The sequence below is a fragment of the Caballeronia sp. LZ008 genome, assembly GCF_031451435.1.
Classification (GTDB): Bacteria; Pseudomonadota; Gammaproteobacteria; order Burkholderiales; family Burkholderiaceae; genus Caballeronia; species Caballeronia zhejiangensis.
Genome location: NZ_JARUXK010000003.1, coordinates 955,020 through 1,012,222 on the forward strand (window position 1 = coordinate 955,020; position 57,203 = coordinate 1,012,222).

Genomic DNA, 57,203 nt, shown 5'->3' on the forward strand with positions numbered 1-57,203 from the left:
AGCTCGCATCGAGCGTCGCGCCGACGGTCGCATCGCTGACGACATCCATGATGTCGGCGAGCGTCAGCGTGTTGGCGAGGTTCTCGATTTCATCGCTCGTCGCGTGGCCGAGGTTCATCCACGTCAGATTGGCCGAGCCCGCGCCCGCCGATGACGTCATCGCGCATTTCGCGACGTAAAGCGTGCCGGCCGAAAGATCCGCTTCCTTGTCCGCGACGAACATGAAGACGCCGCCGTTGGTCGCGTCGTCGCCCATCATGACGGTGCGCTTGTCGGGCATCACTTGAATCAGCTCGTGCGAGATGCGGCCGAGGCAATAGTGCTTCTTGATCGTGCCGGTGCCGTCCGGGTTGACGGTGACTTCGGGCACATGGCCGTAGTGATACGGACGGGCCTTCGTTTGATCGCCGTAAAGGTTCTGGCTATACGCGAGGAACTGCGCGTCCTTCGAGCCGAGCGCCGCATCCGGCTCGTACTCTTCGCTCGACAAATGCGTGTTCCAAGGCGAGAGGCTCGCGCCGCACGTGATCCACAGACCGTTCGCCTTCGAGGTATCGACGTTCGCGTAGCTCACGAGCGTCAGCTTGCCGGTGGCCGGATCCTGATCGAGCGTCAGCACGGCGATCGGCGACGGCAGGCGGCCGTACATGCTCGCGGCGTTCTGGTCGCGCGTCGTGTATTCGAACTGCACGACGGCGAACACGGCGTTGCCCTTCACGCCCTTGACGGTCGTCTTGTCGAGCTTGATGAGCGACGTGCCGTCCGGGCAGTCCGAGAAGAACTGGCGCTCCTTGCCCGCCACCGACTTGTCGATGATCGGCTGATTGTCGATATCGAAATAGCCGCCCGCGACGATGGTGCCGCCGGCCGTGTTCGGCACGACATCGCCCGTCACGAAGAACGGCTGATACGCGAGCTTGTACGCGCGATTGCTGCCGTCGCTGAAGCTCACGGTCATGGTCGAGCCGACGGTGGTCTTCGCCATCGCCGCGGGATCGGCGAGCGTCGGCGCGGCCATGCTGCTGAACGTCGCCGTGGTGAACGCAGCCGTCGACGCGGGCGCGGACGCGTTCGTCGCCGCGTTGCTGTCGCTGCCGCCGCATGCGGTGGCGAGCAGCGAAGCGGCGGTCGCGCCGCCGAGCGGCAGCATCGGTGCGCCGGCGAGAATCTTGAGAGCTTTGCGGCGGGAGAGGTCGAGTGGCAGCGCCATGTGTGGTTCGAGTCCTTGATCGTGGGTTTGTACCGGCGATGAATGTCCCTGCTTCGGGCCGTTGCAGCCCGATGTGCCGGTTGACGCGCTACTTTAGGAAAGAAATGTGAAATTTGTTTGACAGGACGCTGTAATCTCTTGATTCCTCGACCGGAACGTAGAAATTCTCCGCTGAGGCTTTGCTATCGGCCGCTGGACCGACGGTTCCGAGTCCGGCGGCGGCAATTTCAACGCCAACCAGGGCGCGCATTACGTCGTCGGCAATCGGCTGACGCTCGCCAAAGGCACGGGCACCCTCGCCTGCACCAATCTGATGGCCACGTCGCCCGATCGGATCCGACAGCAACGCAAGCGTCACGAAGGACACCGTCTTCGCGGGCGGACAGGTCATGGGCGGCGGCATGAACGTCATGTCGCGACTGATGGGCAACAATGCGACGCATCCTCTCATCGCGATCGTGTCCGCCGCGAAGCTGCCCAACACGGGAGACGTCACCGGCGCCGTCGTGCTGGCGTGCTGGCGTGCAACCGATCGCCGCGCGACCGTTCTGATCGCATCGCGAAGAAAGGCCACTCATCAGTGGCCTTTTTTTGGCTTCCAGTCTTGCGAAGGCGGCGCGTTCCCCACACGCTCCGACAATCAAACCACGCGCTTCCCGCAACTGACGCAGTACCGCGCGCCCGCCTGGATCGACGTGCCGCACGTCGGGCATCGGCTGGGATCGAGCGGCGTGTCGCACTGCTTGCAGACGGCCGTGTCCGGCGGATTCGACTTGCGGCATTGCGGGCAGATCACATCGGGCGGCAGCGGCGGAATCGAGCCGGGATGACGGCCCCACGATTCATCGCCGTCGTATTCCTGATAGCCGTCCCGATGACGCCGGTCATGCTCTCTCCGATGGCTGCCGTGCCCGCCATGACCGCCATGTCCGCCGAAGTGACCGTTCTCGAACAGCTTCCGCAAGAAACTCATGATTTGCTCCTTTTGCTGGTGAGGTGCTCAGTTGAAGCGCTTGTGCAGAATGCGCAGCCCGTTGCCGACGACAAGCAGGCTTGCGCCGACATCCGCGAACACGGCCATCCACATCGAACCGAGTCCGGCCACGGCGAGCGCGAGAAACACGCCCTTCACGACGAGCGCGAACGCGATGTTCTGCACGAGAATCGCGTGCGTCGCCGACGAAAGACGGATGAACGCGGCGATCTTGCGCAGGTCGTCGTCCATCAGCGCGACGTCGGCGGTTTCGATGGCCGTATCGGTGCCCATCGCGCCCATCGCAAAACCGATGTCCGCGCGCGCCAGCGCAGGCGCGTCGTTGATGCCGTCGCCGGCCATGCCGACCGCGCCGCCGTCCGCGCCGAGACTTTCGATGGTGCGCAGCTTGTCCTCGGGCAACTGGCCCGCCTCGACGCGATCGATGCCGACCGCGCTCGCGATGGCGCGCGCCGTGTGCGGGTTATCGCCCGAGAGCATCGCCGTCTGCACGCCGAGCGCGTGAAGCCGGGCGATCGCGTCGCGGCTCGATTCCTTCACGGTGTCCGCCACGGCGAAAAGCGCGAGGACGTTGTCCGCATCGGCGAGCATCACGACGGTCCTGCCTTCACGCTCCAGCGCTTCAGCCCGGCGCTTCGCATGGCTCGCGCCGCGTCCGATGTCTTCCATCATTCGCTGATTGCCGAGCCAGTAAGCACGGCCGTCGACGACACCGCGAACGCCGCGCCCCGGCACCGCTTCGAACGCCTCCACCGCGATGCGCGGCCCGCCGTCCTGGCTCGCGGCCTGCGCGATCGCGAGCGAAACCGGATGATCGGAACGGCCCGCGAGACTCGCCGCGATCGCGCGCACGCGGCCTTCGTCCATGCTCCGGTCGAGCAGCGCGAAATGCGTCTGCACCGGCTTGCCGTGCGTGATCGTGCCGGTCTTGTCGAACGCGAGCCAGCGCAGGCGCCGTCCGCGTTCGAGAAAGGTTCCGCCCTTCACGAGGATGCCGTGCCGCGCCGCCGCGGCGAGTCCGCTGACGATCGTCACCGGCGTTGAGATGACGAGCGCGCACGGACACGCGATGACGAGCAGCACGAGCGCGCGATAGATCCACGCGTACCACAACTCGTCGAACGCGAGCGGCGGCACGACCGCGACCGCTATCGCCACGAGAAGCACGAGCGGCGTATAGATGCGCGCGAAACGATCGACGAAACGTTGCGTCGGCGCCTTCGCACCTTGCGCGCTTTCGATCGCGCGGATGATGCGCGCAAGCGTCGTGTCCTTCGCCGCCGCCGATACGCGAAACTCGAACGAGCCGGTTTCGTTGACGGTGCCCGCGAACACATCGTCGCCCGGCGACTTTTCGACGGGCAGGCTTTCGCCGGTGATCGGCGCCTGGTTGACGGCGGAGCGCCCGGACGTGACGACGCCATCCAGCGCGATGCGCTCGCCCGGCCGCACGCGCACGACGGCGCCGCGCGTGACGGCGCTCGCTTCCATCGCGCGCCACAGGCCGTCGGCTTGCAGAACGGTCGCCGTGTCGGGCGCGAGCTTCATGAGTCCCGCGATCGCGTTGCGCGCCCTTTGCAGCGACTTCGCCTCGATGAGTTCGGCGATCGTGAAAAGCGCCATGACCATCGCGGCTTCCGGCCACTGTCCGATGATCATCGCGCCGGTCACGGCGATGCTCATCAGCGCGTTGATGTTGAGGTTGCCGTTGCTGATGGCGATGAAGCCCTTGCGATACGTCGAGAAGCCGCACGAAGCGATCGCGGCGAGCGCGAGCGCGACGACGAGCCAGGACGGTCCGCCGAACCCGCTCGCAGCCTCCGACGCCGCCGCCGCAACGCACGCGAAGGCGAGCATCCACAGCGCGCGCTTGCCTGCGGGCGCGTCGTTGCGGGGTTCGGTGCGCGGCATGAAGCCCAGTGCGCGCAACGCATCGAGAACGGATGCGAGCGCGTTGGCATCGTGTTCGACGGTCAGCACGCGACGCAGCAGATTGAACTCGACCGATCCGACTCCCGGCATGCCCGCGAGCTTCTTGCGGATCAGCGTCTCTTCGGTCGGACAATCCATCTCGTCGACGACGATCTCCGTCCGAACCGAAGCTTTCGTCTTTATTTCGTATTCCTTTAAATCATTTCGGACACGACGATCAGCCGGCTCAGGCCGGGGCTTGCCGATGCTCTCGGGACGTAACATACTGGCTCCTTTTCTTGACTTTTCCCGAATTGAACACCTTGGAGCCACTCCAGGGTCAAGAAAAAAGGATGCCGAAATGAAGATAGGGGAACTGGCGCGCATAGCGAATTGCACGCCGGATACGATCCGCTTCTACGAAAAGGAAGGGCTGATTCCGCCGCCTGCAAGGACGGACGCGAATTACCGGACTTACGACAAGACGCATGTCGAACGCCTGCGCCTTATCCGCAATTGCCGCGAGCTCGACATGACGCACGACGAAGTGCGCGCCCTGCTCTACGCATTGCAGGCGCGCTCGCCGGATTGCCGCGAAATCGATGCGCTCGTCGATGAGCATATCGGCCACGTAAGCGCGCGCATCGACGAATTGATGAGGCTGCGCGACCGGCTCACCGCATTGCGCGAGACATGCCGCGGCGAGCACGCCGTCGATTCGTGCGGGATCGTGCACGAACTGACATCGCAGAAGACGCCGGGACGCAGAACGAAGAAGTCACACGTCGGCTAGCGCTTCGTCCTGCATGCGCGTTACATGCGGCTTGCGTCGATGACCGCATCGGCGAATGCTTTCGGCGCTTCTTGCGGCAGATTGTGGCCGATGCCGCCCGCGACGTTCCGATGCTCATACTTGCCCGTGAACTTCTTGGCATACGCCGACGGATCGGGATGCGGCGCGCCGTTGGCATCGCCTTCCATCGTGATCGTGGACACGCCGATCGTCGGCGCGCTCGCGAGCCGCTGTTCGAGCGCGTCGTATTGCGCTTCGCCCTGCACGAGCCCGAGACGCCATCGATAGTTGTGAATCACCACGGCGACGTGATCGGGGTTATCGAACGATTTCGCGGAACGGTCATACGTCGCGTCGTCGAAGTTCCATTTCGGCGATGCGAGTTGCCAGATCAGCTTGTTGAAAGCGTGACGGTTCGCCTCGTAGCCCGCCTGGCCGCGCTCGGTCGCGAAGTAGAACTGATACCACCATGCGAGCTCGGCTTTCGGCGGCAGCGGCGCGCGATTCGCCTGCTGGCTGCCGATCAGATAGCCGCTCACCGAGACCATCGCCTTCACGCGTTCCGGCCACAGCGCCGCGATGATGTTCGCCGTGCGCGCGCCCCAGTCGAACGCGCCGAGCGTGGCCTGCTGAATCTTGAGCGCATCCATCAACGCGATGATGTCCACCGCGACCACCGCCTGCTGTCCGTTGCGCGGCGTGTCGGCGGAAAGAAAGCGCGTGGAGCCGTACCCGCGCAGATACGGCACGATCACGCGATAACCCTGCGCCGCGAGCATCGGCGTGACTTCCGCGAATGCGTGGATGTCGTAGGGCCAGCCGTGCAGCAGGATCGCCACGGGACCGTTCGCCGGACCCGCTTCCGCATAGCCGATGTTGAGCGCGCCCGCGTCGATCTGGCGAATGCCGGCGAAGCCCGCACTCGACGATGCGCGCGGCGCGGTCTGCGCGCGCACGAGGTCGCTGAAACCGAGCTGCATCGCGCCTACACTCGCGACCGCCGTGCCGAGCAAGCGTCGGCGCCGCGCGTTGATCTGATCGTCCGGCATCTTTTGATTCTCCTTGTCCATGTAGTCGATGAAAAACGTTCACGCAGCCGATGCGCGCAGTTCGGCGAGCGTCGGCCCGAGCGGTCGCACACGCATGCGCGAATCGAGATTGCGCCAGGGCAGATCGGCCGGATCGGCGGCCATCGGGCCGGGCGCTTTCGCGACGAGCACGCGCTCGGCGATCGGCTCGAAATCGGCGCGGAAATGCACCGAGCTCTTGTTCACCAGAATCTTCATGCGCTCGGGCTCGATGCCCGCAACGCGAAAGAGATTGCGGTCGAAGACCTGCATCTTGATGCTGCTCACCGCGATACGCACGCCGCCGATACGCAGGCAAGCGGTCGGTCCCAGTTCGCCCGACATGCCATTGAGCATCGGGCCGTCGAAGCGAAAGCGGCCATCCGACAAATACTCGACTTCGAACTCGCCTTCAAGCGGCGCGTCGCCGGGCACGTTCGAGCCGCCGCCCAGCGCTATCCTGATGCGCGCGCCGACGCCCGCGCGATGCGCCGCATGCGCCGCCTTCTCGTCCCAGATAACGCCTACCGCAGCGTCGCGCGCGTCGTGGCGCAGCAGTGCGCGGACCATGCCCATCGTGTTCGAATCGCCGCCGACGCCCGGATTGTCCTGCGTATCCGCGATGATGACGGGCTTGCCCGCATCGCGGCTCGCGTCGATCGCTTCACGCGCGGCTTCATCGGGAGAGAGGAACGGCACGTTCCAGCGCGCTTCTTCGTCCACGAGTTGCGTGTATAGCTTGTCGACCGCGAAGTCCGCCGCCTCGCCGTCGAGCGCGTAGCCCCAGAACACCGGACCGCATTCGTCGAAATCCGATGCCGGAAAGCCCGGCGCGAACGACAGCGACACGACATCCTTCTCCAATGTCTCAAGCATGGCGTACATGCCGCGCGCCGGTTCGACGAGCGTGCACATGCCGTTCACCGGAATCAGAAACGGAATGCGCCGCATCGCGCGCGCGAACGGCTTCCCGTGTTCGATGCGCTTTGCCAGCAGATGCGCCGCGCGCAAGCCCGTTTCGGCCATATCGACGTGCGGATACGTGCGATACGCGACGAGTGCATCCGCGAGTTCGACCATGCGCGCCGTGACGTTCGCATGCAGGTCGAGCGAAACGACGAGCGGCATCGCATCGCCGACGATGTTGCGCACGCGCGCCAGCAGTTCGCCTTCGCCATCGTCGAGATGTTCGGCGACCATCGCGCCGTGCAGATCGAGATAGATCGCGTCGAAGCCGCCTGCCTGCACGCGATCGACGATCGCGCCCGCGATGCGCTCGTATGCGTCCTGCGTCACATGCGCCGATGCGCTCGCGCCCGCCCAGATCACCGGAATCGGCTCGTGCCCTTGCGCCTCGGCCCATTGAATGAAACCGCCGATCGGCACGTTCACGTCGCGCAGCTTGAGGACATCGTCGCCGTGCGCCATCGGCGGAAAGCCTTCGCCCTGGATGAAGCTCTGGTAGCTCGCCTTCGTCGGCGCGAAGGTGTTCGTTTCGTGCTGGAATCCTGCGATCAGAATCTTCATGACCTTTGTCCTTTCGAGTATCGATTGATGTTCAGGCCGCGCGTGCCGTGGCCGCGGCAGCCGCGCGCCTGTTCGCGAGAATCAGCACGCAGGACAGCGCCGCCATGCACGCCATCACGACGAGGCCGCCGTTCGTGCTGCCGGTCGCGGACTTGACCCAGCCGATCATCGCGGGGCCCCAGAATCCGCCCGACAAGCCGATCGTGTTGATGAGCGCGATGCCGCCCGCCGCCGCGGGGCCGGAAATCGTTTCGGAAGGAATCGCCCAGAACACCGTGTAGGCCATCCACATGCAGGCGGTGGCGAGCGTGAGCAGCGCGAGCGTCGCGACGACGTTGCCGTTCGCATACGGCGTCATCACGAGCAGCGCGGCGGCGGCGAGCGCGGGCACTGCGCTGTGATAGCGGCGCTCGCCGACCTTGTCGGAACGGCGGCCCGCTGCGTACATCGCGACGGCCGCGGCGACATACGGAATCGCGACGTACCAGCCGAGGCGGATCGTGTCGTGCATGGAGCCGCTGAGACCCTGCTCCTTGATGAGCGTCGGCAGCCAGAAGCTGATCGCGTAGATTGGAAAGATGATGCAGAAGTACGCGATCGCCAGCAGATAGATGCGCGGGTTCTTCGCGATCTCCGCGAACGATTCGATGCGATGCGACGCGCCGCCGTGATGACCGACTTCCGCCTCGACGAGCCGCTGTTCGTCCTGCGTGAGCCAGCGCGCATCGGCGGGACGATTGGCGAGCACGCGCCACACGAGCGCGCCGAGCGCGATGCACGGCAGGCCTTCGACGAGGAACATCCACTGCCAGCCCGCGAGTCCGCCGACGCCGTCGAGCGACGCAATCAGCCACGCCGACAGCGGCCCGCCGACGACACCGCCGAGCGGCCCCGCGACGAACACGAGCGCGATCGCGCGCGCCATGCGCTTCGGGCCGTACCAGTTCGAGAGGTAATAGATCATGCCCGGCGCGAAACCCGCTTCGAAGACGCCGAGCAGGAAGCGCATCGCGTAGAACGCGGGCACGTTGCGCACGAAGAGCATGCACGCCGACGTGATGCCCCACAGCACGAGAATGCGGCTGAACGTGAGACGCGCGCCGATCTTCGGCAACATCAGGTTGCTCGGAATCTCGAACAGCACATAGCCGATGAAGAAAATCCCCGCGCCGACGCCGTACGCTGCATCGGAGAAGCCGAGATCGCTTTGCATCTGAAGTTTCGCGAAGCCCACGTTCACGCGGTCCAGATACGCGAACATGTAGCACGCGATGAGGAGCGGCAGCAGCCGCCAGTTGATTCTGCTGTAGAGCGCCGAAACGGCATCGCCGCTGCGCAGGGTCTGGATCGTCGACATCCGCGTCTCCTTGTCTCGTCTTCCCTTTCTCGGGTAAGGCGATGTTGAGCGCGTGCGACCGTGCGAGCAAGAGCAACAAAGTTCACGTATCGTTGCTCTGCGAGCAACGCATTCCTTCCCATACGGACGACGACCATGCGCGAAATCAATCAGCAACGTCTGCGCTATTTCCACGAAGTGCTCACGCACGGCACGATTCGCGGCGCGGCGGATCATTTGAACACGTCGCCGTCGGTGATCGCGCGGCAGATCAAATTGCTGGAAAACGAACTCGACACGACGCTCTTCGAGCGCGAGCCGCGCGGCGTGCGGCCGACCGAAGCGGCTTTCCATCTGCTCGAATTCTGGCGCGGCTATCGTTCGCAGCAGGAGAAGTTCGAGGATCAGCTGCATGCGCTCAAAGGCCTGCAGCAAGGGCAGATTCGTCTCGCGGTGAGCGAAGGCTATGTCGATACGCTCGTCGACGATGTGCTCGCGCCGTTCTGCGCGCGCTATCCGCGCCTCGAAATCGACGTGCAGATGCTCGCGGTCGACGATCTGCTCGAAGAAGTCGCGCAGAGCCGCGCGCATATCGGGCTCGCGTACAACCCGCCGCCGCACGAGCGCATCGAGATTCGGGCAAGCTCGCCGCAGCCGGTCGTGCTGCTCGCGCGGCACGATCATCCGCTGGCCGTGCGCGGCGGCGTCGCGCGGATTCGCGATCTGCTCGAATATCCGCTCGCGCTGATGCCGCCCACGTTCGGCATCGGCCATGTCGTGAAGATGCTCGAAACCACCGACGATCTCGCGATCCGCCCGACGCTCACGACGAACTCGCTCGGCGCGCTGAAGCGCTTCGTGGCCGCGGAAAATTTCATGACGCTGATCGGCGAATTCGCCGCGTATCGCGAGCTCGCGAGCGGCGAGCTGACGACGATACCGGTCGCGCATCCGCTTTTCGAGAGCGCGCAGGCGAAGCTGCTCGTGAAAGCCGGACGTCCGCTCGCGGCCGGGCCGCAGGAACTGCTCGACTGGATTCTGACCCGCATGCCGATGTTCGCGCATGCGGCCGCCGCGCCCGTCAGACGAACGCGCGCTCGGGCACGTCGCAAGTGATCGCGGAACGGGGCTTGCTGCGTTACGGAAAACATCTTCAGGAGAATGCGATGAACCGCGAACCGTCAGATCCCGTGCAGCGCGCCGACGAACGCCGCGAGGCGCTCGGCGAGGGCGACGTCAAGGAAAAAAGCGATGGCACGATCGAGCAGCGCGAGCACGGCAATATCGATCCGACGCTCGTTCCGAAGGGCAAGGATCATCCCGAGCAAGGGCCGTACACGCCCGAGCACGATCTGAAGGATCCCGACACCTCGCCGGACGCAAGCGCCGACCATCCGAAAGGCAAGCGCGACTCGGAGGCGTGAAACGCCTATTGCCCGCCGTCGAGCTTCGCCTTCTCCGCCGCGATCTGATCGGCGATCTTCGCGGCGAGCGCATCGAGCGAGGAAATCGACTGAACCTCGTTGATGACGAAGCGCGCCGCGGCGCCGTAGGGCTTCGGCGCGGCCGCCGATTTATGCCCTTTCAGTTCGCCGCTCGTGTCGATCTGCGCCGGCGCGGCGTCCGGGCTCGCCGCGAGATTGGCGAGCTGCACGGTGACATGCGTGTTGGGCGTCTTGTCGGATGAACCCATCGACGGCAACGCGGAGCCGAATCCGCTCGACAGCGTTTCGTCGAACTCCCCGCTGACGAGCCAGCCCGATGCCGGCGGCGGCGAATCCGCCGTCACATGGCAAGCGGCGAGACCTTTCCCGTTCAGCGCCTTGACGATGCCATCCGCCAGCGCCGATGCGTTCTGATTCACCTTCACCGCATTGCGCGCCGACCGCAATCGCGAGCCGAGCACATGCGACGCGCCGCTTTCACGGCTGACGGCCGTGAAGTCGCGTACCTGTATCAGTTGGCCGGCCGCGGGCGGGCACTGCGGCGCGGACTGGGCGCATGCAAGCGAGCCGATCGCGGCCAGCGCAACGCCCAGGCAAAAGGTCTTCATCGGTGCTCTCCGTCGGAGAACGATCGTCGTCAACCGCCGCAGCAACACGCCCAACGCGAAGATCAGGTGGCTCATTGCGTCCATCCTCCGTTTCCGGCTCGCATCCGCGAATGCCGCGATGATAACGCCGGGCGGCCCGCGCGGGCACGCGTTTAACGCACGGTCGCGGCGTCTTCTGCGTCTGTCCGCATCATCAGGCTCGCGAGCAGGACGGGGCGGCTCAACAGAAAACCCTGCACCTTGTCGCAGCGCACGTCGCGCAGCGTGTCGAGCTGCTCCTGCGTCTCGACGCCTTCCGCGACCACCGTCACGCCGAGCTTGTGCGCGAGATCGATCACGCCTTCGACGACCGTGCGCACCATCGCGTCGGTGGCGATGTTGTCGACGAAGGATTTGTCGAGCTTCAGCACGTCCGGCCGGAAGCGCGCGAGATAGCTGAGACTCGAATAGCCGGTGCCGAAATCGTCGATGGCGATGCGTACGCCCATCGCGCGAACGTTCGACAGCACGACCTGCGCATCATCGACGTTGTCGATCAGCGCGGATTCGGTGATCTCGAGCGTGATGCGGTTCGAATCGATGCCGGCGCGCCTGATCGCGTGCCGCAGAACCGACACGAGGCGCGGATCGCGGAACTGCTTCGGCGACACGTTGAGCGCGACCGAGCAAGCCTGCGGCAGCGCGAGCGCGAGTTGCGACCCGGCCTGCACGGCCTCGCGAATGACCCAGTGCCCCGCCTCGACGATCAGCGCGCTCTCTTCGAGCACCGGCACGAACGCACCCGGACCGAGCAGCCCGAGCTGCGGATGATTCCAGCGCAACAGCGCCTCGACACCGACAAGCGCACCGGAATCGACGCGATATTGCGGCTGATAATGCAGCACGAACTCGTTCTCGCGGATCGCGCCGTGCAGTTGCGCTTCGAGATGCGCGCGCGCGAGATCGTCCTTCTCGCGATCGCCGAACACGCGAAACGTGTTGCGGCCCGCGCGCTTCGCGGCGTACATCGCCATGTCGGCGCTGATGAAAAGCGCTTCGGGCGTGCGTCCGTGTTCGGGATAGAGCGCGACGCCGATCGAGCACGTCATCGTCACGCTCTTGCAGTCGATCTCGATCGGACGATGGCACGCGAGCGAGAGCTTGCGGCACGCGCGCTCGATGCTTTCCTGATCGAAGCTGCCGGGCAGGATCACGGTGAACTCGTCGCCGCCCGGCCGCGCGGCCACGGCGCCATCGGGCAGCGTTTCCGCGATGCGTCGCGCGATGGTGCGCAGCACCGCATCGCCGGCGATATGACCGGCAGTGTCGTTGATCGACTTGAAGCGATCGATGTCGATGAAGAGATACGCGAACGGCGCGAGCGCTTCACAGCGCTTCACGAGCGCGTCCATCATCGCGTTGCGATTGGCGAGTCCGGTGAGGCTGTCGGTGTTCGCGAGCCGATGCAGTTCCTGAAGGCGCTGGCGCTCGTCGGTGGCATCGACGCACACGCTCACGACGCGCGACACCGCGCCGTCCTCGATGACCGGATAGATATCTGCGCGCACCCAGCGCGTGCGATCGTGCGGCAGGCAGAGACGAAAATAGCTCTGCGTGGCCGCGCCCGTGTTCACGGCGGTACGCATTTCGTCGCGCAGCGCGGGCAGGTCTTCGGGATGCACGCTTTGCGACCAGGCGGTCTGATCGGCTTCGAGCGCGGACATCGGCATTTCCCACATGCGTTCGAACGCGGAGCTCACATGCAGAAGCTCGCGGAAATCGCGCGTCGCGGTCCAGAAGACGGCATCGACGTGATCTTCCATGTCCTTTTGCACGCGCGCGTTGCCGCGCAATTCGTCGATGAGATTGCGCTCCGCCGTGATGTCGCGCGACTTGCACAGCACCGCGCTCACCCGTCCGTGCTCGCCGTAGACGGGCGCGAAGGTCGACGTCCACCATTTCAGCGTGCCGTTCATCGTGCGGCAGGCTCCGGAGAACGACGTCGATTCACCCGCTTTCGCGCGTTCGAAGGCACGCCGCGCGTCGGGGCCGTCCCAGAGCGCGAGCCAGTCGACGCCGATGAGATCGTCTGCGTGATCCGCTTCGATGAGCCGCCCGCCGACCTCCGAAATGCACATGATGCGGCCTTCGAGCGACAGCAGCTTGAGACAGTCCTCGGCGATGGCGAGCAGCCCATGCGCGACCTGACGTGCGACGAAGATCTTGCGATTCGCTTCGTGCATGCGATGCACGACGAACGCCGCGCCGAAGACGAGCACGCCGAGCAACACGTTCCACGGCAGCGGCACGAAGAAGGTTCCGCACGCGGCGGCGAGCACGCCGAGCGGCGCGAGACCGAGCGCACCGAAACGGCGTGCGCGTTCGATGTAAGGCCGGTTCCTGGCGATGGTGTCGCCGATGGTCCCGAGGAAATCGTTGGCGCCTCTCTGCACCGTTCTGGCCCTGTTCTAGTGATGGGTTTGATCGGTGTTTATCGGCGCGGAGAAGAAAGTCTTGAGAAAGGAACCGCTACGCCGCGGCCTGCAGCGCCCCCGCGATTTCCTTCGCCAGCGCCTCCGCGCGATACGGCTTGCCAAGCAGGGTCACGTTCGGCCGCAGCACGCCATCGCGCGAGATGATGTCGCGCGTATAGCCGGAGACGTAGATCACCGGCACGGGCCGCTCCTGCGAAAACGCCCATTCCGCGAGATCGGCGCACTTCACTTTGCCGGGCATCACGACGTCGGTGAGAATCAGGTCGACGTTCACGCCGCTTTCGAGCACGCTCATCGCGGCATCGCCGTTAGCGGCGCGCAGCACCGTGTAATGCATCGCTTCGAGTATCGCGACCGTCGACATCAGCACGGCGGGATCGTCATCGACGACGAGCACCGTCGCGCCGCCCGTGTGCCCCGTCATCGCATCGACGCGCAGTTGCGCGGTTTCATCGTAGAAGCTGCGCGGAAAGAACATCTCGACCGTCGTGCCCACATCGACCGAACTCGACACCGCGATATGCCCGCCCGACTGCTTGACGAAGCCGAACACCATCGAGAGGCCGAGACCCGTGCCGTGCCCTTCCGGCTTCGTCGTGAAGAACGGCTCGAATGCGCGTTCGAGCACGTCGGGCGCCATGCCCGCGCCGGTGTCCGATGCGGACAGCTTCACGTATTCGCCCGGATGCAGATCCTTGCCCTCGCACGCCGCGGCATCGAGCGCTTCGTTCGAGCAGACGAGCGTGAGCTTGCCGTCGCCGCGCATGGCATCGCGCGCGTTGATCGCGAGATTCAGCAGCGCGTTTTCCAGTTGATTGCGGTCGACGCAGAAGTTCCATGCGTGCTCCGCGAGCAACGTGTTGATGCATACCGACGGTCCCACTGCATGCTGCAAGAGCTCGCGCATCTCTTTGAACAGGCGCTGCGGATTGATCACGACCGGCGACTGCGGTTGCCGCCGCGCGAACGACAGCAATTGCGAAGCGAGCTTCGCGCCGCGCTGCACGGCTTCCATCGCGGCGTGTACGCGCTCGGGCACGCGGCTGTCCGTCGGCGGCAAATACTGCAGCAATTGCAGGTTGCCGCTGATCGCCTGCAGCGTGTTGTTGAAGTCGTGCGCGACGCCGCCCGTCATCGCGCCGAGCGCTTCCATCTTGAGGCTCTGACGCAATTGCGCCTCCACCGCGATGCGCGCGGCCACGGCTTCGGAGATCTTGTCTTCGAGACCGCGCGTCAGTTCCCGCAAGGTCTCTTCGGCGATCCTGCGATCGTGAATGTCGATGATGACGCCGGGAAAGCGCATTGGTCTGCCGGTTTCGTCGTCGTCGCAGCGGCCGGTGGCGAGAATCCAGGTCCATCGCGCATCGCCGGAAAGGATGCGGTATTCGGCGCGAAACGGCTCGCCGTACTGCAGCGTGCGCACGATAAGCCCCCTGACGCGTTCCAGATCCTCGGGATGAATCTTCGCGAACGCCGCCTCGACCGGCATGCCGCGCGCCACTTCGTCGAGCGAAAACGAAAACGTGCGCGCGAAGCGCTCATCGCCTTTCACGCGATTGTCGGGAATGTCCCACACGAACGTGCCGAGCACCGCGCCGGAATTGAGCGCGAGTTGCAAGCGCTCATCGGCTTCGCGAAACGCGCGTTCGGCTTCGGCGCGCGTGCGTTCGAGCAGCACGCGCCCGGTCGTTTCGACGACGATCGCGAGCACGCCGACGGGCACGCCTTCGTTCGACGCGACCGGGCTGTAATGCAGATCGAGCCACACTTGCGCATCGCGACCGTCGCGCGGCAACGTAAAGCTCATGTCGCGATACGAAAGCGATTCTCCGCGCAGTCCCGTATCGAGCACATTGCGATTGAACTCGGCCGCCTCGGGCCACGCCGCTTCGATCGGCATGCCGAGAATGCGCGGATGACGCCCGCCCGAAAAATGCGCGTATGCGTCGTTATAGAGCAGCGTGCCTTCGTCGCCCCATAGCACGGCCATCGGCAACGCGTTGCGCAGCATCATCTGCACGACGGAGCGCAACACTTGCGGCCATGCGTCGATGGGACCGAGCGGCGTCGCGCGCCAGTCGTAGTCGCGAATGGCGCGCGCTGTTTCGCCGACCCAGGAATCGAGCTGACGGTGATCGGAGATATTCGAAGTCAAAACCGGCCTTAACTGTCTGAAGAATCGCGTGGTCGTTCGCGAATTCGACAGCATAAAGGCTATTCGTTCAGACCTGAAGCGCTACCCGCCATGCCTCTTATCCGCGCTTCGGTTTGCGCACCGCGCGCACCTTGCCCGTGCGCCCGCCGCCGCAGAAAAAGCGGTCGCGTCCATCCGATTCGAGTCCCGACACGCCCACGCCTTCGGGCATGTCGAGCCGCTCGATGACTTCGCCCGATTGCGCATCGATGTGCCGCAACTCGCTTTCGTCGCCTTCCCACGTCGCGTGCCACAGTTCGCCGTCGATCCACGTCACGCCGGTCACGAAGCGATTCGACTCGATCGTGCGCAGGATCGCGCCATCGTCCGGATCGATCTGATGAATCTTGCGTTCGTTGTACTGCCCGACCCAGAGCGTGCCCTCGGCCCACGCGAGCCCCGAGTCCGCGCCGCCGCCCGGCGCGGGAATCGTCGACACGACGCGACCGGTTCGCGGATCGATCTTCTGGATGCGGTCCTCGGCGATCTGAAACAGATGCTCGCCGTCGAACGCGGTGCCCGCATGCGCCGCGACCTTGAGCGTTCGCGCCTTCTCGCCGCTTTCGGGATCGAAGGCGTTGAGCGTATCGCCGGCGGCGAACCACACATGCTCGCCGTCATACGTGACGCCATGCACGCCGTCGATATCCGGAAAAGGCCCATATTCGCGGATGATTTCCGCCTTCGCGCGTTTCATCGCCGTCCTCCTGATGATTGATTCGATGGCTTCATGCTAATCACTCGCGAGATCGACGGGGAGTAACAAGGCCGTCGCGAATCCGGGCATCGGCGGCGTGGTCCAGCGGCGCGCACGGCCGCGACCGAATGATTGCACCTTGCCGCTCGCGGCGAGCGCATCGAGCGATCGCTGCACCGTGCGCTGACTCGCGCCAAGCGCAATGGCGAGCGCGGAGCTGGACCACGATTCGCCATCGGCGAGAAACGCGAGCAGCGGCGCATGTTCGTCTTCGACGGGCAACGCGAGCACCGCAACGTCGCGCGCGTGACGCGGCTTCAGCACGAAGCCGCGCGGCGTCGCATCGATGTTCGCGTGTGCGCGCAGCATCGTGCGCAGCCGGCCCATCTCGACGCGCAAGCGCGCGCGATGCGTTTCGTCCGCTTCACGAATGCGAAACGCGCGCAGGATCAGCGCGTCGCGAGGCACATCGCCGGGCCACGCTTGCGCGAGCATGCGCGCGAGCGTGAAGAGCACGGGGCGCGTCGCGAGCGACATCGACGTGCCGTTTTCGCGCACGCAAAGACGGCACGCATCGACGACGAAGGCATTCGATGCGAACAGCGCTTCGACTTCATCGAGCCGGAGCAGCCGCTCTTCGCCCTGCGCGATGAGACGCGCGGCGGGCGCGTTGAGGATGCGCCACGCGCTGTCGACTTCGGCGGCGAGCGCGGGAATCGCAGCCTCACGCGCGGCAAGCGTCGCGCGTTCGAGCGCCGCGCGCGCCGCGTGGGTCTGCAGACGGCGCATCGCGATGCCCGCGTCGATGAGTTCATGCGCGGCCCGCGATGCAGCGGGCAGCGTCGCATGATCCAGTTCGACGAGCATGCGTTGCGCATCGTCGATCCGTCCGATGAGAAGCGCGCGCCGCACTTCGAGATAGCGCGCGTGCGCGGCGTTGACGTGATCGCCGTGCGCTTCGAGAATCGCGCGCGCCTGATCGAGCGCCTTCGCGGGCCACGCGAGATCGCGCGATGCGAGCGCGATTTCCGCTTCCGCAACGATGCAGCGCGAACGCGCCAGCGCCTCTTTCGCGCCGAACGCGCGCGCCGCGCTTTTGACGAGCGCGCGCGCCCGAACGAAGTCGCCGAGCTGCGCCATTGCGATGCCGCGCAACGCGAGCGCATTCGCATCCTCGCGCAACGCGATGCGATTCAGCGCGCCGAGCGGATCACCTGCCGCGAGCGCGCGCGCCGCCGCCGTGATCAGCGAATCCATGCGAATCCCGACACACTTGTCACTCCTTTGCCGTGCACGCCCGCGACTAATCTAACACCGTACTCGACGTGCCTTGGCAGGAAGGACATCATGAACATAGAACGAGAGAGCAGCCGCTTCGTCGCGATCATCGCGCTCGTCGTCGTGGCGAGCGTGATCGCGATTCATGCGATGCACATGCCGATGTCACCGATGAGCGAGTGGCCGATGCCCGGCGGCTGGATGTCATCGCCCGCCTTCACGCCGATGTGCGGCCGCGCATGGTTGCGCGCGATGGCGGCGTTCATCGGCATGTGGCTCGCGATCGTGAAGGCGACGCGCTTCGTCTTCGATCCGCGGACATTCAACGCGACATGCGACGCGCCAGCACATGCGCGCCCAGCACGCACACGATGCCGATGACTCCGCCCGCGAGCACATGCGTGAGCCGCTCGAACGCATCGGCGGCGGACTGATTCGCCAGCATGATTGCAAGCGCAACGAACATGCAGCGAAAGAAGTATCCGACGATATAGCGCTGAAATGCGACGAGCGTGAGGAACGCGGCGAGCGTCGCGAGCGTGACGGCCATGCCCGAATGCGGCACGACGAAGCGCCCGAGCACGATGCCGATCGGCACGCCCGCGATCACGCCCCACGCGCGGTTCCGCAGCTTCGTGCGCGCCGTATCGACCGAACCGGTGACGATGCTCGCCGCGCCCCAGATCACCCAGTTCGCGTGATCCATGTGCGCGTACACGACCATCATCGCGGCAATGCCGACGCTTGCGAGCATCGCCGCGAGGTCTTCGCCGAAGGGCGCGCGTTCGCCGAAATCATCGAGATTGGACCAGCGTGACGCGGGCTTGCCACGCGAGCGCATATGCGCCGACAACATCGCTGGCACGAGCGCGGCAAGGAGATAAGGCAACCAGGCGGGCGCGGCGTGCAACAACGCATCGACGGTGCGTCCGCCGTGCAGTTCGTTCGCGAGAATGAGCACAGGAATGAAAGTCCAGTTGCCGACCGTGCGAAGTTTCGACCCGCGCGATGCCAGCAGAATCACGCACGCCGCGAGCGTCATGCACGCAACGACGAAGAACGCCGGCACGAGTTCGGCAAGCAGCAGCAGATACGTCCCGGCGATGACCGCGAGTCCGTGCGCGACGACGCCAGGCGGTCTCAACGCGAGCTGGTCTTGCGCGATGGTCGTGGCGATCGCGAGCAGCGACGCCTTCATCCATAGCGCGTTGCCGGTGGCGAGCGCAAGCGCGACGAAAGGCAGCAGCGCGATCGTCGCGTGCGCGAGCGGCCAGAGCTTGATCTCGCTGGCGATACGAAGATGCGGTGCATCGGCGGACATGCGCTGTGGCCTCTTCGTGAGTTCGCATGAAGTTTAGTCGTCGATCCGGGCCGATGTGAACAATCGCTCGCAATGCGCCGTCGATTCCCGGTTCGCTCCGGCAAAACCCTTGAAACAAGGCTTCTTCGCATGACCGTGCTAAAACATCATTTAAACGTTTTCTAAAGGACTTTGCGCTGCGGTCGTTATACAGATCAGCCGATGCACTCATCGGCGGCGCGGCAGACGAAGCATCGCCGTCACCGCTCGCGCACGCGCCCTTGCGATGCAGCCACCTTGAGAGAGCTATGTTTTCCACAATCAAAGGCCGACTGGCCTTGGCCATGATGCTTCTGAGCGCACTTCTGATCGCGGTCGGCATGGTCGGACTGATCGGCATGACTCAGTCCAACACAGTCACGCACGACCTCTTCACGAATGAAATGCCGAGCGCGGTATCGGTCGGCAATGCGGAAATGTTCGTGGCGCGCGAGCGTCTCTCCTTCGATCGGGCGGCGCTGAACGTGGGCACGCCCGCGGCGGAAGAAGCGATCGGACGCGGCGCGTTGATGCGCAAGTCTTCCGACGAAGCCTGGACGAAGTACTCCGGATTGCCGCAGGGCCCGGAAGAGAAAGTGCTCGCCGAGAAGTTCGGCGCGCAGCGTCTCGCAGTGCAGAAGCTGCTCGACGAAGGCTATGCCGATATACGCGCGCAGGATCAGGCGAAGATCGTCGCCGATGCGAACGCGATGCAGGTCTCGTTCAACGAGCTGGCGAAGACGGGCATCTCGCTGCGCAAGCTGCAATTCGATCAGGCGAAAGCCGCCTATGACAACGGCCAGCAAGTCTTCGGCATGTTCCGCATGGCGTCGATCATCGCGATCCTCGTGGGCATCGCCGCTTCGTTCTATTCGTGGGTGTCGCTGCGCCGTCGCATTTCGCGTCCGCTCGATGTGGCGCTTGCGCAGTTCGATGCGATCGCGAGCGGCGATTTGCGCAGCAACGTGAAAGTGACGTCGAACGACGAAATGGGCCAGTTGTTGCGCGGTCTCGCGACGATGCAATCGAGCCTCATCGATACGGTGCGCACTGTGCGCGGCGGCAGTGAGTCGATTGCGTCCGCAACCAAGCAGATCGCGGCGGGCAATGTGGATCTTTCGTCGCGCACCGAAGAACAGGCGTCGGCGCTTCAGGAAACCGCGTCGAGCATGGATCAGCTGACCGGCACGGTCAAGCAGAACGCCGACAACGCGCGCCAGGCGAGCGTGCTTGCTGCGAATGCGTCGGAGATCGCGGGCAAGGGCAGCCATGTCGTGTCGCAGGTTGTGACGACGATGGGCGAGATCAACCATAGCTCGTCGAAGATCGCGGACATCATCACGATCATCGAAGGCATTGCGTTCCAGACGAACATTCTCGCGTTGAACGCAGCCGTCGAAGCGGCGCGCGCCGGTGAAGAAGGCCGCGGCTTCGCGGTCGTCGCTGGGGAAGTGCGCTCGCTCGCACAGCGTTCGTCGGCGGCGGCGAAAGAGATCAAGGAGCTGATCGACAACTCCGTCGAGCGCGTGCAATCGGGCGCCGCGCTCGTCGATGAAGCCGGCCGCACGATGACGGAGATCAGCACGGCGGTGCAGCGTGTGACCGACATCATGGGCGAGATCGCGGCGGCGTCGGAAGAGCAAAGCAGCGGCATCGAGCAAGTGGCGCGCGCCGTCACGCAGATGGATGAAGTGACGCAACAGAACGCGGCGCTCGTCGAGGAAGCGGCGGCGGCTGCGCAATCGCTGGAAGATCAGGCGGGCGCATTGCGCACGGCGGTGGAGACCTTCCGACTTCACGATGAAGGCATGCGCGCGACGGTCTGACGCCCTTTCGCGTCTCGATGATGCACGGCTCGCGATCCTTCGGGACGCGAGCCGTTTGTCTTTTGCCGAGCCATAACCGCCGGTAATCACCTCATGAGGCGAATTCAATAGACGGCTATCGCTGTTTTCGCGAGACTGCGGAGCGTCGGATCGACATGCGGTCCGTCCTCGATAAAAGAGCGCGCGCAACGAATCAGCCAGCGCGCAACAAGCCTCGGAGGAGACATAGAAGATGCTGCATCGACCCAGAGTCACCCGCTCCGTGCTCGCGCTGATGTGCGCGATGTCGTTCATCATGTACCTCGATCGCGTGAACCTGTCCGCTGCGGCGGGCCTCATACGCGACGACCTTCATCTCACCAATACCGACGTCGGCCTCGTGTTCGGCGCGTTCGCCTATACGTATGCGATCTGCCAGGTGATCGGCGGATGGTTCAGCGATCGATTCGGCGCGAAGACGACGCTCGTGCTGTGCGCGTCGATCTGGATCGTCGCGACGATCGCGACGGGTTTCGCGGGCGGCGTCGTGTCGCTGTTCTGCGCGCGCATGTTGCTCGGCGTCGGCGAAGGCGCGGCGCTGCCGGCGCAGGCGCGCGCGCTCGTCAACTGGTATCCGGCGAGCAAGCGCGGCTTCGTGCAGGGGCTCACGCATTCGTTCTCGCGTCTTGGCAACGCGCTTACGCCGCCGTTGATCGCGTTGCTGGTCGCGTTCGCTTCGTGGCGTGCGTCCTTCGTGCTCGTCGGCGCGCTGACGGCCGTGTGGGTGATCGTGTATGCGTGGTACTTCGCGGACAATCCGCGCAAGCATCGGCATATGACGGCGGAGGAAGAAGCGGAGTTGCCGCCGGAGAACAAGGTCGCCGTCGACAAGACGCGCGAACCGACGCCGTGGGGACGCCTGCTCAAGCGCATCTCGCCGACGATGCTCGTCTACTTCTGCTATGGCTGGACCGGCTGGCTCTTCTTCACGTGGCTGCCGACGTTCTTCATGCATGGACGCGGGCTCGATCTGAAGAGTTCGGCGTTGTTTTCGGCGGGCGTGTTCTTGTCGGGCGTCGTCGGGAATACGGCGGGCGGCGTGATCTCCGATCGCATTCTCAAGCGCACGGGCAGCGTGGTTTCGGCGCGGCGCAACATGATCATCGTCGCGTTTCTCGGGGCGCTCGTGTTTCTCGCTCCGGTGATGTTCGTGAAGTCGCTGCCGGTCATGGCTGCTTCGATGAGCCTGTCGTTCTTCTTTCTCGAGATGACGATTGGGCCGATCTGGGCCGTGCCGATGGACATCACGCCGAAACATGTCGGGATTGCCAGCGGGCTGGTGAATGCGGGGTCCGCTATCGCGGGGATTTTCTCGCCGATCGTGTTCGGGTTTGTCGTCGATCGGACCGGGAGTTGGACTTTGCCGTTCGCTGGATCGTTGGGGTTGCTCGCGGTTGGCATCGTGATGACGTTTTTTATGCGGCCGGATATTGCGTTGGATAGCGCTGGTGCGGCGGCTTCTGGGAGGGAGTTGGGGTTTGCGGAGTAGCGGGTTTTTGCGGTCATTCGGCTGTTCGGATTTCTTTCGCCGGATCCCGGTTTCGTCCCCGGTCGTCGCTAAACACAGCGGCCGGGGTGACGTCAAGCATCGCCACCACGTCCGTCGAAGGATGCTATTCCGATGTTGCAATCTCGGACGGCGCTCACCTATCGACTGCAAATTCGCCATTGCGCAGTCACGTTGCATTCAAGCATACGCCCGGGTAGATCATCTCTTCGGACACGGCTTGTCCATCGTTTTCGAAAGTATCGTAGCTCGTCAACATAAAGTTACGCCAATCTATTCCGTCGGATACCTAAATCCGCTACGTTCGTTATCTCCGACAAAACAGATTGACGAACATGCAAGAACGCGACGTACTCGATGGCCGGGGCACGGGCAGTGAGCTTTCCATTGCTGGATCCGCCATGCGTAAAGCCGCAATACGAGAGGGCGATCCAACGACAACAGGTGGCTATGTCATCGCTGGTACATCAACAATTCGCGACGGCAAGAGAAAGGTTGCTCTCAGCGACGACCAAGCGACATGCGGGAACTGCGAAGGCACTTACAAAATACATGGGACCGGACAGGGCATAAAGGAGAAGGGCCGTCATGCGGTGGTTGATAACGATATCGTGCTCTGTCCATGCAAACAGAATCGAGTCGTAATCGGGAAGAGACCGGGCATTTTCCTCAAGAGCGGCGCGGGTAGTGGCAACACGCACGGCGCGAGCATGCCAACCATCGCTTCCGTTTTCGACGAACAATACGTCTTTCGCGACAGAACGAACGGTCGCCCCCTCGCTAACGTGTTCTATCGCCTGGTCAGCAGCAACGGCGTGACCGTGGAAGGTGTGACAGACCAAGCAGGACGGACGCAACGCATCAAAACCAGCTTAACCGAAAAAGTCGTGGTCGAGATTGAAGAAGCAGAATAATGGCAAAAGAGATATTTGAAGTTCATTCCTCGATGACTAACGCGGTCAAAGGCTCGTCCGTGGATGTGTATGTCAATACGCAGCGCATCTGCCCGAACATGACCAATGCGCAATTTAGGGAATTGGTCTTCTCTTGCAGAGACGAAGCGGTTCAGATGACTGATGCCCGTCTGAACGACCTTCGCCGATGGAATCAGGCGGACGAAGCGCGTGTCGACATATGGTTCGGGAGATGTGACGAAACGACTCGACAAACTCTGATCAGGGGCCTTTCTGCCATCTCGCGCGTTCTTAAGACTTTGAAGGCCGAAAACTTTGTGCGATGGGACCCCGATCACGCTACACATATTTCGTGCTCACCAAACTTGAGTAACGCCCTTGGCGCAGTGGCGGAAGTATGTGCCCCAGATACGGAGACGCACACCATCGCGATACGCGAGGCCTTCTGCGAAATGCGATCGGTGTCATATGCAAAGGACTCGATGGTTTCCACACTGATCCATGAGGCTAGTCACTTCAACGACACTATGGCGACCAAAGATTGGAGATACTTCATGAGAGAGTGCCTTCCGCTCGGCAAGACCAACCCAGAACAAGCCATCGAGAATGCAGACAGCATTGCCGGTTATGTCATCTACAGTATGTAAAGCAGTATCGAGTCTGCTTCTCGCCGCGTCGACAGGTGTGCTCGCCTGCGTTCCAAGCGAGAACTTCGACATCTACTTCAATCAGGACAGCGCAGAGGTCCCGACCGCGGAAGTGCTTCGGCTCGCAGGGTGGGTAGCAAAACAGCAGTTGGCGTATGCCCAACACCTCACGAAGGAGATAACGCAAATTAGCGGACATGCAGAAACGACTGAGCGCGATCCGCAAAGGCTCGCCGAGGCGCGTTTAGTTGCGGGAAAGCGGTTGCTCACACAACTTGGCTTCGTTAGAGGAGAAGTCGAAACGGATACTCATATCTATGAACATTCTCGCCTGACCAACGGCAAGCGGGTCGAAGTCTCATTCCTTCCCGAGTGCCCCAACGTGTGTTGTCCGACAAGTTCGGGTCTTCCAAGGAATTAGGCAATGTCGCGGTCCGCTGTGGCGCGTCTGCCGGCGCACGAGTACGCGCCGCCCGCTCACTTCTCGATGTTTGTCTTCTCGTCATGTGCAGCATTGTGTGCCGGCAATTGGATGTGAGCTTAGCAAGGACGCAGTAAATGCCGCCAACCCCGACGCACTGTCCCATAGGGCTCGCCGGCCGGCTCCCGCACAGGGGCAACGCCAATAGACCACTAAGAAAACGAGATCCGGCGAGAGCAAAAATAAAACCAAACCCTCAAGCCTTCCGAATAGCCTCAATCACCAACTGCGTGGCAGGACTAATCCGCCTGTTCTTCCTGAGAATCAACCCATAAGGAGCGAGACGCCCCCGCAACGGGGTGGGCAAAGAAGCGATGGTATCGAGCGCAGCATAATAATCCGCGACCGAGCTAGGCAACACAGCCAGCATGTCCGAATCCCGCAACAGCGACAACGTGGTCAGAATCGAAGAAGTCTCCACGGTACTCACCGGCGGCGCCACACGCGACTCACGAAACGTCTGGTCGATGATCTGCCGCATCGGACTCGGATGCGGCTGCACGATCCACGGATACTTCGCGAGATCGGCGAGCTTCGGCTTGCCCGCAATACCGACCGAAGGATGATCCGGCCGCGCAACGATCGCGAGCGCCTCTTCCGACAAGGTCTCGAACGTCAGATCCAGCGCTGAGAAGCCATAAGGAATGCGCCCGACGACAATATCCAACTGATCCTGCTGCAAGGCCTGCACGAGCACATCGCTCGTATCGATCTGCACGCTGATCTGCAAGCGCGGATGCGCTTCCTTCAACTCCACGATCACCTTCGTCAGCAAGTCAGGCGCAGGCGCCATCACCGCGCCGATCCGCACCTTGCCGATATCGCCCGCCTCGATCGCCGCGAGCTCATCGCGCAATTCATCGAGGTCCTCGAACACGACGCGCGCATAGCGCATCACCGCTTCGCCGTAGATCGTCGGCTCCATGCCTCGCGCATGACGCACGAACAGCGACGCGCCGATCGTGTCTTCCAGTTCCTTCAACGCCTTCGTCGCGGCAGGCTGCGTCATCGCGAGTTCGTCGGCGGCGCTTCTGAGCGATTCGGTTTCCGAAAGCGCCATCATCAATTGCAGATGACGTAAGCGCAGACGTTTGCGGATGGTCGAAGCGGGCGCGATCATGCGAGTGATAACTCCAGGAAATAGCCTGATTCAAATTATTCAATGGTCAGTTATCGCGGAGTTTCGCACACTAGCGCTACCCGAAACAGCCGCGCAAACCCTCGCATCATGCAGTGCGCGCGGCATCAATCGAACCACACGGAGACACCGAAGATGAAGATCAAGCATGTCCGCGCGCGCGTTTTCGAATGGAAAGGCAAGGTCGTTCCGCCGCAATCGCACTTCTGTACGAACGCCGTCGATATCCTCTACGAGCGCGGCGATGCAATGGGCTCGTTCCGCTTTCACGGCTGGCTCGTCGTCGAGGTCGAATGCGACGACGGCACCATCGGCATCGGCAATTGCGCGCTCGCGCCGCGCGTCGCGAAGCAGATCGTCGATGAATATCTCGCGCCTATCGCCATCGGCGAAGATCCGTTCGATCACGAATACATCTGGCAGAAGATGTATCGGCGCACGCTCGCCTGGGGCCGCAAGGGCATCGGCATGGCGGCGATCTCGGCGATGGATATCGCGCTGTGGGACATCATGGGCAAGGCCGTGAAGAAGCCCGTCTTCAAGCTGCTCGGCGGCCGAACGAAAGAGAAGATCTGGTGTTATGCATCGAAGCTCTATAACAACGACGATCGCGACGCGTTTCTCGCCGAAGCGCAAGGTTATCTCGATCAAGGTTTCACCGCGATGAAAATGCGCTTCGGCTATGGCCCCAAAGACGGTCCGAAAGGCATGGCGAAGAATCTCGAACAAGTGCGCCTGTTGCGCGAGCTTGCCGGCGATGACGTCGACATCATGCTCGAATGCTATATGGGCTGGACGCTGGAGTACGCGCGCCGCATGTTGCCGCGCCTTGCCGAATTCAATCCGCGCTGGCTCGAAGAACCGGTGATCGGCGACGACGTCGAAGGCTATCAGGAACTCAAGAAGATGAACATCGTGCCGATCTCCGGCGGCGAGCACGAGTTCACGAGTTATGGCTTCAAGGATCTGCTCGAACGCCGGGCCGTCGATGTCATTCAATACGACACGAATCGCGTCGGCGGCATCACGGCGGCGCGCAAGATCAACGCCATGGCCGAAGCGTGGTCCGTGCCGGTCATTCCGCACGCGGGCCAGATGCACAACTATCACCTGACGATGTCGAGCACCGCGAGCCCGATGTCCGAGTTCTTCCCGGTGTTCGATGTCGAAGTCGGCAACGAGCTTTTCTATTACATCTTCGACGGCGAACCGCAGCCGGAGAACGGCTATCTGCAACTCTCCGATGAAACGCCGGGCCTCGGCATCACGCTGTCCGACAAGCATCTGAGCGACTTCAACATCATCGAATGACGATGCGACCTCGGGACCATGCAGCCCGAGGCGACAGGAGACGAACATGGAAAGCAGAATCGAAGCGCACACGGCGCACGACGCCGCCTCGTCCACACACGCGACGAGCGTGCGCTGGCGCATCTTCGGCGTGGTGTTCCTCATCACGCTGATCAATCTCGTCGACCGCATCTCGCTTTCCATCGCGATGCCCACCATCGCCAAGGAGTTCGCGCTCTCGCCCGCGATGCAAGGGCTCGTGCTGTCGAGCTTCTTCTGGTCATACGCGCTGTTGCAGATTCCGGGCGGCTGGCTCATCGACAAACTCGGCCCGCGCAAAGTAGTTGCAGGTGCAACTGTCTTGTGGGGTCTCTTCCAGACGCTGATGGGCGCAGCCACCGGCGGCATGTCGATGTTGCTATTGCGCGTGGGTCTCGGCGGCGCGGAGGCACCGCTCTTTCCCGCCGGCAGCAAGCTCAACGCGCTGTGGCTGTCGCGCAAGGAACGCGCGCGCGGCGCGGTGCTGATGGATGCCGGATCGCCGCTCGGCGCCGCGATCGGCGGTCTCGCGATCTCGAACCTGATCCTCATGTTCGGCTCGTGGCGCACCGCGTTCGTCGTCGCGGGGCTTGCGACCATCGCATGCGGATGGCTCGCATGGCGCTATCTGCGCGACGATCCCGCGAAACATCCCGGCGTCAATGGCGCGGAACTGGCGCATATCCACGACGGCGCGCCGCCCGCATCGAAGGCGATGCACGCAAGCCAGGACGATGCGCCGCTGCCGCTGCGCTCGACCATCGCGATGTGCGTCGGCCGCATGAGCTGGGCGATGATCTTCTTCGGCTTGCTCACGTGGGGCCCGAGCTATCTGACGCAGGCGCGCGGTCTGAGCCTTTCGCAGATCGGCGCGGCGACCTTCTTCATCTTCCTCGCGGGCGCGCTCGGTTCGCTTTCCGGTGGCTTCCTGTGCGATGCCTTGTGCGGGATGAATCTGTCGCGCGGTAAAGTCGTGAAGACGATGATCGCAGTCTCGGGCATCGCAACGCTCGCCGTATTCGCCGCGCTCCCGACGATCACTTCGCCCGTCGTCGCGGTCGCCGTGCTGTGCGGCGCATCGTTCCTGCTGATGTGGGGCAGTCTCTACTGGAGCCTGCCTTCGCTGCTCGCAAGCCCGGGACGCGTGGGCCTGCTCGGTGCATGCATGAACTGCGCGGGCAGCGTCGGCGGCATTTCGATTCCGCTCATCACCGGCTTCATTCTTCAGCGCACCGGCTCTTTCGATGCGGTGCTGCACTTTTACGGCGCGTGCGCGCTGGTGTATATCTTCGGTTCGATCGCAATCGATCTGCGCCGCACGCGCTAATAACCGACAACGGACCATACAGACATGAAACCTCGCATCGCAGTGCTTCTCGGCGATCCCGCCGGCATCGGTCCCGAACTGATCGCGCGTCTCATCGCGAAGCCCGAGAATCGCGCGCGCGCCGATCTGCTCATCATCGGCGACAAGCGTGAACTCGATCAAGGCATGGAGATCGCGCAGCAACGCTTCGAGTATGGAGTCATCGACAACGAAGCGGCCGCCGCGCGCGATACCGGCGTGCCCTCGCTCATCGATTTCCGCCTGCCCGACGATGCGCCTTACGAGCGCGCCGTATCGACGGAACGCGGCGGCCGTTATAGCCTCGAAGCCTTCAAACAAGCGCTTGCGATGACGCGCGCAAACCGCACGCAAGCGATGCTGTTCGCGCCCGTCAACAAGACTTCGCTGCACATGGCCGGCATGGAAACGAACGACGAGATGGAATGGTTCGCGCGTCAGCTCGACTATAGCGGCGCGTTCTGCGAGTTCAACGTGCTCGACGAATTGTGGACCTCGCGCGTGACCTCGCATATCGCGCTGAAGGACGTGAGCGCGAAGCTCACGCCCGAGCGCATCGTCGGCGCGGTGCAACTGATTCACGATGGTCTGAAGCGCGCGGGCGTGGACAAGCCGCGCATCGCGGTGTGCGGCTTCAATCCGCATAACGGCGACAACGGCGCGTTCGGCCGCGAGGAAATCGACGTGATCGCGCCGGCCGTCGCAGAAGCGCGTGCGCGAGGCTATGACGCGCAAGGCCCCTTCCCCGCCGACACCATCTTCGTGCGCGCGCGCGATCAGAAGGTCTTCGATGGCGTGGTCACGATGTATCACGATCAAGGCCAGATCGCGATGAAACTCATGGGCTTCTGGCGCGGTGTCACGGTGCACGGCGGCCTGCCCGTTCCGATCACGACGCCCGCGCACGGCACCGCGTTCGATATCCACGGCCAGGGCCGCGCCGATGCCGGCGCCACGCAAAAGGCCTTCGACATCGCCGTGCGCATGGCGCAAGACCGCGTGAGCTGACGCCATGATGCAAGAACGCATCGAAGCATTGCGCGAACGCTTTCTGCAAAGCGGCGACGACGCCGATCTGCCCATCGTCGACGCGCATCATCACTTCTGGGACGTGTCGCGCAACTATCATCCGTGGCTGCGCGATCTGCCGCGCATCGCGTTTCGTTACGGCGATTACGCGTCGATCTGCAAGAACTTTCTGCCCGACGACTACTTCGCGCAGGCGGGCAATCATCGCATCGTGAAGACGGTGATGATGGAAGGCGAATGGGATCCGCGCGACGTGCTCGGCGAAGCGCGCTGGGCGACGGCGCTGCACGAACGCACCGGCTTGCCGAACGCGATGGCCGCGCAGATCTGGCTCGATCGCGACGATGTCGCCGATGTCATCGACGCCTATCGCGAGATGCCGCTCGTGCGCAGCGTGCGTCATAAACCGAAGACCGTGCCCCGCGCGGAACATCGCGCGGATTTCGCCGCGCCCGGCTCGATGCGTTGCGAACGCTGGCGGCGCGGTTATGCGTTGCTCGCGCAAAGTGGCCTGATGTTCGAACTGCAGGCGCCGTGGTGGCACTTCGAGGAAGCCGCAGAACTCGCGCGCGACTTTCCGCAGATGAAAATCATCGTGAACCATGCCGGCCTGCCCGCCGATCGTAGCGAGGAAGCGCTAACGGCTTGGCGCGCCGCGCTCGATGCGCTCGCGCGATCGCCGAACGTATGGCTCAAGATATCGGGGATCGGCGAACCTGGCGTAAGCTGGCGTGTCGAGCGCAACGGACGCATCGTGCGCAATGCGATCGAAAGCTTCGGCGTCGCGCGATGCCTCTTCGCGAGTAACTTTCCGGTCGATAGCCTCGTCGTCACGCTCGATGATCTTTTTACCGGCTTCAAGACGATCGTCGCAGCGCGCTCGCGCGAAGAACGTCTCGCGCTATTCTTCGACAACGCGTGCGCGCTGTACCGGATCTAGACCAACCAAAGGAGACTTACTTCAATGGCTGCACCTGTTTATCGCGGCGTCTTTCCCGTCGCTCCGACCATCTTCGACGATCAGGGCCGCCTCGATCTCGAGGGCCAGAAGCGCGCGATCGATTTCATGATCGATGCCGGCTCGCACGGCGTATGCATACTCGCGAACTTTTCCGAGCAGTTCGCGCTATCCGATGCGGAACGCGACACCGTTCAGCGCACCGTGCTCGAACATGTGGCGGGCCGCGTGCCGGTGATCGTCACGACGACGCATTTCAGCTCGCGCATCTGTGCGGAGCGCAGCCGCGCCGCGCAGGACGCGGGCGCCGCAATGGTCATGATCATGCCGCCTTATCACGGCGCGACGATTCGCGTGGGCGAGCGCGGCATCCACGAGTTCTATCGCGAAGTATCGAACGCGATCGACATTCCGATCATGATTCAGGACGCGCCTGTCGCTGGCACGCCGCTCTCCGCGTCGTTTCTCGCGACGCTCGCGCGCGACGTCGAGCATGTGTCGTACTTCAAGATCGAAACGGCGCAGGCTGCATCGAAGCTGCGCGAGCTGATCGAACTCGGCGGCGATGCGATCGTCGGTCCGTGGGACGGCGAAGAGGCAATCACGCTGATGCCCGACTTCGACGCGGGCGCGACCGGCGCGATGACGGGCGGCGGCTACCCCGACGGCATCCGCAAGATCGTCGATGCCTACTTCGCGGGCGATTCCGACAAAGCCGCCGAGCTGTATCAGCAATGGCTTCCGCTCATCAACTACGAGAACCGTCAGTGCGGTCTCGCGGCGTGCAAGACGCTGATGAAGGAAGGCGGCGTGATTCGCTCGGATGCAGTGCGTCACCCGCTCGCGCCGATGCATCCTGCCGTGCGCGAAGGCTTGCTGAAAGTCGCGCGCAAGCTCGATCCGCTCGTGCTGCGCTGGGGACATTGACTAGCGCCGACGCTTCTTCTTCGAATCGGCCTTGATTGTGGGAACGCCCACACGTTCCCGCAAATACTCCACGGTCCGCGCGCAACGCGCGGGCAGCGGCCATTCCGCGCGGCGGATGAGCCACAGCGTATCGATCACCGGCGCGCCGCATTCGACCACGCCGATCGCTTCCGGCTGGCCGAACGCGATGCGCGCATAACGCGGTATCACCGTGAAGCCGAGTCCGCGCGCGACGAACTCCAGTATGAGGCTGATCTGATTGCTGAAGCCTTGCCGGCGCAAGCTCGCGACGCCTGGATTGCCCGGGAAGCGGCGGCTCAGCAGACGGCTCGCGGTCATGTGCGCTTCCGGATAGTCGATGAAGCCGAGCCGTTCGAGATCGCTCCATTCGTGTACGTCTTCGTTCGCGGGCACGACGAGTTCGAGCGGCTCCTCAATGAACTTGCTCGCCGCGAGACGCGGATCGTCGGGCTTCAACGCGACGATGCCGAGGTCGTAGCGGCTCTCCAGCACGGCTTCGAGCACTTCCGAATCGGGCGCGAAGCGATGACGCATCTTCCATTCCGGACGCTGCTGCTGCAAATCGAGCAACAGCGGAAACAGCACGAGCCCGATGCTGCCCGGCGTGATGAGGCCGATTTCGCCAGCTTCGTCTTCGCTATCCGACAGCCGGGACGCGAGACGCTTGCCCGCCAGTTCCATCTCGTTGCAATAGTCGATCAACGCCCTGCCCGCCGGCGTGAGTTCGATGCCGCGCGGACGGCGAACCACGAGCAGGCCCAGTTCGTCTTCCAGATGACGAAGATGCTGGCTCACGGCGGCCTGCGTCAGATCGAGCCGCTCGGCGGCGCGCGTGAAGTTGCCGAGGTCGACGAGCGCGAGAAAGGTGCGCAGCCATTGCGGATTGAGCATCACGAAATTTTATCGAACCGATAATCTGCGGATAGTTTTCATTATGACACTGAACGGTTAATCTGAACGCCTTCATTGATACAGAGAACCACAGATGTCAGCACTCTTCACTCCTTTCAAACTGAAGGACGTCACGCTGCGCAACCGCATCGCCATTCCGCCAATGTGCCAGTACAGCGCCATCGACGGCTTCGTCAACGACTGGCACCTGAGCCATTACGCGAGCCTTGCGCGCGGCGGCGCGGGCCTCGTGATCGTCGAGGCGACGGGTGTATCGCCGGAAGGCCGCATCACGCCGGGATGCACGGGTCTTTGGGACGACGCGCACATTGAAGGCATGAAGAACATCGCGGCGGCGATCAAGGCGGCGGGCGCGGTGCCCGGCATCCAGATCGCGCATGCGGGCCGCAAGGCGAGCGCGAATCGTCCGTGGGAAGGCGACGATCACATCCCGTCCGACGATGCACGCGGCTGGGACACGCTCGCGCCATCGGCGGTCGCATTCGGCGGCGGGCTGCCGAAAGTGCCCAAGGCGATGACGCTCGACGACATCGCGCGCGTGAAGGCCGACTTCGCGGCGGCCGCACGTCGCGCACGCGAAGCGGGTTTCGAATGGCTGGAACTGCACTTCGCGCACGGCTATCTCGCCCAAAGCTTCTTCTCCGTCGATGCCAACCAGCGCGACGATCAATACGGCGGCGATCTCGCGGGACGCAGCCGCTTCATCGTCGAGACCTTCGACGCGGTGCGCGAAGTGTGGCCCGAGAACCTGCCGCTGACGGCGCGTTTCGGCGTCATCGAATACGACGGCCGCGATGAAGCCACGCTGAACGAATCCATCGAACTGACGAAGACGCTGCGTCGCAAAGGACTTGATCTGATGAGCGTGAGCGTCGGCTTCTCGACGCCCGAGGCGCGCATTCCATGGGGACCGGCGTTCCTCGGCCCGATCGCGGAACGTGTGCGCCGAGAAGCGGAGATACCGGTTGCGTCGGCGTGGGGCTTCGATTCGCCGCCGAACGCGGAACACGCGGTCGAATCCGGTCAACTCGATCTCGTGATGATCGGCCGCGCGCATCTGTCGAATCCGCATTGGCCGTATCAGGCAGCCAAGCAGTTGAAGGTCGAGAAGCCGTCGTGGGCATTGCCCGCGCCTTATGCGCATTGGCTCGAACGTTACGCCGTCGCTGAATGACGTCGTGAAATGAAAAAGGCGCGCAATGGTTGCGCGCTTTTTTTAGTAGACCGGCTCCATGCCGTGTTTGATTTTGGTCGCGTCGGTATCGCTCGAACCGAGAAACGCCAGGAACGCGCGAGCATCTTTCGATGCGCTTGCGTTCGCACCGATCGCGCCTTCGAATACCGTCAGCGTTTGAATCGCCGGCGGCAACATACCGAGCACGTCGATGCCTTCGACGCCGATCATCTCGCTCAACTGCTGGAAGCCGAGTTCGACTTCGCCACGCGCCATGAGCGCGCCGACAGCGACACCCGGCGGCGCCTGCACGATGCGCGATGCGATGCGTTGAGCGATGCCCCAACGCTCGAACAGACGCGTCAGATAGACACCGCTCGGCCCCGTCGAATAACCGATGGTGCGCGCCGCGAGCACGGCTTCGCGCACGGCGGCTTCATCGTCGATGGCAGGACGCCGCGCGCCCGCTTTCACCGCGATCGCAACGCCCGAACGCGCGATCCGCACGCGACTCGCTGCGTCGACGTGTCCTGATGCCGCGAGCCGATCGATCGCATCCGAAGCGAGCACGACAATATCGAACGCTTCGCCCGCTTCGATACGCCTGACCGCCGCGACGCCGCCCACCGATACGATCGCAACGCGCTGGCCCGACTGCGCTTCATACGCGCAAGCGAGATCGTTCAGCACTTGGCGCGTGGCCATCGAAGAGATACCGGTGATGCTCATGCGCGTCAGTCGATATAGCGCAGGCCCGCTTTTTCCAGCGGTTCGCGCATCTTGTACATGTCGAGACCGAGCACGCCGCTTGCGAGCTTCGCGCGTTTTTCTTCCTCGAGCGCCTCGCGCGCAGTGGCTTTATCGAGCACCTGTTGCGCCGATGCGGACGGCACGACCACGACGCCATCGTCATCCGCGACGATCACATCGCCCGGCGTGACCCATGCGCCCGCGCACACGACCGGAATGTTCACCGAGCCGAGCGTCGCCTTCACCGTGCCCTTCGAGGAAATCGCGCGGCTCCATACGGGGAAGTTCATCTCCGTCAGCACGCGCACATCGCGCACGCCGCCGTCGATGATGAGCGCACGCGCGCCGCGCGCCTTGAAGCTCGTCGCGAGCAGATCGCCGAAGAAGCCGTCGGTATTGTCCGTCGTGCATGCGGCCACGACGATATCGCCAGGCTGAATCTGCTCGGCCGCGACGTGCATCATCCAGTTGTCGCCCGGTTGCAGCAACACGGTCACGGCCGTGCCGCTCACTTGCGCGCCCGCATAGATCGGCCGCATGTAGGTCTTCATCAGGCCGACACGGCCCATCGCTTCGTGCACGGTCGCCGAGCCGAGTGCGCCGAGCCTGGCGGCCGCATCCGCATTCGCGCGATTGATGTTGCGATACACCACACCCAGTTCGTACATATCAACGTCCCTTTGCTTTGAGCGCCGCATCGAGGCGCGGATACACGCGGCGCGCGTTGCCTTCGTAAATCTTGTAGCGCGCTTCCGGCTCGATCTGCGCGGCTTCGACGTAGCGCTTCGTATCGTCGAAATAGTGTCCCGTTTCAGGATCGATGCCGCGCACCGCGCCGATCATTTCGCTTGCAAACAAAATGTTGTCGACGGGAATCACGCGCGTCAGAAGATCGATGCCCGGCTGATGATAGACGCAGGTATCGAAGAACACGTTGTTGAGCAAATGATCCTTCAACAAAGGCTTTTTCAGCTCCTGCGCGAGTCCGCGGAAACGCCCCCAGTGATACGGCACCGCGCCGCCGCCATGCGGAATCACGAACTTGAGCGTCGGAAAATCGCGGAACAGATCGGACGTGAGGCACTGCATGAACGCGGTCGTATCGGCGTTCAGGTAATGCGCGCCCGTCGTGTGAAAGCACGCGTTGCAGCTCGTGCTCACATGAATCATCGCAGGGATGTCGTACTCGACCATCTTCTCGTAGATCGGATACCACGAGCGATCCGAAAGCGGCGGGCTCGTCCAGTGCCCGCCCGACGGATCCGGATTCAGGTTGATCGCGACATTGCCGTATTGCTCGACGCACTTCACGAGCTCGGGAATGCACGTCGATACGTCGACGCCCGGGCTTTGCGGCAACATCGCCGCCGGAATAAAGCTATCGGGAAAGAGTTCGCTCACGCGATAGCACAGCTCGTTGCAGATCGCGGCCCACGTGCTCGACACTTCGAAGTCGCCGATGTGATGCGCCATGAAACTCGCGCGCGGACTGAACACGGTGAGATCGAGGCCGCGTTCGCGCATCAGGCGCAATTGATTGCTTTCGATCGATTCGCGCAGTTCGTCGTCGCTGATATGCAACTCCGAAGCAGCCGGCATCTCCGATGGATTACTGATGCCGGCGATCTGCCGGTTGCGCCACGCTTCGAGCGCTTTTGGCGCGGTCGTGTAGTGGCCGTGAATGTCGATGATCATCCCTTACTCCAGGTACTAGTGTGCTGCAGTCGTTTGTGCGTGTGCTTCGTCGGCACGCGTGCGTTGTGCGACGAGAATCGATATTGCCGCGAGCGTCGCGGGCACGGCGAGCATCGCGAGGATCGCGCCGAACTCCCAGCCGAGGCCGAGCAACGCGCCGCCGAATGCGGAACCGAAGATGCTGCCGAAGCGGCCCATGCCGAGCATCCAGCTCACGCCGGTTGCACGCGCGACGGTCGGATAACGTCCCGGCGCGAAGGCGTTGAGACCGGTTTGCGCGCCGCTCATGCAAAAGCCCGCTGCGAACACGAGCACCGCGAGCGACGACGACAGCGCGCCGATCCACGCCAGTCCGAGCACGCACACCGCGCCGCCGAGATACGCCGCGCTGATGACGGGCGCCGGACGCGCCTTGTCCATGATCCATCCGACGATGATCGCGCCGATCGTGCCGCCGATCTGGAACATCGCCGTGACGTTCGCCGCTGCGGAAACGGTGAGGCCCGCGTCCTTCATGAGCGTCGGCAGCCAGCCGGTCAGCAGGTAGATCACGAGCAGGCCCATGAAATACGTGACCCACAGCGCTGCCGTCATCAAACCGTAGCCGTGCGAGAACAACACGCCGATGGGCTTCTTCGTCGGCAGCGGAGGCTCGTTCGATACGAACGTTTCGCTACCATCGAAACGCGCGCCGCACACGCGGCCGAGCACCTTGCCGATGCGTTGCGAGGTCGCGCCGCGCACCGCGAGCAGACGCGCGGATTCAGGCAGCAGCCAGATTTGCAGCGGGATCAGCAAGAGCGGCAGCGCGCCGCCGAAGATCAGCACCGAGCGCCAGCCGTGCACCGGAATCAGCCAGCCCGCGACGAAGCCGATCAGCGCGGAGCCGAGATTGAAGCCGGTGAACATGATCGTGATGAGCAGCGCGCGCTTGCGTTGCGGCGCGTATTCGGAGAGCAGCGTCGTCGTGTTGGGCATCGCCGCGCCGAGACCGATGCCGGTCAGTACGCGCAAAAGCGCCATGCTGGAAGGCGAATTCGTGAACGCGGTCGCGATCGTGAAGACGCCGAAGAGGAATACCGAGGTGATCAGAACCCACTTGCGCCCGATGCGATCCGATGCCGGTCCCGCCGCCAGTGCGCCGATCACGAGACCGATGGGCGCCGCGCTCATCACGAGGCCGAACGCGGGCCGCGAGATATGCCAGTCCGCGATGATCGATGGCGCGACGAAGCCCATGATCGCCACGTCCATGCCGTCGGCCGTCACGATGAGAAAGCACAGCGCCACCAGCAGCCACTGGTAGGCGGAAATCGGGCGTTCGTCGATGAAGCCCTTGATGTCGATGGTTTTACCGCTAGTCATGTTTGTCTCCTGTCCCCTGTTGGCCGGAGTCGGTGCTTCTGCGCTTACTCCGGTCCCATGCAACGCGTTCGTGTTTAGCTTCTGGCCTTTTCCGCTTTGTCCCAGTCGAGCTTCTCCGAGCCTTTGCCCGCGACCGAATACAACGCGCCCGGTGCGTTGCGCGTCTTTTGAAACGCTTCGAGCGTTTCGCCGCGCATCGCGGCGTAGATATGCAGATTCGATATGCCCGTCACCGCGCCGAGCTTTTCGAGCATGAAGAAGATCACGCCGTAATGAAGCAGGCCGCGCCAATCGCGCCGGCGAATGAGATCGCGTTCCTGCTCGGAAAGGCCCGCTGCTTCGAAGCTCGCTTCTTCATCGGCCTTGAATGCCTCGCGATGCGCGGGCTCGACCATGCGATGCAGATAATCGTTGATGCGATACGCGCGCACTGCCGTTTCAATCGAGAACGGATACGTGCCTTCGAGCTTCTCGACATCGGTGAGCTGAACGGCCATCTTCTGACGATGACGCTCGACGATCGCGGGCTTGGTCTCGCTGTCCTCGCCTTCGTAGATCGCGGTGGCGATGCCTGCCATCGACGGAAGGTAATAGCTGCGATGCTTGCACACGACGTTCGACGAAAGCGCACCGCGCATCGTCAGCCACATGATGACTTCGGCGCCTTCGTAGCCGCCGAGCGCCGCATATTCCGCGATGGTCATGTTCGCGAGCTGCTCGGGATCGCGCTCGAAGAGATCGAGGAAGCGCGCGTCCCATTCGGTGTTGTTGAAGCCCGAGCGCTCGCCGTGAACCTGATGCGAAAGACCGCCCGTCGCGAGAATCGCGACCTTGATGTCTTCCGGATAACTTTCGATCGCGCGGCGCAGCGCCTGCCCGAGCTTGTAGAAGCGGCGCGCGCTCGGCACGGGCAATTGCAGCACGCCCATCTGCAGCGGCACGAGCTTGACCGGCCATTCGGGCTTGTGCGGACACAGCATCGAAAGCGGCGAGAAGCAGCCGTGATCGAGCGCCTTGTTCTGGAAGAACGACATGTCGAATTCATCGGTCATCAGCGAAGTGCCGATGTGCGCGGCGAGTGCGGGATGACCTTTGATCGGCGGCAGATCGCGCGCGCCGCCGCCTTCGTCCGCGACGCGCCATTCGGGACCGACGCCCAGCGCGAAGGCCGAATAGTGATCGAAAAAGAACGACGTGACGTGGTCGTTGTAGATCGTGACGATGACGTCGGGCTGCTTTTCCGCGAGCCAGTTCGCGAGCGGCGCGAAGTTCTCGAAGATCGGCGCCCAGACGGGATCGTCGCGCTTGTTCTTGTCGAACGCGAAACCGATGGTCGGCGTGTGCGAGGCGGCGATGCCTCCGATGATCCGTGCCATGTGCGCTACTCCTTCAGAATGCGTGGCCGAGCGGGCTTGCTTTAGGGAAACTGAAGCCGAAGGGTAGCGAGGAAGGAGGCAGGCCGGGTACTACGCGTAAACCAGAACTTTGCCTTTACGCATGGGGTTTTATAGGCGCGGAAGGCCGCTGGGACGCGGCGCGCGGCGAAGCGCGCAAGGGCCGCGTCGCCGATACGCCGATAAACAAAACTGATGGCTCGTGAAAGAGGACGCAATTCCGGCCGAGCGACCGGACGATTGCAAACGTTCCGGCGAATCTACATTCCCCACCTGAGCGATGGCGTATGCACGGGGCTGTCCCAATGCCGCTTCATTTCATCGTCCAGCACGCACAAGGTGATCGACGCACCGGCCATTTCCAGCGACGTCGTGAGCGATCCGACCTGCACGCGCGTGACCGCGAGACCGCGCTGATGCAGCCACGAGCGTGTGGAATTGAACAGCAGATACAGTTCGCCGAGCGGCGTGCCGCCCAGCCCATTGATCAAGACCAGCAGCTCCGAGCCGTTCCCCGGTTTCAGATCGGCGACGATCGCCGTCAGCAGTTCTGCCGCGATCGCGTCGGCGGCGGCAAAGCGCGTTCGCCGCCGCCCTGGCTCGCCATGAATGCCGACGCCGACCTCCATTTCATCGTCGCCGATCTTGAACGTCAGCGTGCCCGCTGCGGGCACGGTGCAACTCGAAAACGCGACGCCCATCGACGCCGTATGCTTGTTGATCCGGTCGCCGAACGCCTTGCATTGTTCGAGATCGGCGCCGCTCTCGGCGAGACTGCCCACCAGCTTCTCGACGATCACCGCACCCGCCACGCCCCGCCGGCCCGTCGTATAACTGGAGTTTTCGACCGCGACATCGTCGTTGATCAGCACCATCGCATTCGCCAACTCCGACATTTCGGATGCCATTTCGAAGTTCATCAGATCGCCGGAATAGTTCTTCACGATGAAGAGCGTGCCCGCGCCCGTATCGACGGCCTTGGCGGCTGCCATCATCTGATCGGGCGTCGGCGAAGTAAACACCTGGCCAGGGCACGCGGCGTCCAGCATTCCGTACCCGACGAAGCCGCTATGCAAGGGCTCGTGTCCCGATCCGCCGCCCGAGACCAGCGCGACCTTGCCCGGCTTCAACGTCTTGCGCCGCACGAACACAGGTTCGTGATTGAGCACGACGAGATCGTCATGCGCGGCGGCGAATCCGGCAAGGCTCTCAGTCAGAAAGTCGTCGACATGGTTGATAAACTTTTTCATGGCCTGCGCTCCTTTCACTCTCTGTATTGCGCGAGCCGCGCGCATACCGCACCGATCATCAACTGGCTCGACCGTGCGCCGGGATCGATGTGCCCGCGCGCGCGCTCGCCGAGAAACGACGCGCGCCCCTTGGTCGCGAGCATGTCGCGCGTCGCGAGCATGCCTTCTTCAGCCGTCCGCGGCAGCGCATCGAGCACGGCTTCGCGCGGCGCACTGCGCTCGGCCAGTTCCATGAAGCGCGACGCGACAGGGATAAGCACGTCCATCATCGTCTTGCTGCCGGTGCCGGCCTTGCCGCGCTGGGCAACGGCATCGACGCCCGCGGCGAAGATCCGCGCCGCGTCCGCCACACTCAGGGTGTCCGCGTTCTGCGCGGCCTTCGCCATGCCATGCAGCAACGAAAAGAACAGCGGCCCCGACGAACCGCCCACCGTCGACAGCAATTTGGAGGCGGCCTGGTCCAGCGCGGGCGCAAACGCCTCGGCCTCGATAGCGGCGCGCATCGCAAACAGCGCATCCATGCCCCGCAACAGGTTGAAGATATGATCGCCGTCGCCAATCTGCTGATCGAGCGCGGCGATCTCGTCCGTATGTTCCTTGAGCGTCGCGTGCGCGGCTTCAATGCACGCCATGACCGTTTTCCCGTTCATGCCGGAATCCTCCTGCCGTCGGAGCGGAAATAGAGAAGACTGCGCAGAGGTAGCGACACGCCGACTGTCTGCCCCGGCGTGAAATTGCGCTCGGTCATGGTTGTCGCGACGATGGCGGTGCCGTCGCGCTCCATGATCAGCAGATGCCGCAGCGGAGAATATTCGAGCACGCGAAGATTGAGCACGTCGCGCGTATCGTGCGCGTGCAGCACGATGTCTTCAGGACGGATCGCGACCGTCGAGGTGCCTGCGGGTATCGTGGCAGGATCGAACAACACGGGCGGCAGCAAGTTGATGGGCGGTGAGCCGAGACGTTGCGCGGCGCCTAGCGAAGCCGGATTGCCATATACGTCGCGCGGCGCGCCCACCTGCACGATGCGCCCGTGTTCGAGAATGCCGATGCGGTCCGCGAGCGTGGTCGCTTCGACCTGATCGTGCGTCACGTAGATGATCGTGGCGCCGATCGTGCGATGCAGCCGCTTCAGTTCTATCCGCAGTTCCTCGCGCAACTTCGCGTCGAGCGAAGACAGCGGCTCGTCCATCAGAAACACCTTGGGCTGACGCACGAGCGCGCGTCCGATGGCCACGCGCTGCATCTCGCCGCCCGACAGACGCGTCGCCAGATTGCCGAGCTTCGACTCGATATGCAACATCTGCGCGACCGACTGCACGCGCGCGGTGACTTCCGCCTCGCTCACGCGCCGCCGCGGGGAGCGCAGCGGAAACGCCAGGTTGCCGAACACCGTCAGATGCGGATACAGCGAATACTGCTGAAAGATGAAGGCGACGTCGCGGTCCGCCGGATGCATGTCCGTCGCGGCGGCGCCGTCGATGAATATCTCGCCATCGTCGGGCCGCTCGAGACCTGCGATGAGCCGCAACGTAGTGGTCTTGCCCGCGCCGCTCGGACCGAGCAACACGACGAACTCGCCCTCCTTCACGTCGAGCGACACATCATCCACCGCGACGATATCGCCGAATCGCTTCGTCACGCCATGCAAGCGAATTTCAGACATAAGCGCCTCCGTTGCCGCTTCCGTTGACGGCCATCTGCCGCGCGGCGCCGGGCAGCAGCTTGCCGCTCGATGCGTCGTAGAGGAGCGTGCGCTCCTTGGCGAACGACATCCCGACCTGCGACCCCGCCACCAGTCCTTCGTCCTTGCCGACCCGCACGCGCATCACGCCGAGTGCCGTTTCGACGACGAGAATCTGATGCGAGCCGAGATATTCATCCGCGATCACGCGTCCACGCAACGCACCGCGCTCGTCGATCACGACATGCTCTGGCCGCACGCCGAGCAGCGCTTTCGCCGCGGACGTAGCCGTGCGCGGCACGGACACGGCGACGCCGGATAGCGAGACCGATTCCGCGCCCGCTTCGACGCCGCCATCCACCGCCAGGAAATTCATCGGCGGGCTGCCGATGAAGCTGCCGACAAACACGGTCGCTGGAAAGTGATAGACCTCATGCGGCGACGCCGATTGCAGCACCTCGCCGCCGCTCATCACGACGATGTCGTCGGCCATCGCCATCGCTTCGCGTTGATCGTGCGTCACGTAGACCGTCGTCGCGTTGAGCGCGTTATGCAGCTTGCGCAACTCGAGGCACATCAGTTCGCGGAAATCCGCATCGAGCGTGCCGAGCGGCTCGTCCATCAGAAAAGCCTTCGGGTGCCGGACGATCGCGCGGCCCAGGGCGACGCGTTGCCGATCGCCGCCCGACAGCCCGCCCGTCTTTCGGTCGAGCAGACTTTCGATGCGAAGCATATGCGCGGCCGCATCGACGCGCGCGGCAATCTCGCGGCGCGCAATACCCTCGTTCTTCAGCGGAAAAGCGATGTTGTTACGTACCGTCATATGCGGATACAGCGCGAACATCTGGAACACGAATGCAATATCGCGCTGACGCGCACGCAGCCCCGTGACATCTTCGCCGTCGATCAGAATCTGGCCCGAAGTCGGCAGTTCGAGCCCGGCGATCATGCGCAACGTCGTCGTCTTGCCGCAACCGGAGGGTCCGAGCAGCACCACGAAGCGGCCGTTGCTCACGGTGAGATTCGTATCGTGTACGGCAGTGAAGTCACCGAAGCGCTTATGAAGGTTGGATAGAACGATCGTCGACATGGCTCACTCCGGGAAGTGACTCGTCACGACGAATGCCAGCGCACCCGCCAGAATCACAGGGAACGACCAGGTATAGAGATCGACCGTGAACGGCTGGACGAGCATCGCAATGCCGAGGCCGATCAGCACGGTCGATGCGCCCTCGCCGTAGCGCCTGCGGAACAGACGGCGGCGCGGCATGACGGGCTGGGCTTTCATTTGCGTACCGCTCCGAAGGTGATCCCGCGCAACAGATGCTTGCGCAGCACAACGGTGAAGATCAGGATGGGCAGCACGAACAGCGTCGTCGCGGCCGCGACCGCTGGCCAGTCCTGCCCGCCCTCGCCGATGATGAACGGAATGAACGGCGGCATCGTCTGCGCGTCGCCGCTCGTCAGCAGCAATGCGAACGCGTACTCGTTCCACGCAAAGATCAGACAGAAGATCGCCGTCGCAGCAATGCCGGTGATCGCCTGCGGCAGCACGACCTTCACGAAGGCCTGCAACCGCGTGTATCCGTCGACAAGCGCCGCTTCCTCATATTCGCGAGGGATTTCGTCGATGAATCCTTTGAGCAGCCACACCGCCAGCGACACGTTCACGGCCGTATAGAGCACGATCATGCCGAGGTAGCTGTCGGCGAGGCCGAGCGTGCGATACATGAGATAGATGGGAATCGCCACCGCGATGGGCGGCATCATTCGCGTGGACAGTATGAAGAACAGCAGATCGTCGGCGAGCGGCACCTTGAAGCGCGAAAACGCATAGGCGGCCAACGTGCCGAGAAACACCGCAAGAAAGGTCGAGCCGAACCCGATCACGAGCGAATTGACGAAGCGCGGCAGGACCTTCGACGGCCCTGCAATCACCATGTTGCGCTTTCGGACATCGCGGTCGTACCAGGTCTCTGCGGGCGGCAAACTCGCGATGAACTCCGGCGTCTGCCGCGAGCGGATCGTGAAAAGATTCACGTAACCTTCCATCGACGGATGAAACACGACGACGGGCGGATACGCGATCGCATCCTCCTGTGTCTTGAAGCTCGTCAGGATGATCCAGACGATCGGCAGCGTCGCGATGAGCGCATACGCGATCACGACGACTGCGGCAAACGTCTTGCTGCGCGGCGATGCAGCCACCACCGACTGTTGAAGGGCAAGGTCTGTCATCGCTGTTTCACCCGGTTGAGCGCCTTCACATAGATGTTCGCCGCACCGAACACGACAACGAACAGAATGATCGCGAGCGCGGACGAATAACCCGTCCTCCACTTCTCGAAGGCTGCGCGCTTGAGCGTGATCGACACGGTTTCCGTCACGGAGCCCGGCCCGCCCGATGTCAGCAGATTCACCATGTCGAACATCTTGAAGTTCTCGATCCCGCGAAAAAGGATCGCGAGCATCAGGAACGGCAGCGTCATCGGCAGTGTGATCGACCAGAACTGACGCCATGGCGAAGCGCGATCGACTTCGGCCGCTTCATAGATGTAGTCCGGAATCGAACGCAATCCCGCCAGGCAGATCAGCATCACGTAGGGCGTCCACATCCATGCATCGACCATGACGATCGTCCACGGTGCGAGCGGCACATCGCCGATCATCTGGAACGAGTTCGGCGGAATGCCCGTGAAAAAGCCGACGATGTCGTTGAAAAGACCCGTCTGCGGTTGCAGCAAAAAGGTCCAAAAGTTGCCGACGACAGCGGGCGAAAGCATCATCGGCAGCAGAATCAGCGTGGTCCAGAAACTATGGCCGCGAAACTGCCGGTTGATCAGCAGTGCGAGCCCGAAGCCGAGCAGCACTTCGAGTCCGACCGACCAGAAAACGAAGCGCGCCGTCACCTGCATCGCGTACCAGATGTCTTCGTCGGTGAGTATGTCCGTGTAATTGTCGATGCCGACATTGCGCGCGGGCACGCTCGGCATATTCGACTTGAAGTTCGTGAATGAGAGCCGCAATGCCCAGATCAACGGAAAGATGTTGATGGCGAGCAGCAGCACGATAGTCGGAAGAATGAACAGCCACGCGACGGTTCGGTCAGACAGTCCGCGCAAGCGCGCGGCCGCGCGCGTCTGCGCTTTGGTCTGCAACCCTTCCGGAGGAAAAGGCTTGTTTGCCAACATGCCTGACTCCTTGTTGTCGCGGACCGGCGAGATCGATCGGCTCGCCGGCCCGCGCGTTCATGTGCGGTAACGCTAGTTCTTCCCTTCCGCCTTGAATACTTTGTTCCAGTCCTTGACGAGCAGATCGAGCGCTTCTTTCGCCGTGCCCTTATCCGCAACCACATAGTCGTGCACGCGCTTTTGCATGTCGAGCAACAACTCGGCATAAGTAGGCTCGGCCCAGAAGTCTTTCACTATCGACATCGACTTCAGGAATGCAGGCGCAAATGGCGCGCTCTTCGGAAAGTCCGGCGCGTCCACCACCGACTTCGCCGCGGAGTAGCCGCCGAGTTGCCACCACTTCTTCTGCACATCGGCTTGCGCGAACCACTTGATGTATTCGAGCGCGTCGGCCTTGTGATCCGAGTACGACACGACGGATATGCCTTGACCGCCAAGCTGCGTGAACTGTTTCGTTTCCTTCGGATTGACGAAGAAGCCGATCTTGTCGCCGCCGACATTCGGATCCTTGTACAGGCCGGGGAAGAAGGCGAACCAGTTCATCTGCATCGCGACCTGCCCCGACTTGAACGCATCGAGCCCTTCCTGCATGTAGGCGTTCGTCATGCCGGGCGCCGTGCAGCACTTGTAAAGCGCCTTATAGAATTCGAGTCCCTTTATCGCGCCTGGCGAATTCACGAAGCCCTCCAGGTGATACGGCTTCTTCGGGTCCTGGTATTCGAAGCCGAAGTTATAGAGCATGTTGGTCACGCCCATTGTGATCCCTTCCGAGCCGCGCTCCGTGAAGATATACACGCCATACACGGTTTTGCCGTCGATCTTTCGTCCCTGAAAGAACTCGGCTGTCTGCTTGAGTTCGTCCATTGTCGTGGGCGGCTCGAGTTCGCGCTTGTACTTTTGCTTGAACTCCGCGCGCAGTTCGGGCCTCGCAAACCAGTCTTTGCGGTAGGTCCAGCCCACGGCGTCCGCCATCGCGGGCAGCGCCCAGTAATTCGGCGTGTTCTTCGGCCACTCTGCGTAGCCGACGACGGTCGCCGGCACGAAGTCGTCCATCGAGATTTTGTTCTTGTCGAAGAAATCATTGAGCTTGACGTAGTGTCCATTGACCGCGGCACCGCCAATCCACTGACTATCTCCGATGATGAGATCGCACAGCTTTCCATGCGAATTCAGTTCGTTGAGGAAGCGGTCCGCATAACTCGTCCACGGCACGAACTCGAACTTCATTGCAATGCCGGTTTTCGCCGTGAAGTCTTTCGATAATTCGACGAGCGCATTGGCGGGGTCCCATGCGGCCCAACATAGCGTCAACTGCTTGCCCTGCGCATGCGCCGCCGATCCGAAGCTCAGTCCCAGCGACGCGACGAGCGCCGCTAATACCCTTGATGACGTAAGACGTAACATGTGTCTTCTCCTTGTCTCTGTCGGGTCTCAAACTGATGACAGACAGCGCCCATGCGCCGGACGCTGCATATGAGCTCTGGCGGACCGAAGCGAACTGTCCGCGTGTCGCGAGCTTCAGGCATGCGCATTCTCACGAAGATAGATACGGGTTTCGGGCGTCGGGATGGAAGGCACGCCGCGCACGTCGTTCAGGAAGTTGAGAGCGGCGAGACCGGCCCAATGGACAATGCCGCGCACGTCCTGATCGAGGATCACGTCGATCGCCCGCTCCGACAGCAGCGCCCGCGTATCGGCCGTGCACTCGTGGCCGATCAGTACGACGCGCGCCTTGTCGCCCGATTCCTGCAGCGTCGACGCGATGCCGGAAATGCCGCCGCACGTCACATACACGCCGACCAGATCCGGATGTCCCGCCGTCAGTCCTTGCACGGCGAGTCCGGCGCTGTCGTCGTCTTCGGCGAAATCGGGCTCCGTGAGCCAGCGCAGGTTGCGAAAGTCCTCTTCGAGCACCTGGGAAAAACCCGTCCGACGCTCGAGCTGATCGTGCAGACGCGACGACGCCGACAGCACGGCGACCGTGCCGATGCGCGAACCGACGAAGCGGCCCATCAGCAGACCCGCCGTTCGTCCGGCCATGCGGTTATCGACACCCACGTACGTGGCGCGCGCACTCGACGGCAAATCTGAAAAGACCGTAACGACGGGCACGTTGGCATCCATCATGTCCTGAATCATCCGCTCGACCCATGGGTAATCGAGCGGCACGAGCACGAGCGCGTCGTAGTCGATCAATTGCTGTGCGAGTGAGATCGCGTCGCGCTGGCTGGACAGGTCGCAACGGTAAAACGACGAGACAAGACGATGCTCGCGAAAGAAGCTGGCGGACAGCGCGATATCGCGTTCGACTTGATCGAGAAAGCGGGAATTGATTTGCGGTAAGACGAAGGCGACCCGGAATGATGTGGTTTTCGCAGGCCTGCCGCGGCTTGCGCGTTCGTCGCGCAGCGTGGCCAGCGCGAGATGTACACGTTCGGCCGTTTCGGGGCGCACCCCCTGGTCTTCGCGCAGCACACGATCGACCGTTGCCACGCTCACCCCGGCGCGGCGCGCAATCATCATACGTGTAGCTGGCATGGGTCTCCTCCGGTGCCAGGCGAAGAATCATTTTATGAACTCAAGATAGTTTTCTGCGCGGAGAATGCAAGCTTTTTTCACGCGTTAAATGCATCATTTTTGCCAGCATGCACCGTTGGATTTTTTCTCTATGTGCTTAATGTCGGCGCTTGTCTCGGCGTTGGATTCGCATCTGTGTGCCGATCAGAACGGATCTGTCATTAGTCATCCTTATAACGTCAAGAAAAGGGTGAACCGATGGCTGCCCCCCTCCGCTACAATGGCCGCCGAGCGACACAACTCCGATTGACTTCCATTATCGAACTGGACCCGATGAGGGCGAGGGTCCGGTCGATTTCCTCTTTGATCATCGCGATGACATCGGACACACCGGCCTCGCCTTTCGCGGAGAGCCCGTACAAAGTGGCGCGCCCAAGCATCACGGCCGTCGCGCCCAATGCGACCGCCTTCACCACATCGGCCCCTCTTCGGATACCACTGTCCAGAATGAGATCGGTGGTCGGCGTCGCATCGGAGATGCCCGGCAATGCGTCGATCGGCGCAGGAAGATCCGCGAGCTGTCGTCCGCCATGATTCGAGACTATGACACCGTCGGCGCCGATTTCCACGCATCGCGCGGCATCTTCAGCCGTCACGACCCCCTTGACGAGCAGCTTTCCGGGCCAGTCGTCGCGCAAGCGACGGAGGTCGTCCCAGCTAAAGCTCGCGTCCATTTCCCGCCGCAGCACCGCAGCCTGGGAGGCGGTATCAGAGGCGTCATCGGTCGCGAAGTTCTTCAACTGCGGCATACCATTCGTCAGGTAGGACCACAGCCAACGGGGATGCGAAATGCCATCGAGAGCGCCTCGTGGAGTGACTTTGAATGGCATAGCAAACCCGTTTCGCAGATCGCGCTGCCGGAATCCATTTACCGCGACGTCCGTGGTCAGGATCAACGTCGAATAACGAGCCTCTCGCGCTCTCGAGACCAAGCTCTTCGCCACATTCCGGTGTACTACGTATAACTGGAACCACAAGTCTCCGTCCGCTCCCCTTGCTACCGCCTCGATCGACATGTTCGACGCGGTAGAGAGTGCGAACGGGATTCCAGCCTTGCTTGCAGCCCGTGCAAGCGCAAGATCTCCGTCGGGCCAGAACGCACTATTCAGACCTGTCGGCGCGATCACGAGCGGCGACGAAATTTGTCTCCCCAGAAGCTCGGTAGACTGCACACGCTCGCTCACATCGACAAGACGCCGCGGACGCAATTCCCACTTGTCAAAGGCGGCACGATTGTGCGTCAGGCCGGACTCGTCGTCGGCCCCGCCTTCGAGATAGTCGAATACCATCCTCGGCAACCGACGCCGAGCCGCGGAACGATAGTCACCGACGGAGAAGATATGGGGAAACGCTCTTGCCATGATTGTGTCTTGCTTGACCGAACTGGAAACGTGGGGAAGAAAGCAATTTCTTGGCGTGTGTCACGGGCCGTCGAGCGACGACAGAGGAAGACCAACCGCAGTTGCGACTGGCAGACGGAGCGAGAATGCGCCGCTCATGCCAGTCGCCGACCTCGCGCTACTCAGTGACGACTTGCGTGACCAGCCGCTTCTGACGAAGCGCCGGGATATGGTTTCTGACCTGCGACAGCGAGATCAGTACCAACAGCATGGCGACCCCGAGCATCGCGAGATAGAGGGACGCTCCGCCCACGGTGATGACGACGGCGCCAGCGAATGCGCTGAGGATCGCACCGAGTCGTCCAAACGCGAGCGCCGAAGCGAGGCCGGTTGCTCTCACGCGAGTCGGATAGACATACGCACACAAGGCGTACATCGTCGACTGAACTGCATTGACGAAGAGACCGTGGACGCCCAGACCGATAACCAAGAGGCTCGTGTGACTCGCCACATCAACGCCTCGCAGAAAAAAGGCGCTCGCACATCCTCCGGCGCAGCACACCAGGAGCGGCCAACGCGAACCAAAGCGCGTGATGGCCAAGGCGCAGATGAGTGCCCCGAAGACGCCGCCGAGGTTATATGCGGTCAGGCCCGAACCGGCAAGTGCCACGGGAAGACCTTCGGATGCGAGCATGGTCGGCAGCCAGCTAAAGGCGGCGTAGACCGCGAGCAGGCACATGAAAAACGCACTCCAGATAGCAATCGTGTTACGTCGCTGAGCCGGCTCGAAGAGCGACCCGAAGCCGTCGCGTTGTTCGAGCCTTTGCTCGGCGGCGTCGACGAAAGTCGTCTGCGCACTAATCGGCCGCGACATTCTCGCAAGGAGCGCACGCAACTCGGTCCAGCGCTGTTCCTTGCGAGCGAGAAAGCGGGGAGACTCCGGGAACACGAAAAACAGCAGAATGCCAAGGGCCAAGGGGATCGTGCCACCGATGAAGAACAAGCCACGCCAACCGAAGGTCGGCAAGACGGCACCGGCGAAGAACCCAGCAAGCATGCCCCCGAGCGGCACGCAAACGATGGTAGACGTGACGGCGAGCGTGCGGCGACGTGCCGGGGTGAACTCTGCGGTCATCGTCGTGGCACTGGGAAGCGCTCCGCCGATGCCCAGGCCCGCGATAAAGCGAAGCGCGGCGATCATCGGTATGTCTTGCGCAAGCCCGATGGCGCAGGTTGCCGCGCCGAACACCACGACGCTACCGATGAGCGCCCAGCGCCGGCCAAACCTGTCGGCGAACAAGCCAGCGCACGCGCTCCCGACGCCCATGCCAACCAGACCCGCCGCCACGGCCGGCGCGAACGCATTGCGCGTTATGCCCCATTCTTTGATGATGGTGGGAATGGCGTAACCGATGAGCTGGCCATCGAAGCCGTCCATGATGATGGACAGTGCGGCCAGGCAAACGACGAACTTCTGAATGAGCGTAAAGGGGCCGTCGTCGAGAAGACTGCCAATGTCAGCAGTCTTCGAAGCGCTGAAGGTCTGCGGATTCATTGCTCGACCTCCGCGCACACATTCGATGGTCTGTCGATTGCAACAAGGTCCGCGACGTCGCGCGGGAGCATGGCAAAACATATCTTCATGGCGATGTCTCCTGGGTACGCTGCGCCGGGTTGATCGGCGCGTCTTTTGATGCATGATCGCGGACGTTTGTTGTTCTCGGTTGACGTGCCCGCGGCTACCTACTTCGCAACGGCTGATGCGTTTCGCGCGTCGATAAGCCTGACGAGCTTTGCCAATGTCTCCGTGTGCGGAACGGACACGTTGATGCTGCGGGCCACTTCAACGACTGCGCCGTTGATGCCTTCGATCTCTGTCTTTCGCCGGGCCAGAACGTCTTGCAGCATCGACGGCTTGTGCCCCTTGTGCTGTTCGATCGCATGAACGATGTTTGTCGAGCACACGCTCAGATCCGCGGAAACGCCGCTGACGTTCGCCACTGCGATGACCTCGGCGGCCACGGTCAGTGCCAGGCTCTTGCTGTCCTCCAGCAGTCCAAGCTGGTCCACCGTCGTTCCAGTGACCGCACAGATGCTGTTGAGCGCAGCGTTGAACGCCACCTTTTCCCAGATAGCTGCCCAGACGTTGTCGTCGATCTGACAATTCAATCCGGCGGAATTCAGAGCCTCGGCGACGGCATTGACTTGGGAAGTGCGTTCACCGTCGGCGCTCATCATGCGAATTCTCCCTTCGCCGTGACTGCTCACCGAGCCAGGACCGACAAGGTCCGCTGGCCACGTGGTAACGCCAACAAGCACGTTGGAGAGCGGCACGAAGTCTCGAATCGCTTCGACGTTCCCGAGTCCGTTTTGCAGCGTGAGCACGGCGGTTGTCTCGCCGAGCAGATGCTCGATGCCGGACAAGGCCGCGCGCGTGTGCATCGACTTCGTGAAGAGCAACAGCAAGTCAGGCGGTTTATCGGTAGCTTCGGGTCGTATCGCGTTGATGTTCGTGATTGCGCGAGTATCGTCATCCATCTCCAAGCGGAGGCCCTTCGCACCGATAGCGTCCAGATGCGGTTGATTGATGTCGATCAGCGTGACTGAGTGACCGGCTTCCGCCAGGCGGCCGCCGAACAACGACCCCATCGCTCCTGCACCGAGTACGGCGATTTCCATAGTTGACATGTCGACCGCGGCTGCGGTCTTACCTGAGTTGTCGAACGAGTTGACGAGGGTGACAGGGACGTAACTCAGAACGGATAGTGTCGCGGCGACGTTTGCACAGTGACCCAGCGCAAGTCGGTAAAAGCGGCAATGCCTGCCTGTCCGCCGAAGTGGCCAAAGCCACTACCTTTGACGCCTCCAAACGGCATCTGCGCTTCGTCGTGGACGGTTGGCCCGTTGACGTGGCAAATCCCGGATTGGATGCGGCTGGCCACCCGCATCGCGCGCGCGACATCGCGACTGAACACGGCCGCAGCGAGACCGTATTCGTTATCGTTAGCGCATCGAATCGCTTCTTCTTCGCCGTCGACGCGCACGATTGCCTTGACAGGGCCAAACGTCTCTTCGTTGTAGATCCGCATGTTCGGTCCAACGTTATCGACGAGCGTTGCAGGCATAAGCGTGTTCTCTGCTTTTCCCCCGCAGACCATCGTCGCGCCTTTGTGCAAGGCGTCATCGATCAAGGCGTTGCATCGTTGTACCGTCGCCATATCGACAACGGAGCCCAACACGACCGGCCCCTTTCGAGGGTCGCCGAGCGGCAGCGTCTTAGCCTTTTCACCGAGCTGAAGAACAAACTCGTCGGCGATCGCGCGATCGACGATGATGCGCTCGGTGGACATGCAGATTTGTCCTGAATTCGCGAAGGCGCCGAAAGCGGCAGCATCGACCGCTGCCGCTATGTCGGCGTCGTCGAGCACGATCAGCGGGGCCTTTCCGCCCAGTTCGAGAACAGACGGTTTGAGATGCCGTGCGCAGCTTTCCGCGATGATTTTCCCGACCTTTGTCGAGCCCGTGAAATTGACACGTCGGATAGCCGGATGCGAAATCAGCGCTTCGACAACCGGACCTGCATCGGCAGGCGCGTTCGTGACGAAGTTGACGACGCCTGCGGGCAATCCAGCATCCATGAAGGCTTCCGCAATGAGTGCGTGCGTCGCCGGGCAGATTTCCGAGCCCTTCAGTACCACCGTGTTACCGCAAGCGAGTGGAAGCGCAACCGCACGCACGCCAAGGATGACAGGCGCATTCCACGGCGCAATCCCGAGGCATACGCCTGCGGGTTGCCGAACCGCCATCGCCACGCTGCCGGGGACGTCGGACGGAATGACTTCGCCTGAAATTTGCGTGGTCAGTGACGCTGCCTCCCGCAGGCCGTCAGCGGCCAATCGCACATTGAAGTCGGCCCAGATGCGCGAAGCGCCCGTTTCGGCCGCCATCGCGGAAGCAAACGCCTCCGCCTTCGCTTCGAGCGCTTGCGCCGCGCTAAGGAGATAGGAACGACGCTGGGTCGGGCCCTGCTGAGACCAATGAGCAAACGCGACGGCAGCTGAATCCACTGCATCACGAACGTCGTCCAGCGTACACGCAGGGGCCACGCTTGCGACGTCCTGATCCAAGGGGTTAGAACGTTGGAATGTCGCGCCATTGCTCGCGCCGACATGCGCTCCGTTGATAAGCATCGAAATCGTCTTCATAGTCTCCGCCTTATGTTTCTCTTTTCCTGTAGGCCCTTCAGGCAATCACGACCTCGACAAGACGTGGCTCGCCCGCCTCGAGGGCTTCCTTCAACTTGTCCGCGAGCTCCGCGGCGTTCGCGACACGGAGACCTTTACAACCCATGCCCTGGGCAAGCGACACGAAATCCAAGCCGGGAAGATCAGTGCCCTGAACAGCGTCGTCGGAAGCGAATCCAAACACCGGCGCAAACTCTTGAAGCGCGGCATAGCGCTGGTTGTTCAGAATGACGAACGTGATCGGCAGACGCATCTGCACCGCGCTATAGATCGCCTGGATCGAGTACATGCTCGAGCCATCTCCGATCAATCCAATCACTTTGCGATCGGGAAGAGCGAGCGCGACGCCGACCGCTGCAGGCATGCCGTAGCCCAAGCCGCCGCTAGCCATCGTGAAAAACGTATTGCTCTTTGTGAACGGCAGATACCGTTGCATGGCCGGGCGAGAACTCGGTGCCTCTTCAACGACAACGTCGTTCGGATCGCGAACCTCCGCGAGGGTTTGCAGCGCGAAGGCGACCGACATCACGGGCGACGGCTCGGCACGAGGTGCTCTTGGCCGAGGCTCAGGCAAAGGACGCGTGTCTGGCGCCGCACGCGCAAGCAAGTCAAGCAAGCCGAGGCGGACGTTGCCGACCACCGCAACCCCTCCGGGCGTCCACGCCGCGACGTTGGGGTCGTCGATGAGTTGATAAAGCGCCGCGCCCGCCGGCACGTGCGGGCCTGTACCTTCGACGTGATACGAAAAGGCAGGCGCGCCAAGGACGCAAACGACGTCATGCCCATCGAGCAGCGAGACGATCTTTTCACGCATCGCGGGGAAAAATCCCGCGAAAAGTCGATGGTCCTCGGGGAACGAACAACGCGCGCTCATCGGCGCGACAAAGACGCGTGCGTTATGTCTCTCGGCCAGCTGAACGACTTCCTTCCATGCGCCCGCCCGGTCGACTCCCGCACCTACCACGAGAGCCGGCGTTCTCGATGCGTCCAACGCTGCGCCGAGTTTCGCCAATGCCTCCGGGTCGGGACGAACCGAGTTGCTGACAGTCGCGCGCTCATGAAACTCCGCAGGCTGGTCCCAGTCATCCACGGGAATTGAAACGAAGACAGGCCCACGCGGCTCCTGCATTGCGATGTGATACGCGCGCTCCAGCGCGCGCGGCACGTCTTGCGCACGCGCGGGTTCGATCGCCCACTTCACGTATGGCTTGGGCAACTCGACTGCCTGTGCGGCGGAAAGGAACGGGTCGAACGGCAAGATCGAACGGGCTTGTTGACCCGCCGTGATAACGAGCGGAGTCTGATTCTTGAATGCCGTGAAGATATTGCCCATCGCGTTGCCGACGCCGGCCGCAGAATGAAGGTTCACTAACGCTGCGTTTCCAGTTGCTTGCGCATAGCCATCGGCCATCCCGACGACTGCCGCTTCTTGTAAGCCCAGGACGTATCGGAAGTCGGCAGGGAAGTCCCGAAACATTGGAAGCTCCGTCGATCCAGGGTTAGCAAAGATCGACGTCATCCCCAGTTCGCGCACGAGCTTAATGACGACATCCCTGACGGTGGCTTGTGTCGACGGACTGCTTCCTTCGCCTTGTTTGTCGCTGCCTGTCATTGCGATTCCTCTTTGGTTCAAGAGCGTTTCTGCTCTTCGGTGAAACGAGTATGGATTTCCGAGACATGCTTGAATATTGCTTTTTTGCGCGGAACCCTTTACCTTCAGGTAAAGGCTCGGAGCTTTTGCGAAATGTCATATGTTGAAGTAAGTGGCTGTTTTTGATGCTCTTTTCCAAGCCCAATTTGAGTTGATGGCCAATGCCCTAGGCCAGTGTCCCTAGGGAACACCCCAACGAACTCATGAGCTACAACCTCCATCAATTGCATGCTTTTACGACCATCGTGTCGTCCGGCAGCCTCGGAAGGGCCGCAGCATCGCTCAATGTGACTCAGCCAGCACTCAGTCGAACGATCAAGCGCCTGGAGGAAGATGTGGGCGCGCCGCTCTTTGAGCGGCACGTCAAAGGCATGCAGTTGACGGATATTGGCGCTGCCTTGCTGCCGCATGCTCAGCTTCTATTGCGGGAGGCAGAAAATGCGCGCGAAGAGATCGACGCGATGCGCGGACTCGCCAAAGGAACGATCAAGGTGGGAGCGGTTGGCAGTCTCGCCGCCCACTTCCTTCCTTTGGCGGTCGATCGTGTCTTGGAGAAATGGGGCAACTTGCACGTCGAAATCATCGAAGGCGTGTGGGACCGCCTTGCCGAGGGGCTCATCAATTACGAGATCGACCTCGCTCTAAGCACGGCCACTAATGACAGCGACGAGATCGTGGCCGTACCTGACTGCCGATGGGAGGACAACAGCTTCGTCGTAGCAGCTTTCAGCCATCCATTGCGCAAGAAACCCAAGCTCGCTCTCGCCGACACATTGACCGCGCGGTGGGCCATCCCGCCCAAAGGTACAGCCCCTTATGAACACATGCGAGAGACTTTTCTCTCTCGCAACCTCGACATGCCGGATATTGCCGTCCGGACGCGCTCGGTGACCGTGCTTAAAAGTCTGGTAGCCGAATGCTCGTTTCTGAGCTGGATGCCGGAACCGATGTACGACTCCGAAAGCAAGGCAGGGATCATGGGGACTCTGCCTATTCCGGGCGTTCGCGCCGCCAGAACATTGACAGCGTTTCAGCGCCGCGACGGGATACTGCCGCGTCCAGCCGCGCGTCTGCTCGACGAACTCAGAAGCCTGACCGAGGGCGGCATGGCGTTGCGGACCACGCGATAAGCCAAAGATTGCCATCGAGTTCGGAATCTCGGGAACTGCGTTAGGAAATAATCTAAATTCTCCGCCTGATTCGATTTAGTCTGCGCAAGCGCCCAGCGGCCGGGCCAAAATCAGTTTCAAATACCAAGTTAGAAATTGTTCTAAATGCGGCTTTAGAATTATTTCTAACTACTGCTTTAAGGCATTTATTAACGGATAATTATTTAGGATTTCCAGACTTTCTATTTTCATTTGGAACCCTTAATATCCGTTTCCAGCATTTGGCCTGGGATCGCAGGATTCGAGAAGGCACGTTATCCCCAGATAACCCACCTTTACGACTCTCGTCCAGTGCAAGTTCGTTGCATCAGTATGAATCCAACGTCTTTAACGATCCGGAATTCCGGAGGCCCCTCCACGGCCATATGCTGAAACCAAACATTCCTGGGAGCATTGCTTTATGAAGTCTTTCGCTATTTCCACTTTGATGGCCGCTATTTTGGGAGCTACTGCAGGTAGCGCTCTCGCAGCTGATGGAACGATCACGTTCAATGGAGCCTTGACGGCTTCGACATGTGAAATCAATGGTAATGACACGTCGTCCAAAGACTTTACGGTCAATCTTCCGACGCTGTCCACGAATGCCTTGACGAAATCGGGCGATACGGCAGGCGCCACTTCCTACCATATCGCGTTGTCCAAATGCACGCCGGTAACGTCGACCAGCAAGGCTTCGGTCTTCTATGAGGCGGGCGCCACCGTCGATCCGGTCGATGGACGTCTTATCGTCGCGCCAGGCGGCGCTCAAAACGTCAAGCTGCAAATCAACAACAGCGACGGTTCCCAGATCAAGGCCGGCTTTTCGACCGATCTGCAGAACTCCAAAGCGGCCGATATCTCGAGCGGCGCAGCGACGCTGTACTACCAGGCTGAATACTACGCAACGGGCGCCACGACTGCCGGCGCGGCCAATTCGTCTGTCGTGTACAGCATCGATTATCAATAAGTCGATAAGCACCGGGACCTCTCAGTTGTCAGGGAGGTCGGGAAGCGGGGCGGCTGCCCCGCTTTTCCAATCGAATGTGGCATTGAATTTCTTCGCGCAATGAAACTGATCCGCAAGACACTTACCTTCGCAACGATCTGCCTGTCGATCGCTGCATTCGCCCCGACCGCCATTGCATCCGTGGTGATTGCCGGTACGCGAATCGTTTATAACCAGAACGATTCCGAAGTTACCGTCAAATTAACAAACAACGGAAAACTCCCGGGGTTGACCAAGGTATGGATCGACCGGGGCGATCCGAACGCGAAGCCCGACAGCATCGAGGTGCCTTTTACCATCATGCCGCCCATCATGCGGATCGATCCGGGTAAATCGCAAACCTTGCGGATCATGAGTGCCGGTGAGGAGCTTCCTGCCGACAAGGAATCCCTCTTCTATCTGAATGTGCTCGAAGTGCCGCCGAAGCCAACCGGGGATGAAGCAAGCCCCAATCAACTGCAACTGGCTTTCCGTACGCGCATTAAGTTCTTCTTCCGGCCTAACGGGCTCAAAGGACAAGTCACGGATGCGCCTGCTCAGGTGATCTGGCATTTGAAACACGATGGCGATCAAAACATGATCGAGGCGACTAACCCTACGCCTTATCACATCTCATTCGATCGAATCCAGTTCGGTCGAGGCAGTAATGTGGCCGCCTTCGACCAAGGTGGAATGGTGGGGCCAGGCGAAACAAAGAAGTTTCCCTTGAAAGGGACGTTTCCCCGTCAGGGATCCAAGGTGAACTATACCGCCATCAATGACTATGGCGGGCCGCAAAACGGCGAAGC

Annotated in this window: 51 protein-coding genes (2 of these 51 cut by a window edge); 17 read left to right on the plus strand and 34 right to left on the minus strand. The window is 62.3% G+C overall.

All coding sequences use genetic code 11. The features are described 5' to 3' along the window. From QCE49_RS23340 to QCE49_RS23355, 4 genes are all read right to left on the minus strand, one after another. Window positions 1-1,210: the 5' portion of a PhoX family phosphatase gene (locus tag QCE49_RS23340; RefSeq protein ID WP_250457513.1), read on the minus strand. The gene continues 770 nt to the left of window position 1, outside the view; the window shows 1,210 of its 1,980 coding nt (coding positions 1-1,210); its start codon is at window positions 1,208-1,210; its stop codon lies off the left edge, out of view. Window positions 1,211-1,298: 88 nt separating this feature from the next. Then, a complete protein-coding gene (locus QCE49_RS23345) occupies window positions 1,299-1,784 on the minus strand; it encodes a hypothetical protein (protein ID WP_250457514.1) in 486 nt (161 codons plus the stop codon). A gap of 66 nt (window positions 1,785-1,850) precedes the next feature. Then, a complete protein-coding gene (locus QCE49_RS23350) occupies window positions 1,851-2,183 on the minus strand; it encodes a double zinc ribbon domain-containing protein (protein ID WP_250441091.1) in 333 nt (110 codons plus the stop codon). Window positions 2,184-2,210: 27 nt separating this feature from the next. Beyond that, window positions 2,211-4,274, minus strand: coding sequence for a cation-translocating P-type ATPase (locus tag QCE49_RS23355; RefSeq protein WP_250457515.1), 2,064 nt, complete (start codon window positions 4,272-4,274; stop codon window positions 2,211-2,213). Between the two features lie 202 nt (window positions 4,275-4,476). Here QCE49_RS23355 and cadR point away from each other — a divergent pair, with 202 nt between their 5' ends. Then, window positions 4,477-4,908 carry a Cd(II)/Pb(II)-responsive transcriptional regulator gene (cadR, locus tag QCE49_RS23360; protein ID WP_008348568.1) on the plus strand — a complete coding sequence of 144 codons (432 nt, stop codon included), beginning with the start codon at window positions 4,477-4,479 and terminating at the stop codon, window positions 4,906-4,908. 20 nt (window positions 4,909-4,928) lie between these two features. Here the strand turns inward: cadR and QCE49_RS23365 are convergent, their stop codons facing one another. Genes QCE49_RS23365 through QCE49_RS23375 form a run of 3 tightly spaced genes read right to left on the minus strand, consistent with a single transcriptional unit; the run spans window position 4,929 to window position 8,859 of the window. Continuing rightward, a complete protein-coding gene (locus tag QCE49_RS23365; RefSeq protein WP_250457516.1) occupies window positions 4,929-5,957 on the minus strand; it encodes an alpha/beta fold hydrolase in 1,029 nt (342 codons plus the stop codon). Between the two features lie 39 nt (window positions 5,958-5,996). Then, a complete protein-coding gene (locus QCE49_RS23370) occupies window positions 5,997-7,502 on the minus strand; it encodes a M81 family metallopeptidase (protein WP_008348572.1) in 1,506 nt (501 codons plus the stop codon). Window positions 7,503-7,533: 31 nt separating this feature from the next. Further along, a complete protein-coding gene (locus tag QCE49_RS23375) occupies window positions 7,534-8,859 on the minus strand; it encodes an MFS transporter (protein WP_250457517.1) in 1,326 nt (441 codons plus the stop codon). A gap of 135 nt (window positions 8,860-8,994) precedes the next feature. Here QCE49_RS23375 and QCE49_RS23380 point away from each other — a divergent pair, with 135 nt between their 5' ends. Together QCE49_RS23380 and QCE49_RS23385 are read left to right on the plus strand one after the other, a co-directional pair. Then, window positions 8,995-9,954, plus strand: a complete 960-nt coding sequence (locus tag QCE49_RS23380) for a LysR family transcriptional regulator (protein WP_309806489.1) — start codon at window positions 8,995-8,997, stop codon at window positions 9,952-9,954. Between the two features lie 50 nt (window positions 9,955-10,004). Further along, on the plus strand, window positions 10,005-10,262 hold the full coding sequence (locus QCE49_RS23385; RefSeq protein ID WP_033536295.1) for a hypothetical protein: 258 nt from the start codon (window positions 10,005-10,007) through the stop codon (window positions 10,260-10,262). Between the two features lie 5 nt (window positions 10,263-10,267). Here the strand turns inward: QCE49_RS23385 and QCE49_RS23390 are convergent, their stop codons facing one another. The 5 genes from QCE49_RS23390 to QCE49_RS23410 all read right to left on the minus strand — a co-directional run bounded on the left by QCE49_RS23390 (window position 10,268) and on the right by QCE49_RS23410 (window position 17,513). Beyond that, window positions 10,268-10,891, minus strand: a complete 624-nt coding sequence (locus tag QCE49_RS23390) for a hypothetical protein (RefSeq protein ID WP_250457519.1) — start codon at window positions 10,889-10,891, stop codon at window positions 10,268-10,270. 152 nt (window positions 10,892-11,043) lie between these two features. Further along, window positions 11,044-13,323 (minus strand): EAL domain-containing protein, encoded by a 2,280-nt coding sequence (locus QCE49_RS23395; protein ID WP_250457520.1) that lies wholly within the window; start codon window positions 13,321-13,323, stop codon window positions 11,044-11,046. A 76-nt stretch (window positions 13,324-13,399) separates the two neighbouring features. Next, window positions 13,400-15,520: an ATP-binding protein gene (locus QCE49_RS23400; RefSeq protein ID WP_250457521.1), complete on the minus strand. Its 2,121-nt coding sequence runs from the start codon at window positions 15,518-15,520 to the stop codon at window positions 13,400-13,402. 97 nt (window positions 15,521-15,617) lie between these two features. Beyond that, window positions 15,618-16,256 (minus strand): DUF5074 domain-containing protein, encoded by a 639-nt coding sequence (locus tag QCE49_RS23405; protein WP_008348584.1) that lies wholly within the window; start codon window positions 16,254-16,256, stop codon window positions 15,618-15,620. A 36-nt stretch (window positions 16,257-16,292) separates the two neighbouring features. Beyond that, window positions 16,293-17,513 carry a helix-turn-helix domain-containing protein gene (locus tag QCE49_RS23410; protein ID WP_250457522.1) on the minus strand — a complete coding sequence of 407 codons (1,221 nt, stop codon included), beginning with the start codon at window positions 17,511-17,513 and terminating at the stop codon, window positions 16,293-16,295. A 90-nt stretch (window positions 17,514-17,603) separates the two neighbouring features. Here QCE49_RS23410 and QCE49_RS23415 point away from each other — a divergent pair, with 90 nt between their 5' ends. Further along, a complete protein-coding gene (locus tag QCE49_RS23415) occupies window positions 17,604-17,915 on the plus strand; it encodes a hypothetical protein (protein WP_250457523.1) in 312 nt (103 codons plus the stop codon). Here the strand turns inward: QCE49_RS23415 and QCE49_RS23420 are convergent. Next, the gene (locus tag QCE49_RS23420; RefSeq protein WP_175981236.1) at window positions 17,857-18,855 is read right to left on the minus strand and encodes an FUSC family protein; all 999 of its coding nucleotides are present in this window, start codon (window positions 18,853-18,855) and stop codon (window positions 17,857-17,859) included. The two genes, QCE49_RS23415 and QCE49_RS23420, sit on opposite strands and share 59 nt — an antisense overlap. A 287-nt stretch (window positions 18,856-19,142) precedes the next feature. Here QCE49_RS23420 and QCE49_RS23425 point away from each other — a divergent pair, with 287 nt between their 5' ends. The 4 genes from QCE49_RS23425 (at window position 19,143) to QCE49_RS23440 (ending at window position 23,806) form a co-directional block, all read left to right on the plus strand. Continuing rightward, entirely contained in the window at window positions 19,143-20,699 is a 1,557-nt protein-coding gene (locus QCE49_RS23425) for a methyl-accepting chemotaxis protein (RefSeq protein ID WP_033536236.1), read from the plus strand. Between the two features lie 232 nt (window positions 20,700-20,931). Next, window positions 20,932-22,227 carry an MFS transporter gene (locus tag QCE49_RS23430; protein ID WP_250457524.1) on the plus strand — a complete coding sequence of 432 codons (1,296 nt, stop codon included), beginning with the start codon at window positions 20,932-20,934 and terminating at the stop codon, window positions 22,225-22,227. Window positions 22,228-22,580: 353 nt separating this feature from the next. Continuing rightward, window positions 22,581-23,159, plus strand: coding sequence for a PAAR domain-containing protein (locus tag QCE49_RS23435; protein WP_250457525.1), 579 nt, complete (start codon window positions 22,581-22,583; stop codon window positions 23,157-23,159). Next, the gene (locus QCE49_RS23440; RefSeq protein ID WP_008348594.1) at window positions 23,159-23,806 is read left to right on the plus strand and encodes a M35 family metallo-endopeptidase; all 648 of its coding nucleotides are present in this window, start codon (window positions 23,159-23,161) and stop codon (window positions 23,804-23,806) included. The genes QCE49_RS23435 and QCE49_RS23440 overlap by 1 nt, the downstream gene beginning before the upstream one ends. 677 nt (window positions 23,807-24,483) lie before the next feature. Here QCE49_RS23440 and QCE49_RS23445 read toward each other — a convergent pair. Then, window positions 24,484-25,407 carry a LysR family transcriptional regulator gene (locus tag QCE49_RS23445; RefSeq protein WP_008348596.1) on the minus strand — a complete coding sequence of 308 codons (924 nt, stop codon included), beginning with the start codon at window positions 25,405-25,407 and terminating at the stop codon, window positions 24,484-24,486. Window positions 25,408-25,560: 153 nt separating this feature from the next. Here QCE49_RS23445 and QCE49_RS23450 point away from each other — a divergent pair, with 153 nt between their 5' ends. From QCE49_RS23450 to QCE49_RS23470, 5 genes are read left to right on the plus strand one after another with little or no spacing between them, the layout of a single operon-like run. Next, window positions 25,561-26,736, plus strand: coding sequence for an L-rhamnonate dehydratase (locus QCE49_RS23450; protein ID WP_250441107.1), 1,176 nt, complete (start codon window positions 25,561-25,563; stop codon window positions 26,734-26,736). A gap of 46 nt (window positions 26,737-26,782) precedes the next feature. Next, window positions 26,783-28,081, plus strand: a complete 1,299-nt coding sequence (locus QCE49_RS23455) for an MFS transporter (RefSeq protein WP_175981250.1) — start codon at window positions 26,783-26,785, stop codon at window positions 28,079-28,081. Window positions 28,082-28,105: 24 nt separating this feature from the next. Further along, entirely contained in the window at window positions 28,106-29,107 is a 1,002-nt protein-coding gene (locus tag QCE49_RS23460) for a 4-hydroxythreonine-4-phosphate dehydrogenase PdxA (protein WP_250457526.1), read from the plus strand. Between the two features lie 4 nt (window positions 29,108-29,111). Further along, on the plus strand, window positions 29,112-30,068 hold the full coding sequence (locus tag QCE49_RS23465) for an amidohydrolase (protein ID WP_008348604.1): 957 nt from the start codon (window positions 29,112-29,114) through the stop codon (window positions 30,066-30,068). A gap of 24 nt (window positions 30,069-30,092) precedes the next feature. Then, window positions 30,093-31,013: a dihydrodipicolinate synthase family protein gene (locus QCE49_RS23470; RefSeq protein ID WP_250457527.1), complete on the plus strand. Its 921-nt coding sequence runs from the start codon at window positions 30,093-30,095 to the stop codon at window positions 31,011-31,013. On the opposite strand, the gene QCE49_RS23475 is transcribed toward QCE49_RS23470, so the two are convergent. Then, complete coding sequence (locus QCE49_RS23475; RefSeq protein ID WP_250457623.1) at window positions 31,014-31,925, minus strand: LysR family transcriptional regulator; 912 nt, start codon at window positions 31,923-31,925, stop codon at window positions 31,014-31,016. It abuts the gene before it with no gap. Between the two features lie 94 nt (window positions 31,926-32,019). On the opposite strand from QCE49_RS23475, the gene QCE49_RS23480 reads away from it, so the two are divergent. After that, the gene (locus QCE49_RS23480; RefSeq protein ID WP_250457528.1) at window positions 32,020-33,120 is read left to right on the plus strand and encodes an NADH:flavin oxidoreductase/NADH oxidase; all 1,101 of its coding nucleotides are present in this window, start codon (window positions 32,020-32,022) and stop codon (window positions 33,118-33,120) included. 42 nt (window positions 33,121-33,162) lie between these two features. On the opposite strand, the gene QCE49_RS23485 is transcribed toward QCE49_RS23480, so the two are convergent. The 19 genes from QCE49_RS23485 to mdlC all read right to left on the minus strand — a co-directional run bounded on the left by QCE49_RS23485 (window position 33,163) and on the right by mdlC (window position 54,222). Next, on the minus strand, window positions 33,163-33,849 hold the full coding sequence (locus tag QCE49_RS23485) for a substrate-binding domain-containing protein (RefSeq protein WP_250457529.1): 687 nt from the start codon (window positions 33,847-33,849) through the stop codon (window positions 33,163-33,165). A gap of 5 nt (window positions 33,850-33,854) precedes the next feature. Then, window positions 33,855-34,538, minus strand: coding sequence for a 4-carboxy-4-hydroxy-2-oxoadipate aldolase/oxaloacetate decarboxylase (gene ligK, locus QCE49_RS23490; protein WP_175982593.1), 684 nt, complete (start codon window positions 34,536-34,538; stop codon window positions 33,855-33,857). 1 nt (window position 34,539) lies between these two features. Then, window positions 34,540-35,565: an amidohydrolase family protein gene (locus QCE49_RS23495; RefSeq protein WP_250436845.1), complete on the minus strand. Its 1,026-nt coding sequence runs from the start codon at window positions 35,563-35,565 to the stop codon at window positions 34,540-34,542. 15 nt (window positions 35,566-35,580) lie between these two features. Further along, on the minus strand, window positions 35,581-36,930 hold the full coding sequence (locus QCE49_RS23500) for an aromatic acid/H+ symport family MFS transporter (protein ID WP_034472432.1): 1,350 nt from the start codon (window positions 36,928-36,930) through the stop codon (window positions 35,581-35,583). Between the two features lie 74 nt (window positions 36,931-37,004). Next, window positions 37,005-38,306 carry a gallate dioxygenase gene (locus QCE49_RS23505; protein ID WP_008348615.1) on the minus strand — a complete coding sequence of 434 codons (1,302 nt, stop codon included), beginning with the start codon at window positions 38,304-38,306 and terminating at the stop codon, window positions 37,005-37,007. A 278-nt stretch (window positions 38,307-38,584) separates the two neighbouring features. Continuing rightward, window positions 38,585-39,574 carry a dihydroxyacetone kinase subunit DhaK gene (gene dhaK, locus QCE49_RS23510; protein ID WP_175982594.1) on the minus strand — a complete coding sequence of 330 codons (990 nt, stop codon included), beginning with the start codon at window positions 39,572-39,574 and terminating at the stop codon, window positions 38,585-38,587. 14 nt (window positions 39,575-39,588) lie between these two features. Then, window positions 39,589-40,224 (minus strand): dihydroxyacetone kinase subunit DhaL, encoded by a 636-nt coding sequence (gene dhaL / locus QCE49_RS23515; protein ID WP_008348928.1) that lies wholly within the window; start codon window positions 40,222-40,224, stop codon window positions 39,589-39,591. Continuing rightward, window positions 40,221-41,240: an ABC transporter ATP-binding protein gene (locus QCE49_RS23520; RefSeq protein ID WP_250457530.1), complete on the minus strand. Its 1,020-nt coding sequence runs from the start codon at window positions 41,238-41,240 to the stop codon at window positions 40,221-40,223. Before QCE49_RS23520 ends, dhaL begins: the two co-directional genes overlap by 4 nt. After that, on the minus strand, window positions 41,233-42,348 hold the full coding sequence (locus QCE49_RS23525) for an ABC transporter ATP-binding protein (protein WP_034472427.1): 1,116 nt from the start codon (window positions 42,346-42,348) through the stop codon (window positions 41,233-41,235). The genes QCE49_RS23520 and QCE49_RS23525 overlap by 8 nt, the downstream gene beginning before the upstream one ends. Window positions 42,349-42,351: 3 nt before the next feature. After that, entirely contained in the window at window positions 42,352-42,546 is a 195-nt protein-coding gene (locus tag QCE49_RS23530) for a hypothetical protein (protein ID WP_008348936.1), read from the minus strand. Further along, complete coding sequence (locus tag QCE49_RS23535; protein WP_175982596.1) at window positions 42,543-43,496, minus strand: carbohydrate ABC transporter permease; 954 nt, start codon at window positions 43,494-43,496, stop codon at window positions 42,543-42,545. The genes QCE49_RS23530 and QCE49_RS23535 overlap by 4 nt, the downstream gene beginning before the upstream one ends. Beyond that, window positions 43,493-44,449: a carbohydrate ABC transporter permease gene (locus tag QCE49_RS23540; protein WP_250457531.1), complete on the minus strand. Its 957-nt coding sequence runs from the start codon at window positions 44,447-44,449 to the stop codon at window positions 43,493-43,495. The genes QCE49_RS23535 and QCE49_RS23540 overlap by 4 nt, the downstream gene beginning before the upstream one ends. A gap of 72 nt (window positions 44,450-44,521) precedes the next feature. Beyond that, window positions 44,522-45,853, minus strand: coding sequence for an ABC transporter substrate-binding protein (locus QCE49_RS23545; protein WP_175982597.1), 1,332 nt, complete (start codon window positions 45,851-45,853; stop codon window positions 44,522-44,524). A 114-nt stretch (window positions 45,854-45,967) separates the two neighbouring features. Continuing rightward, window positions 45,968-46,987, minus strand: coding sequence for a LacI family DNA-binding transcriptional regulator (locus QCE49_RS23550; RefSeq protein ID WP_175982598.1), 1,020 nt, complete (start codon window positions 46,985-46,987; stop codon window positions 45,968-45,970). 254 nt (window positions 46,988-47,241) lie between these two features. Beyond that, window positions 47,242-48,387 (minus strand): alpha-hydroxy-acid oxidizing protein, encoded by a 1,146-nt coding sequence (locus tag QCE49_RS23555; protein ID WP_250457532.1) that lies wholly within the window; start codon window positions 48,385-48,387, stop codon window positions 47,242-47,244. Window positions 48,388-48,544: 157 nt separating this feature from the next. Next, the gene (locus QCE49_RS23560) at window positions 48,545-49,921 is read right to left on the minus strand and encodes an MFS transporter (protein ID WP_250457533.1); all 1,377 of its coding nucleotides are present in this window, start codon (window positions 49,919-49,921) and stop codon (window positions 48,545-48,547) included. Between the two features lie 188 nt (window positions 49,922-50,109). Continuing rightward, window positions 50,110-51,045 (minus strand): ketopantoate reductase family protein, encoded by a 936-nt coding sequence (locus QCE49_RS23565; protein ID WP_279613062.1) that lies wholly within the window; start codon window positions 51,043-51,045, stop codon window positions 50,110-50,112. A gap of 74 nt (window positions 51,046-51,119) precedes the next feature. Continuing rightward, complete coding sequence (locus tag QCE49_RS23570; RefSeq protein WP_008348953.1) at window positions 51,120-52,571, minus strand: aldehyde dehydrogenase; 1,452 nt, start codon at window positions 52,569-52,571, stop codon at window positions 51,120-51,122. A 37-nt stretch (window positions 52,572-52,608) separates the two neighbouring features. Next, window positions 52,609-54,222: a benzoylformate decarboxylase gene (gene mdlC, locus QCE49_RS23575; RefSeq protein WP_250457534.1), complete on the minus strand. Its 1,614-nt coding sequence runs from the start codon at window positions 54,220-54,222 to the stop codon at window positions 52,609-52,611. A gap of 242 nt (window positions 54,223-54,464) precedes the next feature. On the opposite strand from mdlC, the gene QCE49_RS23580 reads away from it, so the two are divergent. The 3 genes from QCE49_RS23580 to QCE49_RS23590 form a co-directional block, all read left to right on the plus strand. Then, window positions 54,465-55,391, plus strand: a complete 927-nt coding sequence (locus tag QCE49_RS23580) for a LysR family transcriptional regulator (protein ID WP_008348956.1) — start codon at window positions 54,465-54,467, stop codon at window positions 55,389-55,391. 439 nt (window positions 55,392-55,830) lie between these two features. Next, window positions 55,831-56,376, plus strand: a complete 546-nt coding sequence (locus tag QCE49_RS23585; protein ID WP_175982605.1) for a fimbrial protein — start codon at window positions 55,831-55,833, stop codon at window positions 56,374-56,376. A gap of 99 nt (window positions 56,377-56,475) precedes the next feature. After that, on the plus strand, window positions 56,476-57,203 hold the 5' portion of the coding sequence (locus QCE49_RS23590) for a fimbria/pilus periplasmic chaperone (RefSeq protein WP_250457535.1). The gene runs 16 nt beyond the window's last position; only the first 728 of its 744 coding nucleotides appear in the window; the start codon lies at window positions 56,476-56,478; its stop codon lies beyond the right edge, outside the window.

What these genes read in the sequence shown, in the direction of transcription:
- QCE49_RS23350 (WP_250441091.1), bottom strand. Translation starts at nt 2,183, where the DNA reads ATGAGTTTCTTGCGGAAGCTGTTCGAGAACGGTCACTTCGGCGGACAT.
- QCE49_RS23355 (WP_250457515.1), bottom strand. Translation starts at nt 4,274, where the DNA reads ATGGATTGTCCGACCGAAGAGACGCTGATCCGCAAGAAGCTCGCGGGC.
- cadR (WP_008348568.1), top strand. Translation starts at nt 4,477, where the DNA reads ATGAAGATAGGGGAACTGGCGCGCATAGCGAATTGCACGCCGGATACG.
- QCE49_RS23365 (WP_250457516.1), bottom strand. Translation starts at nt 5,957, where the DNA reads ATGCCGGACGATCAGATCAACGCGCGGCGCCGACGCTTGCTCGGCACG.
- QCE49_RS23370 (WP_008348572.1), bottom strand. Translation starts at nt 7,502, where the DNA reads ATGAAGATTCTGATCGCAGGATTCCAGCACGAAACGAACACCTTCGCG.
- QCE49_RS23375 (WP_250457517.1), bottom strand. Translation starts at nt 8,859, where the DNA reads ATGTCGACGATCCAGACCCTGCGCAGCGGCGATGCCGTTTCGGCGCTC.
- QCE49_RS23380 (WP_309806489.1), top strand. Translation starts at nt 8,995, where the DNA reads ATGCGCGAAATCAATCAGCAACGTCTGCGCTATTTCCACGAAGTGCTC.
- QCE49_RS23385 (WP_033536295.1), top strand. Translation starts at nt 10,005, where the DNA reads ATGAACCGCGAACCGTCAGATCCCGTGCAGCGCGCCGACGAACGCCGC.
- QCE49_RS23390 (WP_250457519.1), bottom strand. Translation starts at nt 10,891, where the DNA reads ATGAAGACCTTTTGCCTGGGCGTTGCGCTGGCCGCGATCGGCTCGCTT.
- QCE49_RS23405 (WP_008348584.1), bottom strand. Translation starts at nt 16,256, where the DNA reads ATGAAACGCGCGAAGGCGGAAATCATCCGCGAATATGGGCCTTTTCCG.
- QCE49_RS23410 (WP_250457522.1), bottom strand. Translation starts at nt 17,513, where the DNA reads ATGGATTCGCTGATCACGGCGGCGGCGCGCGCGCTCGCGGCAGGTGAT.
- QCE49_RS23415 (WP_250457523.1), top strand. Translation starts at nt 17,604, where the DNA reads ATGAACATAGAACGAGAGAGCAGCCGCTTCGTCGCGATCATCGCGCTC.
- QCE49_RS23420 (WP_175981236.1), bottom strand. Translation starts at nt 18,855, where the DNA reads ATGTCCGCCGATGCACCGCATCTTCGTATCGCCAGCGAGATCAAGCTC.
- QCE49_RS23425 (WP_033536236.1), top strand. Translation starts at nt 19,143, where the DNA reads ATGTTTTCCACAATCAAAGGCCGACTGGCCTTGGCCATGATGCTTCTG.
- QCE49_RS23430 (WP_250457524.1), top strand. Translation starts at nt 20,932, where the DNA reads ATGCTGCATCGACCCAGAGTCACCCGCTCCGTGCTCGCGCTGATGTGC.
- QCE49_RS23435 (WP_250457525.1), top strand. Translation starts at nt 22,581, where the DNA reads ATGCAAGAACGCGACGTACTCGATGGCCGGGGCACGGGCAGTGAGCTT.
- QCE49_RS23440 (WP_008348594.1), top strand. Translation starts at nt 23,159, where the DNA reads ATGGCAAAAGAGATATTTGAAGTTCATTCCTCGATGACTAACGCGGTC.
- QCE49_RS23445 (WP_008348596.1), bottom strand. Translation starts at nt 25,407, where the DNA reads ATGATCGCGCCCGCTTCGACCATCCGCAAACGTCTGCGCTTACGTCAT.
- QCE49_RS23450 (WP_250441107.1), top strand. Translation starts at nt 25,561, where the DNA reads ATGAAGATCAAGCATGTCCGCGCGCGCGTTTTCGAATGGAAAGGCAAG.
- QCE49_RS23455 (WP_175981250.1), top strand. Translation starts at nt 26,783, where the DNA reads ATGGAAAGCAGAATCGAAGCGCACACGGCGCACGACGCCGCCTCGTCC.
- QCE49_RS23460 (WP_250457526.1), top strand. Translation starts at nt 28,106, where the DNA reads ATGAAACCTCGCATCGCAGTGCTTCTCGGCGATCCCGCCGGCATCGGT.
- QCE49_RS23465 (WP_008348604.1), top strand. Translation starts at nt 29,112, where the DNA reads ATGATGCAAGAACGCATCGAAGCATTGCGCGAACGCTTTCTGCAAAGC.
- QCE49_RS23470 (WP_250457527.1), top strand. Translation starts at nt 30,093, where the DNA reads ATGGCTGCACCTGTTTATCGCGGCGTCTTTCCCGTCGCTCCGACCATC.
- QCE49_RS23475 (WP_250457623.1), bottom strand. Translation starts at nt 31,925, where the DNA reads ATGCTCAATCCGCAATGGCTGCGCACCTTTCTCGCGCTCGTCGACCTC.
- QCE49_RS23480 (WP_250457528.1), top strand. Translation starts at nt 32,020, where the DNA reads ATGTCAGCACTCTTCACTCCTTTCAAACTGAAGGACGTCACGCTGCGC.
- QCE49_RS23485 (WP_250457529.1), bottom strand. Translation starts at nt 33,849, where the DNA reads ATGAGCATCACCGGTATCTCTTCGATGGCCACGCGCCAAGTGCTGAAC.
- ligK (WP_175982593.1), bottom strand. Translation starts at nt 34,538, where the DNA reads ATGTACGAACTGGGTGTGGTGTATCGCAACATCAATCGCGCGAATGCG.
- QCE49_RS23495 (WP_250436845.1), bottom strand. Translation starts at nt 35,565, where the DNA reads ATGATCATCGACATTCACGGCCACTACACGACCGCGCCAAAAGCGCTC.
- QCE49_RS23500 (WP_034472432.1), bottom strand. Translation starts at nt 36,930, where the DNA reads ATGACTAGCGGTAAAACCATCGACATCAAGGGCTTCATCGACGAACGC.
- QCE49_RS23505 (WP_008348615.1), bottom strand. Translation starts at nt 38,306, where the DNA reads ATGGCACGGATCATCGGAGGCATCGCCGCCTCGCACACGCCGACCATC.
- dhaK (WP_175982594.1), bottom strand. Translation starts at nt 39,574, where the DNA reads ATGAAAAAGTTTATCAACCATGTCGACGACTTTCTGACTGAGAGCCTT.
- dhaL (WP_008348928.1), bottom strand. Translation starts at nt 40,224, where the DNA reads ATGAACGGGAAAACGGTCATGGCGTGCATTGAAGCCGCGCACGCGACG.
- QCE49_RS23520 (WP_250457530.1), bottom strand. Translation starts at nt 41,240, where the DNA reads ATGTCTGAAATTCGCTTGCATGGCGTGACGAAGCGATTCGGCGATATC.
- QCE49_RS23525 (WP_034472427.1), bottom strand. Translation starts at nt 42,348, where the DNA reads ATGTCGACGATCGTTCTATCCAACCTTCATAAGCGCTTCGGTGACTTC.
- QCE49_RS23530 (WP_008348936.1), bottom strand. Translation starts at nt 42,546, where the DNA reads ATGAAAGCCCAGCCCGTCATGCCGCGCCGCCGTCTGTTCCGCAGGCGC.
- QCE49_RS23535 (WP_175982596.1), bottom strand. Translation starts at nt 43,496, where the DNA reads ATGACAGACCTTGCCCTTCAACAGTCGGTGGTGGCTGCATCGCCGCGC.
- QCE49_RS23540 (WP_250457531.1), bottom strand. Translation starts at nt 44,449, where the DNA reads ATGTTGGCAAACAAGCCTTTTCCTCCGGAAGGGTTGCAGACCAAAGCG.
- QCE49_RS23545 (WP_175982597.1), bottom strand. Translation starts at nt 45,853, where the DNA reads ATGTTACGTCTTACGTCATCAAGGGTATTAGCGGCGCTCGTCGCGTCG.
- QCE49_RS23550 (WP_175982598.1), bottom strand. Translation starts at nt 46,987, where the DNA reads ATGCCAGCTACACGTATGATGATTGCGCGCCGCGCCGGGGTGAGCGTG.
- QCE49_RS23555 (WP_250457532.1), bottom strand. Translation starts at nt 48,387, where the DNA reads ATGGCAAGAGCGTTTCCCCATATCTTCTCCGTCGGTGACTATCGTTCC.
- QCE49_RS23560 (WP_250457533.1), bottom strand. Translation starts at nt 49,921, where the DNA reads ATGAATCCGCAGACCTTCAGCGCTTCGAAGACTGCTGACATTGGCAGT.
- QCE49_RS23565 (WP_279613062.1), bottom strand. Translation starts at nt 51,045, where the DNA reads ATGGAAATCGCCGTACTCGGTGCAGGAGCGATGGGGTCGTTGTTCGGC.
- QCE49_RS23570 (WP_008348953.1), bottom strand. Translation starts at nt 52,571, where the DNA reads ATGAAGACGATTTCGATGCTTATCAACGGAGCGCATGTCGGCGCGAGC.
- mdlC (WP_250457534.1), bottom strand. Translation starts at nt 54,222, where the DNA reads ATGACAGGCAGCGACAAACAAGGCGAAGGAAGCAGTCCGTCGACACAA.
- QCE49_RS23580 (WP_008348956.1), top strand. Translation starts at nt 54,465, where the DNA reads ATGAGCTACAACCTCCATCAATTGCATGCTTTTACGACCATCGTGTCG.
- QCE49_RS23585 (WP_175982605.1), top strand. Translation starts at nt 55,831, where the DNA reads ATGAAGTCTTTCGCTATTTCCACTTTGATGGCCGCTATTTTGGGAGCT.